General features: G+C 65.4%; 47 protein-coding genes and 1 pseudogene (1 of these 48 running past the window's edge). 14 read left to right on the top strand and 34 right to left on the bottom strand.

Features of this window, described 5'->3' with window-relative positions:
• The 7 genes from HL666_RS32015 to HL666_RS31985 all read right to left on the bottom strand — a co-directional run.
• On the bottom strand, nt 1-1,071 hold the 5' portion of the coding sequence (locus tag HL666_RS32015) for an FGGY-family carbohydrate kinase (protein ID WP_172185519.1). 510 nt of this gene lie to the left of the window's left edge; 1,071 of the gene's 1,581 nt are visible here — the first part of the coding sequence; it begins with the start codon at nt 1,069-1,071; the stop codon falls past the left edge of the window.
• A 2-nt stretch (nt 1,072-1,073) separates the two neighbouring features.
• The gene (locus HL666_RS32010; RefSeq protein WP_172134614.1) at nt 1,074-2,183 is read right to left on the bottom strand and encodes an ABC transporter ATP-binding protein; all 1,110 of its coding nucleotides are present in this window, start codon (nt 2,181-2,183) and stop codon (nt 1,074-1,076) included.
• A 15-nt stretch (nt 2,184-2,198) separates the two neighbouring features.
• A complete protein-coding gene (locus HL666_RS32005) occupies nt 2,199-3,302 on the bottom strand; it encodes an ABC transporter ATP-binding protein (protein ID WP_172185517.1) in 1,104 nt (367 codons plus the stop codon).
• 6 nt (nt 3,303-3,308) lie between these two features.
• Complete coding sequence (locus tag HL666_RS32000; protein WP_172113339.1) at nt 3,309-4,166, bottom strand: carbohydrate ABC transporter permease; 858 nt, start codon at nt 4,164-4,166, stop codon at nt 3,309-3,311.
• Nucleotides 4,167-4,178: 12 nt separating this feature from the next.
• Nucleotides 4,179-5,105 (bottom strand): carbohydrate ABC transporter permease, encoded by a 927-nt coding sequence (locus HL666_RS31995; RefSeq protein ID WP_172113493.1) that lies wholly within the window; start codon nt 5,103-5,105, stop codon nt 4,179-4,181.
• 102 nt (nt 5,106-5,207) lie between these two features.
• On the bottom strand, nt 5,208-6,647 hold the full coding sequence (locus tag HL666_RS31990; RefSeq protein ID WP_172113338.1) for an extracellular solute-binding protein: 1,440 nt from the start codon (nt 6,645-6,647) through the stop codon (nt 5,208-5,210).
• A 36-nt stretch (nt 6,648-6,683) separates the two neighbouring features.
• Nucleotides 6,684-7,673, bottom strand: a complete 990-nt coding sequence (locus HL666_RS31985) for a sugar-binding transcriptional regulator (RefSeq protein ID WP_172134615.1) — start codon at nt 7,671-7,673, stop codon at nt 6,684-6,686.
• 181 nt (nt 7,674-7,854) lie between these two features.
• Here HL666_RS31985 and HL666_RS31980 point away from each other — a divergent pair, with 181 nt between their 5' ends.
• The 3 genes from HL666_RS31980 to HL666_RS31970 are packed head-to-tail and all read left to right on the top strand — an operon-like array spanning nt 7,855 to nt 11,035.
• Entirely contained in the window at nt 7,855-9,129 is a 1,275-nt protein-coding gene (locus HL666_RS31980) for an FGGY-family carbohydrate kinase (RefSeq protein WP_172185515.1), read from the top strand.
• The gene (locus HL666_RS31975; protein ID WP_172185513.1) at nt 9,126-9,995 is read left to right on the top strand and encodes a TIGR01459 family HAD-type hydrolase; all 870 of its coding nucleotides are present in this window, start codon (nt 9,126-9,128) and stop codon (nt 9,993-9,995) included. The genes HL666_RS31980 and HL666_RS31975 overlap by 4 nt, the downstream gene beginning before the upstream one ends.
• A 14-nt stretch (nt 9,996-10,009) precedes the next feature.
• A complete protein-coding gene (locus tag HL666_RS31970; protein WP_172134591.1) occupies nt 10,010-11,035 on the top strand; it encodes a class II aldolase/adducin family protein in 1,026 nt (341 codons plus the stop codon).
• A 61-nt stretch (nt 11,036-11,096) separates the two neighbouring features.
• Here the strand turns inward: HL666_RS31970 and HL666_RS31965 are convergent, their stop codons facing one another.
• Together HL666_RS31965 and HL666_RS31960 are read right to left on the bottom strand one after the other, a co-directional pair.
• Nucleotides 11,097-12,005: an amino acid ABC transporter substrate-binding protein gene (locus tag HL666_RS31965; protein WP_172185511.1), complete on the bottom strand. Its 909-nt coding sequence runs from the start codon at nt 12,003-12,005 to the stop codon at nt 11,097-11,099.
• Nucleotides 12,006-12,233: 228 nt separating this feature from the next.
• On the bottom strand, nt 12,234-13,133 hold the full coding sequence (locus HL666_RS31960; RefSeq protein WP_172113333.1) for a LysR family transcriptional regulator: 900 nt from the start codon (nt 13,131-13,133) through the stop codon (nt 12,234-12,236).
• Between the two features lie 117 nt (nt 13,134-13,250).
• On the opposite strand from HL666_RS31960, the gene HL666_RS31955 reads away from it, so the two are divergent.
• Nucleotides 13,251-13,883, top strand: a complete 633-nt coding sequence (locus HL666_RS31955; protein WP_172185509.1) for an RraA family protein — start codon at nt 13,251-13,253, stop codon at nt 13,881-13,883.
• Nucleotides 13,884-14,712: 829 nt separating this feature from the next.
• Here HL666_RS31955 and HL666_RS31950 read toward each other — a convergent pair.
• From HL666_RS31950 to HL666_RS31930, 5 genes are all read right to left on the bottom strand, one after another.
• Nucleotides 14,713-16,164, bottom strand: a complete 1,452-nt coding sequence (locus HL666_RS31950; RefSeq protein ID WP_172113331.1) for an aldehyde dehydrogenase — start codon at nt 16,162-16,164, stop codon at nt 14,713-14,715.
• Between the two features lie 9 nt (nt 16,165-16,173).
• Nucleotides 16,174-16,911, bottom strand: a complete 738-nt coding sequence (locus tag HL666_RS31945; protein ID WP_172185507.1) for an ABC transporter ATP-binding protein — start codon at nt 16,909-16,911, stop codon at nt 16,174-16,176.
• Nucleotides 16,904-18,577 carry a branched-chain amino acid ABC transporter ATP-binding protein/permease gene (locus HL666_RS31940; protein ID WP_172185505.1) on the bottom strand — a complete coding sequence of 558 codons (1,674 nt, stop codon included), beginning with the start codon at nt 18,575-18,577 and terminating at the stop codon, nt 16,904-16,906. Before HL666_RS31940 ends, HL666_RS31945 begins: the two co-directional genes overlap by 8 nt.
• A complete protein-coding gene (locus HL666_RS31935; protein ID WP_172113329.1) occupies nt 18,574-19,449 on the bottom strand; it encodes a branched-chain amino acid ABC transporter permease in 876 nt (291 codons plus the stop codon). Before HL666_RS31935 ends, HL666_RS31940 begins: the two co-directional genes overlap by 4 nt.
• 78 nt (nt 19,450-19,527) lie before the next feature.
• A complete protein-coding gene (locus HL666_RS31930; RefSeq protein ID WP_172113328.1) occupies nt 19,528-20,745 on the bottom strand; it encodes an amino acid ABC transporter substrate-binding protein in 1,218 nt (405 codons plus the stop codon).
• A gap of 162 nt (nt 20,746-20,907) precedes the next feature.
• On the opposite strand from HL666_RS31930, the gene HL666_RS31925 reads away from it, so the two are divergent.
• Both HL666_RS31925 and HL666_RS31920 read left to right on the top strand, forming a co-directional pair.
• Entirely contained in the window at nt 20,908-21,855 is a 948-nt protein-coding gene (locus HL666_RS31925) for a helix-turn-helix domain-containing protein (protein WP_311976781.1), read from the top strand.
• 247 nt (nt 21,856-22,102) lie between these two features.
• Nucleotides 22,103-24,463, top strand: a complete 2,361-nt coding sequence (locus HL666_RS31920) for a polysaccharide biosynthesis tyrosine autokinase (protein ID WP_172185503.1) — start codon at nt 22,103-22,105, stop codon at nt 24,461-24,463.
• 10 nt (nt 24,464-24,473) lie between these two features.
• Here HL666_RS31920 and HL666_RS31915 read toward each other — a convergent pair whose 3' ends face one another.
• Nucleotides 24,474-24,734 carry a hypothetical protein gene (locus HL666_RS31915; RefSeq protein WP_172113325.1) on the bottom strand — a complete coding sequence of 87 codons (261 nt, stop codon included), beginning with the start codon at nt 24,732-24,734 and terminating at the stop codon, nt 24,474-24,476.
• Nucleotides 24,735-24,897: 163 nt separating this feature from the next.
• On the bottom strand, nt 24,898-26,103 hold the full coding sequence (locus HL666_RS31910; protein ID WP_172185502.1) for a WecB/TagA/CpsF family glycosyltransferase: 1,206 nt from the start codon (nt 26,101-26,103) through the stop codon (nt 24,898-24,900).
• A gap of 299 nt (nt 26,104-26,402) precedes the next feature.
• Here HL666_RS31910 and HL666_RS31905 point away from each other — a divergent pair, with 299 nt between their 5' ends.
• Nucleotides 26,403-27,797 (top strand): O-antigen ligase family protein, encoded by a 1,395-nt coding sequence (locus tag HL666_RS31905; RefSeq protein WP_172185500.1) that lies wholly within the window; start codon nt 26,403-26,405, stop codon nt 27,795-27,797.
• Between the two features lie 42 nt (nt 27,798-27,839).
• Here the strand turns inward: HL666_RS31905 and HL666_RS31900 are convergent, their stop codons facing one another.
• Nucleotides 27,840-29,723: a glycosyl hydrolase family 28-related protein gene (locus tag HL666_RS31900; RefSeq protein WP_246741679.1), complete on the bottom strand. Its 1,884-nt coding sequence runs from the start codon at nt 29,721-29,723 to the stop codon at nt 27,840-27,842.
• 321 nt (nt 29,724-30,044) lie between these two features.
• Between HL666_RS31900 and HL666_RS31895 the strand changes: the two genes are divergently transcribed.
• The 3 genes from HL666_RS31895 to HL666_RS31885 all read left to right on the top strand — a co-directional run bounded on the left by HL666_RS31895 (nt 30,045) and on the right by HL666_RS31885 (nt 33,382).
• Complete coding sequence (locus HL666_RS31895; protein WP_172113322.1) at nt 30,045-30,995, top strand: glycosyltransferase; 951 nt, start codon at nt 30,045-30,047, stop codon at nt 30,993-30,995.
• A 77-nt stretch (nt 30,996-31,072) separates the two neighbouring features.
• On the top strand, nt 31,073-32,350 hold the full coding sequence (locus HL666_RS31890) for an acyltransferase family protein (RefSeq protein WP_246741678.1): 1,278 nt from the start codon (nt 31,073-31,075) through the stop codon (nt 32,348-32,350).
• Between the two features lie 174 nt (nt 32,351-32,524).
• Nucleotides 32,525-33,382, top strand: coding sequence for an SDR family NAD(P)-dependent oxidoreductase (locus HL666_RS31885; protein WP_172134601.1), 858 nt, complete (start codon nt 32,525-32,527; stop codon nt 33,380-33,382).
• 39 nt (nt 33,383-33,421) lie between these two features.
• Here HL666_RS31885 and asnB read toward each other — a convergent pair whose 3' ends face one another.
• The 11 genes from asnB to HL666_RS31830 all read right to left on the bottom strand — a co-directional run bounded on the left by asnB (nt 33,422) and on the right by HL666_RS31830 (nt 47,158).
• Nucleotides 33,422-35,362: an asparagine synthase (glutamine-hydrolyzing) gene (gene asnB / locus HL666_RS31880; protein WP_172185496.1), complete on the bottom strand. Its 1,941-nt coding sequence runs from the start codon at nt 35,360-35,362 to the stop codon at nt 33,422-33,424.
• Nucleotides 35,363-35,465: 103 nt separating this feature from the next.
• Nucleotides 35,466-36,497, bottom strand: coding sequence for an NAD-dependent epimerase/dehydratase family protein (locus tag HL666_RS31875; RefSeq protein WP_172113318.1), 1,032 nt, complete (start codon nt 36,495-36,497; stop codon nt 35,466-35,468).
• A complete protein-coding gene (locus HL666_RS31870; protein WP_172185494.1) occupies nt 36,494-37,534 on the bottom strand; it encodes a Gfo/Idh/MocA family protein in 1,041 nt (346 codons plus the stop codon). The genes HL666_RS31875 and HL666_RS31870 overlap by 4 nt, the downstream gene beginning before the upstream one ends.
• Entirely contained in the window at nt 37,531-38,862 is a 1,332-nt protein-coding gene (locus HL666_RS31865) for a glycosyltransferase family 4 protein (protein ID WP_172185492.1), read from the bottom strand. Before HL666_RS31865 ends, HL666_RS31870 begins: the two co-directional genes overlap by 4 nt.
• 93 nt (nt 38,863-38,955) lie before the next feature.
• The gene (locus tag HL666_RS31860; protein WP_172185490.1) at nt 38,956-40,455 is read right to left on the bottom strand and encodes a lipopolysaccharide biosynthesis protein; all 1,500 of its coding nucleotides are present in this window, start codon (nt 40,453-40,455) and stop codon (nt 38,956-38,958) included.
• 183 nt (nt 40,456-40,638) lie between these two features.
• Nucleotides 40,639-41,796, bottom strand: a complete 1,158-nt coding sequence (locus HL666_RS31855) for a glycosyltransferase family protein (protein ID WP_172185489.1) — start codon at nt 41,794-41,796, stop codon at nt 40,639-40,641.
• Entirely contained in the window at nt 41,793-43,148 is a 1,356-nt protein-coding gene (locus tag HL666_RS31850) for a DUF4910 domain-containing protein (protein ID WP_172185487.1), read from the bottom strand. Before HL666_RS31850 ends, HL666_RS31855 begins: the two co-directional genes overlap by 4 nt.
• Nucleotides 43,149-43,170: 22 nt before the next feature.
• Nucleotides 43,171-44,139: a phytanoyl-CoA dioxygenase family protein gene (locus tag HL666_RS31845; protein ID WP_172185485.1), complete on the bottom strand. Its 969-nt coding sequence runs from the start codon at nt 44,137-44,139 to the stop codon at nt 43,171-43,173.
• A 105-nt stretch (nt 44,140-44,244) separates the two neighbouring features.
• Complete coding sequence (locus HL666_RS31840) at nt 44,245-44,787, bottom strand: dTDP-4-dehydrorhamnose 3,5-epimerase family protein (protein WP_172185483.1); 543 nt, start codon at nt 44,785-44,787, stop codon at nt 44,245-44,247.
• Nucleotides 44,788-44,797: 10 nt separating this feature from the next.
• The gene (locus HL666_RS31835; RefSeq protein WP_172185481.1) at nt 44,798-46,060 is read right to left on the bottom strand and encodes a class I SAM-dependent methyltransferase; all 1,263 of its coding nucleotides are present in this window, start codon (nt 46,058-46,060) and stop codon (nt 44,798-44,800) included.
• A gap of 60 nt (nt 46,061-46,120) precedes the next feature.
• Complete coding sequence (locus HL666_RS31830) at nt 46,121-47,158, bottom strand: NAD-dependent epimerase/dehydratase family protein (RefSeq protein ID WP_172134617.1); 1,038 nt, start codon at nt 47,156-47,158, stop codon at nt 46,121-46,123.
• A 330-nt stretch (nt 47,159-47,488) separates the two neighbouring features.
• On the opposite strand from HL666_RS31830, the gene HL666_RS31825 reads away from it, so the two are divergent.
• Nucleotides 47,489-48,589 carry a hypothetical protein gene (locus HL666_RS31825; protein ID WP_172185479.1) on the top strand — a complete coding sequence of 367 codons (1,101 nt, stop codon included), beginning with the start codon at nt 47,489-47,491 and terminating at the stop codon, nt 48,587-48,589.
• A 176-nt stretch (nt 48,590-48,765) separates the two neighbouring features.
• On the opposite strand, the gene HL666_RS31820 is transcribed toward HL666_RS31825, so the two are convergent.
• The gene (locus tag HL666_RS31820; RefSeq protein ID WP_172185477.1) at nt 48,766-49,419 is read right to left on the bottom strand and encodes a PIG-L deacetylase family protein; all 654 of its coding nucleotides are present in this window, start codon (nt 49,417-49,419) and stop codon (nt 48,766-48,768) included.
• A complete protein-coding gene (locus HL666_RS31815; RefSeq protein ID WP_172113307.1) occupies nt 49,416-50,213 on the bottom strand; it encodes a sugar phosphate nucleotidyltransferase in 798 nt (265 codons plus the stop codon). Before HL666_RS31815 ends, HL666_RS31820 begins: the two co-directional genes overlap by 4 nt.
• A 498-nt stretch (nt 50,214-50,711) precedes the next feature.
• On the opposite strand from HL666_RS31815, the gene HL666_RS31810 reads away from it, so the two are divergent.
• Nucleotides 50,712-52,187, top strand: a complete 1,476-nt coding sequence (locus HL666_RS31810) for an undecaprenyl-phosphate glucose phosphotransferase (RefSeq protein WP_210262392.1) — start codon at nt 50,712-50,714, stop codon at nt 52,185-52,187.
• Between the two features lie 222 nt (nt 52,188-52,409).
• On the opposite strand, the gene HL666_RS31805 is transcribed toward HL666_RS31810, so the two are convergent.
• Nucleotides 52,410-52,793 carry an H-NS histone family protein gene (locus tag HL666_RS31805; protein WP_172185475.1) on the bottom strand — a complete coding sequence of 128 codons (384 nt, stop codon included), beginning with the start codon at nt 52,791-52,793 and terminating at the stop codon, nt 52,410-52,412.
• Nucleotides 52,794-53,716: 923 nt separating this feature from the next.
• On the opposite strand from HL666_RS31805, the pseudogene HL666_RS34465 reads away from it, so the two are divergent.
• Nucleotides 53,717-53,803 (top strand): annotated as a pseudogene (locus tag HL666_RS34465) (hypothetical protein); the annotation flags it as partial.
• Between the two features lie 125 nt (nt 53,804-53,928).
• On the opposite strand, the gene HL666_RS31795 reads toward HL666_RS34465, so the two are convergent.
• Complete coding sequence (locus HL666_RS31795; protein WP_246740073.1) at nt 53,929-54,246, bottom strand: hypothetical protein; 318 nt, start codon at nt 54,244-54,246, stop codon at nt 53,929-53,931.
• 501 nt (nt 54,247-54,747) lie between these two features.
• Nucleotides 54,748-55,023, bottom strand: a complete 276-nt coding sequence (locus tag HL666_RS31790) for a hypothetical protein (RefSeq protein ID WP_376698641.1) — start codon at nt 55,021-55,023, stop codon at nt 54,748-54,750.
• Between the two features lie 530 nt (nt 55,024-55,553).
• Between HL666_RS31790 and HL666_RS31785 the strand changes: the two genes are divergently transcribed.
• Complete coding sequence (locus HL666_RS31785; protein ID WP_246739295.1) at nt 55,554-56,732, top strand: polysaccharide biosynthesis/export family protein; 1,179 nt, start codon at nt 55,554-55,556, stop codon at nt 56,730-56,732.
• Between the two features lie 314 nt (nt 56,733-57,046).
• Here HL666_RS31785 and HL666_RS31780 read toward each other — a convergent pair whose 3' ends face one another.
• Nucleotides 57,047-57,463: a DOPA 4,5-dioxygenase family protein gene (locus tag HL666_RS31780; RefSeq protein ID WP_172185473.1), complete on the bottom strand. Its 417-nt coding sequence runs from the start codon at nt 57,461-57,463 to the stop codon at nt 57,047-57,049.
• Nucleotides 57,464-57,671: the final 208 nt, after the last annotated feature.

Genomic DNA, 57,671 nt, shown 5'->3' with positions numbered 1-57,671 from the left:
GAGCAGCTCGCCGGCCGTGGCCGCGAGCACGCGCTCGTCCAGCCGCCGGATCAGATCGTTGCGCGACCGCGCGATGCCTTCCATCGCGAGCACTCCGCGCGCGACATCGAGCAGCCAGTCGATGTTCAGGGTCGCCGCCATCGTCGACTGCATCTGCGCGTAGTGACCCGGCGCGGGGAACGGCATGGTGTAGCCGGTCGCCTCGGCATTCAGCTTGACGTCATCGGCCGATGTCGCAAGCCGCATATGCATCCCGGTCGAGCCGATGATGGTGCAGCCGACATCCGGCGAGGGATCGTAGAGTCCGCCGCCCAACGCGTTGCAGATGACGTCGACATAGCCGAGCGACACCGGCACGCCGGCTCGCAAGCCCGTCTCCGCCGCCGCAGACGGAGTCAGCGCGTGCGTCGTCACCACGCCATCGACGACGTCGGGAAACAGGCGCATCGACTCCGAGATGCCGATCAGTCGCGCCGCTTCGTCGTCGAAGCAGCGCCCACGGAAGTCGCCGCAGGAGAACGCGGCCTCGGACGGATCTGTCGCCCGCTGTCCGGTCAGCTTGAAATAGAGCCAGTCCTTGCAATGGAACACGGTGCCGGCGCGTACCAGCGTCTCGGCATCATGCGCCTGAAGCCAGGCCAGCTGCGGCCCCTGCTGGCAGGCATTGAGCCCCGACCCGGTGCGCCGATAGTGCGCGGCATTGCGCTCGCCTGATCGAAACGACTCGACCAGCCCGGCCGCCCGCGAGTCGAGCCACAACAAGGCCGGCGCCACCGGCTGGCCATCGGCGTCGATCAACCATGTACCGTCTCCCTGCCCTGTCACCGCGATCGCGGCGACCCGGCGGGAGAGGTCCGGCCACGCGGCCGCAAGGCCGCGCAGGGCCGCGACCGTGTCGCTCCAGGTCCTGTTCATGTCCTGCTCGACGCGGCCACCGGGGGACGTCGTGTAGCTGTTGGGAATCGCGAAATCGCCCAGTTGACGGCCGTCCCGAGCGAAAGCGACTGCCTTGATCACCGACGTCCCTGCGTCGATGCCGATGATCACGTCGCGGGTCGCCGAGGACGCCATGTTCAGCGTGCCTCCGCGTGGCGAACGCAGACGCCGTCAGCGCCGAAGATGTGAAGATGGCGCGACTCCAGCGCGCACGGCACGAGGTCTCCGGGCCGCGCGGCGACTTTGCCCGACGTCACGGCGACCAGCAGATGCCCGGCGCATTCGCCCGCGATGTGCGACTGATCGCCGAGCCACTGGTTGGAGATCACGCGCAGCCGCGCCTCGCCGCTGCCGATCGCGATCCGCTGCGGCCGGATGCCGACCTTGATCCGGTCGCTCTGCACCAGTGCCTGCTGGGCGGCGACGTCCAGCGTCTGCCGGGGGACATGGAAGGCAAGATCGGCGCCCACCGCCAGCCGGAAGCCACCGTCCTCCTGCGTCACCGCCGTGTCGAGCAGGTTCATCGGCGGCTCGCCGATGAAGCTCGCAACGAACAGATTGGCCGGGCGGTCCTTCAACTCGCGCTCCCCGCCGAACTGCTGCAGCACGCCATCCTCCATCACGGCGATACGGTCGGCGAGCGCGCTCGCCTCGGTCTGGTCGTGGGTGACGAAGATCGCGGTCATGCCGCGCTCGGCCAGAAGGCCCTTGATGCGGCCGCGCAGCACGGCACGGAGCTGCGGCTCGAGCTGCCCCATCGGCTCGTCGAGCAGATAGAGGTCGGCATCGCGCACCAGCGCGCGCGCCAGCGAGACGCGCTGCTGCTGGCCTCCGGAGAGCGCGCGCGGGTGGTGGTCCAGGATGTCCTCGATCTCGACCAGACGGGCGATGCGATCGACGCGCTGCGTAATTTCGGCGCGCGACAGCTGCTGGGCTTTCAGGGCGAACGCGATGTTCTCGCGCACCGTGAGTGGCGGATACAGCGAATAGCCTTCGAACGCCATCGCCACCCCGCGCTTTGCCGGCGGTAGATCATGGATCGGTCGCCGCGCCAGCGCGATGGAGCCCGCGCTCACGCTCTCGAACCCGGCGATCATGCGCAGGGTGGAGGTCTTGCCGCAGCCGGACGAGCCGAGCAGCGCGACGATCTCGCCCGACCTGATGTCCATGTCGAGCGCGCGCACGGCGTGGACCGGCGGCTTGCCGCGGCTGTGATAGATCTTGTCGACGTTGCGGATCTCGAGCATGCCCATGTCAAACCCTCACGCGGCCTGCCGGCGCGGCGGTTGGCCGATGCGCTCGCCGCTGGCATGGTCGAACAGCAGCGCCGCCTCCGGCGCGAACCGTACGAATACGTCCTCGTCGGCACCGGCCTCCAATGCCTCGGGCGCCATCGCAGCCAGCCATTCCGAGCCATCCGCAAAGCGCAGCAGCACCACCGCGCGCTCGTGGATCGGCGTGACCGCCACGATGCGTGCGGGGATCGCGCCCTCGCCGCCTTGGCCCGTCACCATGACATCGTCAGGCCGCACCCCGAGCCAGCAGCGCGCTCGTGCGTCGGATGGCAGGCCGTTGGCATCGAGCCGGATCTGGGTTCCGGCCACGGTCGCCGTCAGCCTGCCCTGCTCGGCCACCGGCGCGACCTCCGAGAGATTGATGCTGGGATCGCCGAACAGCCGCGCCACCGCGACCGATGCCGGCCGGGCATAGATCTCCTCCGGGCGCGCAACCTGCACGAGACGCCCGTTGATCAGCACCGCGATCCGATCGGCGATCGCCATCGCCTCGCGATAGTCCTGCGTCACGTAGAGCACCGCAGCAGAGCCTCGGCGCAACAGGCTCGGCAGCTCCAGCCGCATCTCGTAGCGCAGCTTGGCGTCGACGTTGCGCAGGGGATCGTCGAGCAGCAGCACCTCGGGATTGCCGATCAGCGCGCGGGCCAGCGCCGTGCGCTGCTTCTGGCCGTTGGACAATTCGCGCGGGCTGTGGCCGAGCACGTGCTCGATCTTCAACAGACGGCTCATCGATGCGATCTTGGCCGCGATGTCGCTCGCCCCGGTCGCGCGCAGGCCGCTCGCGATATTGTCGCGCGCGCTCATGTGCGGAAACAGCGCAAAGTTCTGGAACGCCATGCCGATGCCGCGCTGCTCCGGCGGAGCATCGACGATCGAACGGCCGCCGACCAGGATGTCGCCGCCGTCGGGCTCGAACATGCCGGCGATCATGCGCAACAGCACGGTCTTGCCGCTGCCGGACGGGCCGAACACCGCAACGATCTCGCCAGGCTCGACCGTCAGCGACACGCCCTTCGCGCAACCGGCGGCACCGAAGCTCTTGTCGACGGATTTCAGTTCGAGACGCGCCATGGATGCTCACCCCTTCACCGCACCGAGCGACAGACCTTCGACCAGATAGCGCTGCGCGTAGAGCGCGAGCAGCAGGGTCGGCGTCACCGACAGCACGATCGCCGCGGCGATCTGGCCGTACTGGATGCCGGACGCCGTCACGAAGGCCAGCGCCCCCACCGTCACCGGCTGCTTGTCGGCCGAAGCCAGGATCAGCGCGAAGACGAAATTGTTCCAGCAGAAGATGAAGGACAACAGGCCGGCCGCCGCGATGCCGGGACCGGCGAGCGGCACGGCGATGCGCGTGAACGCCTCGCGCCAGGAATGCCCGGCCAGCCGGTAGGCGTGCTCGATATCAGGACTGATGTCCTCGAAATAGCCGCGTACGATCCACAGGATCAGCGGCAGCGCGATCAGCTGGTAGACCCAGACGATGCCGAAATAGGTGTCGTTGAGGCCGAGCTGCTGGTAGTAAAGCGACAGCGGCAGCAGCACCAGGAGCGGCGGCGCGAAGCGGAACGACAGCAGCGTGAACGCGATGGTCTCGCCGAGCCTGAACTTGAAGCGCGCGAACGCATAAGCCGCGGGCACGCCGAGCAGCAGCGCCAGGATGACGGACGCGCTCGACAGGATGAAGCTGTTCATGAGGTTGCGCATGAACGAGATCTGCAGATTGCCGGCGGCGGTCTTGAGCTGCCCCGAGATCAGCGCCTCGTAATTGGCGAGCGTCGGCTCGAACAGGATGCGCGGCGGAATGCGTAGGATCTGCTCGTTGCTCTGGAACGACATCAGGAGGATCCAGACGATCGGGAACATGAAGAACACAAGCACCATCGCCAGCGCGATGCCGCGGAAGATGCGTCCAGCGAGACTGGAGTGATCCATCGGCGACCTCCCTCAGGCGTGACCATGGGCGCGAGCGCGCAGCCGCAGCCAGTTCTTGATGAAGATGTTCGACAGGATGTTGGTGATCAGCCACAGGATCATCAGAAGCGCCGCCGAACGTCCGACGTTGGTGTACTGGAAGAACTCCAGATAGGCCTGGACCTGGAATACCATCAGCCGGTCACCGGGGCCGCCCTGGGTCATCGCATAGACGATGTCGAACTGCTGGATGGAATCGAGCAGACGGAACAGCGAGGCCGTGATGATGTAGGGCGCGAGCATCGGCAGGGTGATGCGGAAGAACACGAAGCTCGCGGGCACACCGTCGAGCGCCGCCGCCTCGAACGGCTGCCGCGGCAGCGAGCGCAGGCCGGCCAGCAGCAGGATCATGATGAAGGGCGTGTAGACCCAGACGTCGACCAGCACGACGGTGAACAGCGCCGTCGATGGATCGGACGCCCATTTGAAATCGGGCGCGCCCAGCAGGCCGACCAGATAGGACAGGATGCCGAAGCTCGGATTGGTCATCAGCTTCCACATCAGCGCGGCGATCGCCGGCGCCGTCATCAGGGGCAACAGCAGCATGATCGAGACGGCGTTGTGGAAGCGCGTCGGCCGCCGCAGCAGCAGCGCGATGCCGAGTCCGAGCAGCAGTTCGGCGATCACGGTCACCGCGGTGTAGACCAGCGAGATCCGCAGCGTGTTCCAGAATGCCGGATCGGACAGGAAGTCGATGTAATTGTCGACGCCGATGAAGCCGCGCAGATATGGCAGATTGAGCCGGTAGCGCTGCAATGAATAGACCGCGGCGGTGACGAACGGCACCAGGATGGCAATGCACACCAGCAGCGCCGGCAGGCTCAGCAGATACGGCAGCAGCCGCCCGCGCCAGCGTTTCGTGCGGCGCGGCTCCGCCTCGGACTCGACAAGTTGGGCCATGCTCATGACAGGCGTGATCACATCGTGGCGGGATAGGGCCGACCCGGACGCTTGTGGGGAGCGTCCGGGCCGACAGGCGGCCATGGGAGATGCGGCGCGGCCTCAGCCGAGGCCGGCCTGCTTCAGCTGACGGTTGATGCTCTCGGCCAACTTGTCGAGGCCCTCGTCAACGGTGATCTCCTTGGCCACCATCTTCTGCAGCGACGCCGCCCACTCCGTCGTGAGGTCGAAGAACAGCGGCTGCGCCGTGAAGTAGATCTTCGCTCCGGGCGCCGAGAGGTCATGCTGTTCGAGATAGCCCGGATACGACTTGGCGATGCGGTCGCGGAACTCGCTGTCCTTCCACACGGAGGTGCGAACCGGGTTCACGAAGTCCATCTTGCGCGCGCCGAACAGGTCGTGCTCGACCGAGGCCGCCCATTGCATGAAGGTCCAGGCCGCATCCTTCTGCTTGGAGAAGCTCGACATCGCCAGCGACCAGATCCACACGTTCGGTGTCGGCGCCTTGGCGGCCGGATTGGCCGCGAACGGCGCGTAGCCGAGATTGCCGCGCTCCTTGTTCTCGCCGCCGTTCATGAAGTAGCCGAGAATGTCGGCGTCGAAGATCATGCCGGAGGCACCGGCGCCCAAATCAGTGCCGACCTGGTACCAGGTGTAGGTCGACCAGTTCTTCGGACCCGAGCCCTGGATCATCCTGACCCACTTCTCGTGGAAATCCTTGGAGGCTTTGGTGTTCATCGCGGCCTTGAGCTTGCCGCCTTCCATCACGAAATCCTTCTGGCCGAAATTGGCGTAGGCCGAGAGGAAGCCTGGATGGATGGTCGCCCACGAGCGCGAACCGCGCACGCCGACGCCATAGGGACCGCCGGCATCCTTGGTGATCTTGGCGGCGACCTCCAGCATGTCGTCGAGATTGGTTGGCGGCTTGACGCCGACCTTGTTGAAGATGTTGCGGTTGTAGGTGACGTTGTTGAGCTCGTAGCCCCACGGGATGCACCACTGCTTGGCCTTGCCCGAGCCGAGCTCGGAGCCGGCGACGCCGTCCCAGGCGGTCGAGGAGCGCAGGCCCGGCAGCACGTCGTCCCAGGCAAACGCCGGATTGGTCTTGGCGGGATCCTTGATGTAGGTGTTGAGGTCCTCGATCCAGCCCGCCGGACCGTAGGTCCAGGTCATGTAGGCGCCGGTCATGAAGGCGTCGTACTGATCCGACTTCGACGACAGCGCCGCGGTCACCTTGTCGAAATAGACGTCCTCCGGGAAGATGTCGTAGGTGACGTTCATGCCGGTCAGGCTCTTGAACGCCTCGATGTCGCCGATCATCGCATCGACGTAGGGATGCTTGTTGAGCAGCAGCTTGACGGTCTTGCCGCTATGCGCCTTCCAGTTGAAGTCGGCGGCCATCGCCTTCGACATCGCCGAGGCGAAGGCTGCGTTGGCGGCCACGCCGGCGATACCGAGCTTGGCGGCACCGTCGAGCAGATCACGCCGGCTGATGCGCTTGCCGGCGTAGGACGCAAAGAGATTCTTCTCACGATCGTACATGTTACCCTCCCTTTGTTTTTGTAGAGATGGATCGCGTTACCTGCCCTTCCGACTTTTGTTTTTGGAGTGACCGGATGTTTTCTCCGGCTTGTCGGTAGATAGTGCCTGAGCGGTCACCTCGTCGATGATGAGGCCGTTCAGAAAGCCGCTGCGCAGCACCGCGCGCAGGGCCGTGATCTTCGCCTCGCCGCCGCCGATGGCGACGATGCGGTGTTTCTTGAGATCTTGCGCCGCCATCGAGGTGGCGCGCGCCGACAGATCGAGATCGAGCAGCTTGCCGTCCGCATTGAAGAAATGCCCGAGCAGATCGGCGCAGGCGCCGGCGCGCTTCAGCTCGACGACCTCGTCGGGCTTGATCATGCCGCTCGACACCAGGAAGCCGTCGGCGTGGATCTGGCCGATGCCGACGAACAGCAGCGAGGCCTGCTGCGCCAGCGCGAACACGTCCGATATGCCGAACTGCTGCATCAGCACGCGGCGGTCGGCCACCGAGTTGGCGAACACGGGAACGGGCAACAGATAGGCTTCGGCGCCGGTTCGCTCGGCGAGACGATGAATCACGTCGAACGGATTGGCCGCAAATTTGCGCGTGAGCCCGCCGAGCAGCGAAACGAACTGCACGCCGCGCGCGGGCGTCTGCGGCAATTGCGCGACGACGGCCGCGAGCGTGCGGCCGTGGCCGACGCCGATGATCTTGTCGTCGCCGCGCTCCAGCACCTGGCGCAGGAAGCTCGCGCCCTCCAGCGCCAGCGCCTTCAGCGGCAGATCGCCCTCCCCCAGGTCCGGAGCGACGCGGCAGAAGTCAAGGCCGTAGCGATCGGCCAGCGCATTCTCCAGCGCGACGCACTCGGCGACCGGCCCTTCGACGAAGACGCGGATCATGCCCTCGCGGCTGGCGCGCGCGATCAGCCGATGCGCCTTGGTGCTCTGGATGTTGAGGCGGTCGGCGACCTCCGACTGCGTCAGCCCGGCCGCGAAATACAGCCACGCGGCGCGTGTCGCGAGCGACGCCTCGCCGTCCACCATGGGCGCCCTGTCGGAAGCTGTCGTCACGCTGGAATGCCTACTTGCAAAATTCTTCACACCTTGCAAAAAATTGCAGACAGCGATCCGGCCGTCAATCCCCCAAACGTGCTGCAGCGCGTCAGGGCGTGACGGGTCGCACGGGCTTGGGAATGCTCGCCGGCGCACCAGAAGACGAGGTCGCATGACGCAGTTGTTTGTCGGCATCGACGTGGGAACCAGCGGCGTGCGCGCGTGCGCGATCGATCCGCGTGGAGCTGTGAAGGGCGCAGCCGCCGTTGCGCTGGCCGCCCCGCGTCAGGATGGCGCAGGCATCGACCAGGATCCGGAGCTGTGGTGGCAGGCGACGACCGCGGCGCTCAGCAAGCTCGGCGCGCGCGTCGATCTCGGCGCGGTCGCGCGCATCGCGGTCGACGGCACGTCGGGCACGCTGCTGCTGATCGATGACGACGGGCGCCCCTGCTCGCCTGGCCTGATGTACAACGACGCGCGCGCCGTCGATGAGGCCCGGCGCATCGCTGCGGTCGCGCCGCCCGAGAGCGGCGCGCATGGTGCGAGCAGCGCACTCGCCAAGCTGCTGCACCTCCGCGCCGCGGCCAGCGGCGCGCGCCGCGCGGTGCACCAGGCCGACTGGATCGCGGGACGCCTCGCCGGCCGTCACGGCACCAGCGACGAGAACAACGCGCTCAAGCTCGGCTATGATCCTGTCAAGCGCCGCTGGCCCCTCTGGCTCGACAAGCTCGGCATCGCGCCGGAGGTGCTGCCGGCCATTCTGGTGCCGGGCACGCCGTTCGCTGACGTCGATCCGTCGATTGCGCGCGCGCTCGGGCTCGCGTCGTCAGCCCGCATTGTGGCCGGCACCACCGACGGCGTCGCGGCCTTCATCGCCACCGGCGCCGATCAGCCCGGCGATGCCGTGACCTCGCTCGGCACCACGCTGGTAGTCAAGCTGATCGCGACGCAGCCGATCTTCGCCGCCGGCCAGGGCGTGTACTCGCACCGTCTCGGCGACAAATGGCTCGCCGGCGGCGCATCGAATTCCGGCGGCGCCGCGCTGCTGGCGCATTTCTCGACCGACGACATGGATCGCATGACACCGCTGCTGCGCCCCGACGAGCCGACCGGGCTCGATTATTACCCGCTGCCGAAAGCCGGCGAGCGCTTCCCCATCGCAGATCCCAATCTCACGCCAAAGATCACGCCGCGGCCGGCCGAGGATCACCGCTTCTTCCAGGCGCTGCTCGAAGGCATCGCTGGTGTCGAGGCGCTGGCCTATCGCCGTCTGCAGGACCTCGGCGCGCCGGCGCTGCGGCGCGTGATCAGCATCGGCGGCGGCGCGAAGAACGACGGCTGGACGGGCATTCGGGCGCGCAAGCTCGGCGTGCCCGTCAGCGTCGCCGCGCAGACCGAGGCCAGCTACGGCACGGCGCTGCTCGCTTTGCAGGGGCCACCGCAATGACCGCCGCGGCATGCGACATCAGCGGCCTCTCCGCCATCGCCGACAGGTTCGATCACGTGCTGCTCGACCAATGGGGCACGCTGCATGACGGCCGCACGGTGTTCCCGGCCGCACGCGATTGCGTCGTCAAGCTGCGCCAAGCCGGCAAGCATATCCTCGTGCTGTCGAACTCCGGCAAGCGCGCGAGCCCGAATGCCGCGCGTCTCGCGCAACTCGGCCTGCCGCGCGCGGCCTATGACGGCATCCTCACCTCGGGCGAGGTGACCTGGACGGGCCTGCGCGACCGCACCCGCGCGCCGTTCACCGATTGCGGCAATTCCTGCTTCCTGATCACGCGCGGCGACGATCGCTCCCTGGTCGAGGGCCTCGACCTCGCGCTCGTGCAGGACACGCGCGATGCCGACTTCATCCTGCTCGGCGGCCTCGACGAGGACCTTGCCGAGCCCGACCTCTGGCGCGAGCCGTTGACGCGGGCAGCGGCGCGGCAGGTCCCGATGATCTGTGCCAATCCCGACCTGATGATGTTCGGCACGACCGGCCTCGTCCCCGCCCCCGGCACGCTCGCACGCGCGTATGAGTGGCTGGGCGGCGCCGTGAGCTTCGTCGGCAAGCCGCACCGGCCGATCTTTGCGGCGGCGCTGGAGCAGCTCGGCCAGCCTGATCCCCACCGCGTGCTGATGATCGGCGACTCGCTCGACCACGACGTCGCCGGCGCGCGCGCCGTGGGCCTGCAGACGCTGCTGCTCGCCGATGGCGTCCATCGCACCACCCTCGCCGGCGCGCCCGATCTGGCCGCCGCGACGCGAAAGCTCGCGGCCTCGCCCGGCCGCATGCCGAACTGGACGATGCAGCAGCTTTGCTGGTGATGAGGAGAAGCGAGATGCGTGAGCCCGCCGAGCTCGATGATTTGCGCCGGATGTCGGCGCGGGTCGGCCGCAACATGCTGCTGGTGCAGGGCGCCGGCGGCAACTCGTCGGTCAAGGACGACGACGTCCTCTGGGTGAAGGCCTCCGGCACCTGGCTGTCCGATGCCAATGAGAAAGACATCTTCGTACCGGTGCTGCTGCCGGCCGCGCGCGAGGCGCTCGCCCGCGACGACGAGCGCATTCCGCTCGCCGCGCCCGGCCCGTTGCGCGCCTCGATCGAGACCTCGCTGCATGCGCTGCTGCCGCACCGCGTGGTGCTGCATGTCCATGCCGTCAACACCGTTGCCTGGGCCGCGCGGGGCGATGCCCGCGACGCATTCGCGACGCGGCTCGATGGCCTTGCCTGGCGGTATCTCGATTATGTCCATCCCGGCCTGCCGCTGGCGCGCGCGGTCAGTGACATCGTGGCGCGTGATCGCGCCGACGTGCTGATCCTGGGCAATCACGGCCTCGTCGTTGGCGCAGAGACCTGCGACGCGGCCGAGGCGCTGGTCCACGACGTGGAGAGCAGGCTCGCCTTGCCGGTACGCCCGGCACCGGCCGCGGACGAAGCGGCGTTGCGCCGTCTCTGCGCCGGCACCGCTTATCGCCTGCCGCGGGATGCCGAGTGCCACGGCATCGCCACCGATCCGTTCAGCCGCGCCGTCGCAACCGGCGGCTCGCTGTATCCGGACCACGTCGTCTTTCTCGGCCCGGGCCTGCCGACGATCGAAGACGCCCAGAGCCTCGTTACGATGCTCGCCCGCACAGAGGCAACCGGCCTCCCCGCGCCCGTTGCGGCGTTGGCGCCGGGTCTCGGCGCCATCATCCGCAACGATGCAAGCCCCGGCGCGGAGGCCATGCTGAGCTGCCTCGCGCTCGTGACGAGCCGCCTGCCGCTGTCAGCCGACGTCCGCTACCTGTCGTCGCAACACGAGCAGATGCTGCTCAACTGGGACGCCGAACGCTACCGGCAGCAGCTCACCGCCGCGCGCCAGTAGACTTGCGCGCCGCCGGCGAATTTCCGCCGGCGGCCTGGATCAGCCGACGCGATCCGTGGCTTCATTCGGCTGCATAGGCATCCGGATCGGGACTGCTGCTGGGCTTCTTGAACGCAGCGCGCAACGCAGCCGTCATCGGATAGTTGAAGTTGGTCCCGGTCGGCGGCACCGGCGATTCGAACCATGTCTTGTAGAGCTTTTCGATCTCCGGGCTCTGATACAGCTCGGCCGTGACGCGGTCGGCGATGGCCTTGAACGGGGCATCATCCTTGCGCAGCATGATGCCGAATGGCTCGGCCTTGGAGAACGCATCTTCGCTGATGACATAGGCGGCCGGCTCCTTGGAGCGCGCGATCGCGACCGCGAGCTGGACGTCGTCGAGCACATAGGCCTGGGCCCGGTCGGTCTCGAGCATCAGGAACGCCTCGGCCTGGTCCTTGGCCGGAACGATGGTGATCCCGAGCTTGCGCTCGACATTGACCTTGTTCAGTTGCGCGATGTTGGTCGACCCTGCGATCGCAACGGCCGTTTTGCCCTTCAGATCGTCGATCCGCCGCAGCGAGCTCGACGCCTTGGCGGCAAAGCGCGTTGCGCTGAGAAAATGCGTGTTGGTGAAGGTGACGAGCTTCTGGCGCTCCGCGTTGTTGGTGGTGGAGGCGCAGAGAAGGTCAATGGTGCCGTTGGTCATCAGCGGAATGCGGGTGGACGAGGTGACCGGAACGGTCTCGACCACGAGGTTGGGCAGCCCGAGCTCCCGCTTCACGGCGTCGGCGATCCGCGCACAGATGTCGAGCGCGTAGCCCACCGGCTTCTGGTTGCCGTCGAGATAGCTGAAGGGCACCGCCGCTTCCTGGAAGGCGACCGCGATCTTGCCGGTATCCTTGATCTTCTGCAGCGTGCCGCTCAACTCCTCGGCGCCGGCGGAATTGGCCGCCAGAACCAGTGTCAGTACGCATCCCCATCGGCGCATCAAAGCCTCTCCTCGTCGTCATTTTCTGCATGGTGCAGCGGGCCGCAGCCTCGCTTCGGCCGACTGCGATGAAAAGGGATAAAAATGCTTCTCGGCCCATTCCAAAAAGTGATGTCTCTTCCGAAGCTCTCGAGCGCGATGACATCAGGATGATTTGTCGTCGCGCTTGAGGTTGTTGTTTGCGCATGATCTTTCCGGAAAACCGCTGCGCACTTTCCGGATCATGCTCTAGCCCTGTAGCTGGCGGCTGAAGTCGCAGGTCCTGCGCGCCAGTTCGGCCACGACGGCCGTCAGCGCCGAGGGCCTGTCGTTGCGATACATCGCCGAATACGGCACGGCGGGAAGCGCCGGCCTGACCGGCACGACGGCCAACTTTCCCTCGGCAAAAAGTGGCCGGAAGCAACGTTGCGGAAGGTAGCTGATGCCGAGGCCGGCCACGGCGAGACCGACGAGAGCGGTGAGATTGTCGACCGTAATCGCACGCTTGAAGGCGACGCCGTTCGCCGTCAGCCATCGATTGATGTAGAGCCCCTGCCCGGAGCGGCGCCCCTGCATCAGAAGGGTATACTCGCCGAGCTCCTCGAATCCGAGCGGGCGACGCGACCGAACCAGACCGGGGCGCGCGGTCCAGACGTTCTGCACCTCCGCGAGCCTGACCGAGGTCACATCCGGGTCGGAAAACACCTCGGGAACCACGATCAGGTCGATGCTGCCTTCTAACAGGCGATCGTAGAGCGTGCGGGTGGTCTCCACTTCAGGCTCGATCACCACGGCAGGATGCTGCTCCCGAATGGCCGAGACGAGGCGCGGCAACCAGGTCAGCGCCGACAGTTCCGTGGCGCCGAGGCGCAGCCGGCGGGCTGGGGACTGTCGTCCGTCCCTCAGCGCCAGGATCTGCTCCTGCAGCGTCAGCATCTGACGGCCCAAAGCGAGGATCTCCTCACCCCGCTCGGTCAGGCGGGCACCGCGCTGGCGGCGGTCGAACAGCGGCACGCGCGCGGACGCTTCCAGCTCCTGGACCCTCTTGGAGATCGCCGACTGCGTCGTGTTGAGCTTCGCCGCGGCGCGCTCGAAAGTACCGAGCTCCGCGATCCAATGCAGCGCCTCGAGCTGCTTCAGCGTGATCATGAGACATTCTCAAAAGCGATGATATGACATCATCATTTATCTGTTTTCTGAATTTGGCGCGAGTCCTACACCGGTGCCCATGCAGCCATCCGACGGCACGCATCGAGGAGAGCGACAATGAGTGACACCGAACGGCCGCCGGTTGCGGCAGTCGATCCCGGCCTGATTGCCGCCTTCAGGCAGATCCCGACGGCCGTGATCAGCGACAATCTCGAGCGTTTGCCGGGCGCGATCGGCCTCAAGCCGTTCTACAAGGGAACGCCCATGGCCGGGATCGCGCTCACGGTCGACACCACGCCCGGAGACAATCTGTTCGTCCATCGCGCGCTCGATCTGATCAAGCCCGGCGATGTGCTCGTGATCAATGGCGGCGGCGACGAGACGCGCGCCCTCGTCGGCGAGATCATCGCCGCGATCGCCGAGCAACGCGGCGCGGCAGGAATCGTGCTCGACGGCGCCATCCGCGACTCCGCCGTGCTGATGTCGTCGCCGTTTCCGGTGTTCGCGCGCGCCGCCAACCATCGCGGCCCCTACAAGAACGGGCCGGGCACCATCAACGAGCCGGTCTCGATCGGCGGCATGGTCGTGGCGCCCGGCGACCTCGTGGTGGGCGATGCCGACGGCGTCGTTGCCTTCGCGCCGGAACGCGCTGCGCTGCTGTTGGAGATGACACGCGCGCAGGAGCAGCGGGAGGCGGAGATCCTGGCGAGCATCCGTGCGGGCCGTTACCAGGGAGCCTACGGAAAGTAGCCGCGGGCGGCGGCCTTCGGTGCCCTCACCCGAGCCATCGCATCCCCTGCGAGCCGAGCGGATCGCGCATGGCGATTTGCATGCGCGATGCGTCAGGCCGGTCCACCGCGGCAATCCGTTCGTCACAACTGACCGCACATCGACGCGCACCTGCCCGGACGGGCGACTCATGTCCTCACGCAGAGTCGCGCAGTACGCCGCAGGCTCTTCGCCTGCAAGGCAAGCCAGAGCCGTGCGCCAAAAAAGCAATTTAGTCCGTCGTGTCAGTCACATGACCTCTGTCCAGTCGTTCCGCTGGAAAAAATTGTGTTTCGCTTTTTGCGAAACAATGCTTGAATGCCCTCGTCCTGCCTCGCCAAGAGGGGCGCATCGCGATCGTCACGACGCGCGGGGTGGGATGCGGTGGGTGTATCGGCTCGCAGCGTGGCCATGGGTCATGTGGACGAACGGGCCCGATGCGCCGGCGAAATCGTAGGGTCCTGGCCTCCCGACGCTGAGGCCACGCTGGTGGTGATGATCCGCCGGTCACGGGGGCAAGACAGCCGGTCCCCGGGGAGAGGACGTATAAGCCGCCCAACCATCGCGCGGGGAATGCCGGGATGTCTCGGCTGAACCTGTGGTTCCTGCCGCCTGCATTTTTTTCGCAGGCGGGCCATGGGTGCGGCCAGCGCCCGGCATTCCCTGCGCCCTCTGTTTCGAAGAGGGCGAAACGGCCCTGACAACTCGGACGCCATGCGCCGCGAGGCCGCAGCGTCACGTCGCCCGTGCAACGTGTCCGCCGCGACACCGCCTTTACCCTCGCCGGCGCGCCAGCGAGGTGACGATGAGCTCAGAACGGATAGTGCCGCTCGCCGGTCTGCACCGTGATCCAGCGCAGCTCGGTGAACTCGTCGATCGCGGCCTTGCCGCCGAACCGGCCATAGCCCGAGGCCTTGACGCCGCCGAACGGCATCTGCGGCTCGTCATGCACGGTCGGCGCATTGACGTGGCAGATGCCGGACTCGATGCGCTTGGCGACGCCGATCGCGCGGGCGATGTCGCGGCCGAACACCGCCGACGACAGTCCGTACTCGGTGTCGTTGGCGACGCGCACCGCCTCGTCGATGCCGCCGACGCGCACGACGGTGACCACGGGGCCAAAACTCTCCTCGCCATAGATGCGCATCGCCGGCGTCACGTGGTCGACGATGGTCGCCGGCATGATCGTGCCGGTGCCGCGCCCGCCGGCGGCGAGCACTGCACCCTTGGCCACGGCATCCTCGATCAGCGTGCCGACACGGTCGCAGGCGGCGGCGCTGACCAGCGAGCCCAGCACGACATTGCCCTTGCGCGGATCGCCGTAAGGCAGACCCTTCGCCTTGGCGGCGAACTTCGCGACGAACTCGTCGGCGACCTTGTCGTCGACCACGATACGCTCGGTCGACATGCAGATCTGGCCCTGGTTCATGAAGGCGCCGAACGCGGCTGCATTCACCGCCGCGTCGAGATCGGCATCGTCGAGGATGACCAGCGGCGCCTTGCCGCCGAGCTCGAGCAGCGCGCGCTTGAGATGCTTGGCGCAGGCCATCGCGATGAGACGACCGACGCGGGTCGAGCCGGTGAAGTTGACGCGGCGGATCGCAGGATGCGCGATCAGCGCCTCGACCACGGCCTGCGCATCCTCGGGCGCATTGGTGACGACGTTGACGACACCGTCACCCAGTCCCGCCTCATGGAGACAGGCGCCGATCAGCCGGTGCACGCCCGGGCTCATCTCCGAAGCCTTGAGCACGACGGTGTTGCCGCAGGCGAGCGGCATTGCCACCGCGCGGACGCCGAGAATGACCGGCGCGTTCCACGGCGCGATGCCGAGCACGACGCCGGCCGGCTGGCGATAGGCGAGCGCGAGATTGTCGGGCACGTCGGTGGGAATGACCTCGCCGGAAATCTGCGTCGTCATCGCCGCAGCCTCGCGCAGCATGCCCTCGGCGAGATGCACGTTGAAGCCAGCCCAGCCGGCCGTGGCGCCGGTCTCGGCCATCATCAGCGCGGTGAACTCGGCGGCGTTGCGCGCCAGCGCGTCTGCCGCCGCACTGAGCCGCTTGCGGCGCTCGCCGGGGCTGAGCCGGGACCACGCGGGAAACGCCGCCGCGGCGGCATCGGCGGCGCGCAGCGCGTCGTCGATCGAGGCGGCCGCAACGATGCTCGCGATCTCGCCGCTGATCGGATTGAGGCGCTGGAAGGTGCGCTGGTTGGCGGCGGACTGGTCCTTGCCGCCAATCAGGAGATTGATTGCGTTCATGGGGCTCTCCTACTTGGACTTGGATGTAGCTGGTTCGCGCGACTGGCCGAGATAGGCGCGCTGGATGTCGGCGTTGCTCTTCATTTCGGACGCCGCGCCATCGCCGGCATTGCGTCCCTGCTCGATCAGATAGACACGGTCGGCGATATCCAGGCTGGCGCGGGCGTTCTGCTCGACCATCAGGATGCCGACGCCGTCGCCGCGGATGGTCTTGAGCGCGCGGAACACCTCGCGGCTGAGCAGCGGCGACAGGCCGAGCGAGGGCTCGTCGAGCATCAGCAGCTGCGGCCGCGACATCAGCGCGCGGCCGATCGCCACCATCTGCTGCTCGCCGCCGCTCATGGTGCGCACCGCCTGCCCCATGCGCTCGGTCAGCCGCGGAAACAGCGCCAGCACATGCGCGAGTCGCGCGTCCTCGCCGTCGCGGGCGCGCGCCGGATAGGCGCCGAGCTGCAGGTTCTCCGCCACGGTGAGGTCGCCGAACACCCCGCGCCCCTCCGGCACCAGCGCGATGCCGCGCTCGACGATCTGATGCGGCAGGAGCTGCGCGATGTCTGAGCCGTCGAAGCGGATCACGGCGCCCGCCCGCGGCCGGATCAGGCCGGCGATCGCCTTCAGCAAGGTCGACTTGCCGGCACCGTTGGCGCCGAGGATCGCGATGATCTCGCGCGGCGCGACGTTCAGGGTGACGTCGGCAAGCGCCTGGTGCTTGCCATATGCGTGCGACAGGCCGGAGATCTCAAGCATCGGGCTCTCCGAGATAGGCTGTTATCACGGTGGGATCGGCGAGCACCTCGTCCGGCGTGCCGCGCGCGATCACGACGCCCGCGCTCATCACGACGCAGCGGTCGCAGAGCGCACGGATCGCATCCATGACATGCTCGACCATCACGATGGTGATGCCGCGAGCGCGCAAGGAGGCGATCAGGGCGATGCCGGTCTCGAGCTCGGTCGGATTGAGCCCAGCCAGCCACTCGTCGAGCAGCACCAGCCGCGGATGCAGCGCCAGCGCGCGCGCCAGCTCCAGCCGTTTCTGGTCGATATAGGTGAGATCGCCCGCCGGGCTGTCGGCCATGTCGCCGAGCCCCACCATCACCAGCAGCTCGTGGATGGATTCTTGCGCCGCGCTGCTGCGGCTGCCGCGGAACAGCGCCGCGGTGGCGACGTTCTCGGCGACCGTGAGATCGGGCATCACGCGCACCAGCTGGAAGGTGCGGGCGAGCCCCAGCCGCGCGATCCTGTGGGCGGCCATGCCGTTGATGACGGCGCCGTCGAAGCGGATGGTGCCGTCCGACGGCACCAGCGCTCCGGAGAGCATGTTGAGCAGCGTGGTCTTGCCGGAGCCGTTGGGACCGATGACGCCGAGGATCTCGCCGGCGCGGACGTCCAGGCTGACCTTGTCGACGGCGCGCAGGCCACCGAAAGACTTGCCGACGGTCTCGGCCACGAGCAGCGTTCCGCCGCCCGACAGCGGCTTGACCGCGGTGACCTTGCTGCGCTCGCGGCGCCAGACCTGATCGACCAGCCCGACCACCCCCTTCGGCAGCGCCAGGACGATGCCGATGAAGATCAGACCGAGCACGATGCTGAAATGGTTGGGCAGCGCCGCGGTCAGCACCTCGAACAGCAGCACCAGCGGGATCACGCCGAGCACCGGCCCGATCAGCGCGCCGGCGCCGCCGAGCAGCGCCATGATCACGACCTGGAACGAGATCATCGGGTTGAAGGCGATGGCGGGATCGATATAGGTCCAGCGCGGCGCCATGATCGCGCCGGTCACCGACATGAAGACGGCGCTGACGATGAAGACGCCAAGCTTCACCGCCGTGGCGTCGATGCCGGAATGGCGCGCGGCGGTCTCGTCGGCGCCGATCGCGCGCAGTGCAAGGCCAAAGCGCGAGCGCGTCAGCACGAAGCCCGCCAGGAACACCAGCGCGGTCAGCGCGCAGAGCTGCCAGTACAGCATCTCCTGGGTGATGTCGCTGAACAGATAGCGGCCGACCGATTTGTGGATGTTGACCTCGTACCAGATCACGAGCTGGCGGATCAGCTCGGCGAGGCCGAACGAGAAGATGATGAAGTAGATGCCGGACAGCCGCAGCGTCGACAGGCCCGTGATCGCCGCGACGACCGCGCCGACGCCCGCGGCGGTCAGCAATTGCAGCGGCCAGCTCAGCGTTTCACCGGTGACGGCAGCCGTGTAGGCGCCGATGCCGAAGAACGCCGCCGTCGCCAGCGACACGTAGCGGGTCGGGCCGGAGAACATCGCCCAGGCGGTCGCCAGCACCGTGAAATAGAGAATGCTGATGCCGAGCGCGAGATAATAGCCGTTGGCATAAAGCGGCAGCGTGATCGCAGCCGCAGCAACTGCGAGCCCGATACACCAGGCGAGAGCTTTGCTGGGACCCGTCACGACGCCGCCTTTCCGAACAGTCCGGTCGGCCGGATCAGCAGCACGGCGAGGAACAGCGCGAAGGTCGCCGCCAGGGTCAGCCCGGGATCGACCAGGCGGGCCACCGCGGTCTCGACCACGCCGAGCAGCAGCCCCGCGACCAGCGCGCCCATGACGTTGCCGACGCCGCCCATGATGACCACGACCAGCGCCTTCATGGTGAAGACGACGCCCATCGAGGCGTTGAAGGTGAGAAACATGCTGACCAGCACGCCGCCGGCGGCGACGAGCCCGCCACCGAACGCGAAGGCAAGGCCGGCAAGCTGGCCGACATCGATGCCGACAAGCTGCGCGGCGTTGGGATCGACGGCGACCGCACGCACGGCGGTGCCGAGCCGCGTCCGCGTCAGTGCGAGATACACCGCGGTGCCGATCAGCGCGGCGAAAGCGAGCGCGACCAGGCGATTCACGGCCAGGGTCGAGCCGAGCACCGTCACCGGAATGGAGAGATAGCTATAGCTGTAGTATTGACCACCGAACGCGACCAGCATGACGCCCTGGATCACGAACAGCACGCCGAACGTCACGAGGATGCTGTCGACCTCCTGCGCGCCCCGATCCTTGCTGCGGCGGATCAGGCGCTGCAGCAGCAGGCGATAGAGCAGCCAGTTGAGCAGTGCGGCCGCGGGGATCGCGAGCACGAGCGCCAGCAGCGGGCTGAGCTTGAGGCCCGAATACAGCGACAGCGTGCCGAAGGCGGCCGCGACCAGCGACTCGCCGTAGGACAGGTTCATGATCCGCGCGACGCCATATTGCAGCGTCAGGCCGAGCGCGATCAGGGCATACATGCCGCCCAGCACGAGGCCGGGCAACAGGATGTCGAACAGCAGCATGGGATGGGTGCCTCTTGCGCGAGGTCCGCGGGCGCGCATGACATCGCGCGCGCCCGCAAGCTCACGGTCTCGTCTCGGCTATTTCCACTCGGGCTTCGGCACGACCGCCGCGCGGGCGCCCGGCAGCGACGCCGGCGCCAGCGCGTAGAACTCGCCGTTCTGCCACTGGCCGACGCTCCAGACCTCCTGCAGCAGGCCGTCCTTCAGCTTGACCTTGCCGATGATCGTATCGAAGGAGCCCTCGCGGATCTCCTTGGCGACCGCCGCACGATCGACCTTGCCGACCTTCTCGATCGCCTGCTGCAACACCTGAAGGCTCGCATAGGTGATCGAGCTCGCCCAGCGATCGGGCTCCTGCCCGGTCGCCGCCTTGTGGCGGGCAAGGTAGTCCTTCAGCGGCGGAGAATCGGCATTCCAGCCGCCGATGCCCATCACGCCGTCGCTGTTGGCGGCGAACTTGCCCTTGAACAGCGGGAACGCCGTGCCGACGCCGACATAGAACACCTTCGGATTGTACTTCAGGAGCTGCGCCTGCTCGGTCAGCCCGATCGTATCCGGCGGATAGCTGAAGGCGATGAAGGCGTCGGCATTGGCCGCGATCGCATCCTTGAGCAGCGGCTGCAGATCCTGCGAGCCCATCGGATAGGTCTTGTCATAGGCGACCGTCAGGCCGGCCTTCTTGAACGCCTCGCGCCCGGCAGCCGCGAGCTCGATGCCGAACTGGTCGGCGACGCTGACCATCGCCACCGTGCCGCCGATCTTGCCCTCGCTCTTGAGTTTGCCGAGCAGCTCGGCGAGGCCGTTGGAGATCTGCGCCGAGGTGCCGAGCCAGAAGGTGGCGTTGGCCCAGCGTTTGGCGAGCTCCGGCGCCTTGTCGGTCACCGAGGTGACCGCGAGATGCGGATAGCCAAGTTTGTTGAGGGTCGGACCGACCGCGAGGTTGAGGCCGGTGCCCCAGGGCGACAGGATGAAATCGACCTTGTCCTGGTTGGCGAGGCGCTCGATCGCCTTCACCGCCTCCTCCGACGAGCTGCGGTCGTCATATTCGACGATCTCGACCGGCAGCTTCTTGTCGCCGAGCTTGATGCCGCCCGCCGCGTTCACGTCCTTCACCCACAGCTGGTAGTTCGGCAGCGTGGTGATGCCGGCGCCGCCGGCATAGGGGCCGGTCTTCGAAATGGCGTAACCGATGCGGATCTTGTCGGTTTCGGCCTGCGCGGCCGTGGCGCCAAAGCCGGCCGCGATCGCCGCGGCCCCCGCGATGCGCAACAACTGACGACGGTTCGTCGAAGTCATCCGTTTGTCCTCCTCCGATGTTCACGCGCGCGCTGCGCGGGTGAAGCATTGACGTTCCTCTGCTCCCCGCCTCGGTCCGCGGTTTTTGTTTGCGGTCGTTGGGGGCTTGACGAGGGAAACACCGCGAGCTTGGGTGGCGCAATGGACGGTTCCGGCAAAAGAGTGTACTTTTCTGGCCCGACGGCCGCGCACAATGACGCGGCCCTGGCCCTGCGCCCGCCGCGCGGCAACCCCGCCACGGTCGGCGCCGAGGCCATTTCCCCGCATTTCGAGCCGAGACGCTGGTCGCTACGCTCCGATGCCGCGCGGCCCTTCATTCACCTGCTCTGCCTGTCGACGGGACAGGCCTCGGTGCGCTTCACAGCCGAGGAAATGCAGACCTGGAGCGGTCCCTCGCTGGTCTGGCTGCCGGCAGGATGCGCCGGGCAGCTCGACATCGCGGCCGGCGCGGCCGGTCACCTGCTTCGGCTGCGCACCGGCCTCTGGCACCGCCATCTGCCGTCCTCGGCCGAGCCGGCCTATCTCGACCTCGCAGGCACCGAAGCCGTTCTGGCGTTCGCCGTCTCAGCCGAGCTTGCAGCAGTGATGGCGCGCTCGATCGCAGCCCTCGCTGCGGAGCTCGAAAATCCCGCAAGGCGCGGCGCCGTCTCGATCCTGTCGGCAGAGCTGACCCTGTGCGTGCTGCGCTTCTGGCGGCTGTTCGCCGACGAGAGCGCCGGCGACGCGCAAGGCTCGAGCGCCGAGATCCTGAGCCGCTTCCGCCGGCTGGTCGAGGAACGCTTTCATCAGCAATTGCGCGTGGCCGACTACGCAGCCCTGCTCGGCGTCACGCCGGACCGCCTGCATGCGCTGTGCACCGGCGCGCTGAAGCGCTCGCCGAGCGCGCTGATCCAGCAGCGCATCGTCCAGGAGGCTGCGACCCGCCTGGAGACCACCACCGCGACGATCAAGCAGATCGCGTTCGCACTGGGCTTCAAGGACAGCGCCTATTTCAACCGCTTCTTCGTCAAGCACACCGGACAGGCACCGGGGGCCTGGCGCAAGGGGGTCTCCTCGCAACGAACCGCCGGACAGGCCCGCGCCGCTCTCGATTTCGCGGATTGGCCCTGACATGCCCGGCCCGAACAAGCCAAGTCCGTCCTCGACAGCCTCGTGCCGGCGTCCCGCGGCGCCACATGCTTTCGCCACAGACATTATTTAATTTTAAAAGGCCACTTGCTGGGCAAAATTAGATTTAATATAAATTAAATCAAGCGCCCCCTCTGATAATTTAATGACCCAACACATCAAATCCTTGTCTTGGCAGGCATCCGGACGGCTCCGACGTCCGCAGCGCAACTGATGAAGCTTCAAAAACATGCTGCACAATCCCAATGCGAGCGCAGTTGCCTACAATCCTCAACAAGACCATGGCTGGGAGCGGGCCGGTCCCGGACCATTTGATCTGGCGCTGGGATTCCTGCGCCGGCATTATCTCGTGATCGCGATCACCGCCGCAGTCTCACTCGCTGCGAGCTTCGCCGTTCTCAAGATCGTGCCGCCGACCTATTCGGCGGACGTGAAGATCATGCTGGGCGGCGCCAAGCCTCCCGTCCTGCAGCCGCAGCCGACGCAGGACGATCCGCCGCTCGACATGGAATCCCAGATCGAGATCCTGAAATCCAAGTCGATCGCGACGGCCGTCATCACCAAGCTGAACCTGGCCGATGATCCCGACTTCAGCGGCAAAGCGAGCCCCCTGCATGGCGCCGTGGATGCCATCCGCCGGCTGGTGAGCGCCACGCCGGAGCCGACGACGCCATCCATGGATGATCTGCTCGACGAGTTTCAGCGTCGCATGAACGCCTTCAGGATCGGCACCAGCACCGTCGTCGAAGTCGACTTCAGCGCCAGCGATCCGAAGCGGGCCGCAATGATCGCCAATGCGATCGTCAAGGAATATTTCGACCAGCAGCTGAAGGCGGAGGCCAACGAGCACCGCACCGTCACGGCGTGGCTGCACGATCGTCTGCAGGACCTCGGCAGCGACGCCACCGCGGCCGAGCGCGCCGTGAACGATCTGAAGAGCCGGCACAACATCGTCACGGCGGACGGCAAGTTCATCGATCAGCAGCAGGTCACCGAACTGACCAACCGCCTGGTCGCCGCCCGGACCCATACGGCCTCGTTGATGACCCGGCTCAACCGGTTCGACGAGATGCTGGCCGCGAGCAATGCCGACACGCCGATCGACAGCTTTGCTGCGGTCTCGGACTTCTCCCCGGCCGAGCTGAGCGGCAATCTCAATCCGCCCGACGGGCTGTCGCTCAGCAATTCAAACAGCACGCTGATCATCAACGGCCTGCGTCAGCAATATCTCGACAATGCGAAGCGGGAATACGAGTACGCCGCCAAATACGGCAAAGACCATCTGGCCGTCGTCAATATTCGCGCCGCGATGAAGAGCATCCGTCAGGCGATCTTCGACGAGGTGCGACGCCTTGCCGACGTCGCCAGGCACGACTATGCGGAAGCCAAGCAGCAGCAGCAGGAGGTCGAAAAGCAGCTGGCGCAGGCCGTGGCCCAGTCGCAGGACACCCGGGCCGCCGAGGCCAGCATCCGCGAGCTCGAGACCAGCGCGAAGGGGTATCGCGCGCTGTATGATACGTTCCTGCAGCGCTACATGGGCTCGGTCCAGCAGGGCTCGTTTCCGATCACGAAGGCGCGCGTCATCTCGGCCGCGACGCCCCCGAAGAAGAAGAGCAAGCCGAAGTCGATCCTGCTGCTGGCGATCGGGCTGTTCGGCGGCCTTGCGCTCGGCGGCGGCCTGGGGCTGCTGAGAGAGGTGCGGGATCGCAGCTTCCGGACCACCAATCAGGTCGAAGATCGTCTGCGTCTTCCCTGTCTCTCGGTCGTTCCCCTGCTGAAGCAGGACGAGGTCAACAGGATCACCAAGGAGGCCACGCCGGGCTCGGTCGACAAGGCGGACGCGGATTGCAGCCAGCGCCTGGTCGCAAGAGGCGCGGGAACGTGCTGGGCCGCATCAGCCATGCCCTCCTCTCGGTTCGCGGAATCGATCCGCTCGCTGAAGGTCGCGATCGATCAGGATCCGAGCCGGACGTCGCGGAAAGTGTTCGGGCTCACCTCCGCGCTGCCAAACGAGGGCAAATCGATCATCGCCGCCTCGCTCGCGCAGTCGATTGCCAGCTCGGGAAAGCGGGTGATCGTGGTCGACTGCGATCTCCGAAACCCGTCCCTCTCCGGCATGCTTGCTCCCGACGCCGGACTGGGCATCGCCGACATCGTCTCGGGTGCGCAGCGGCTCGAGGACACCGTCTGGACCGATGCCGTGACGCGGTTGCAGTTCCTGCCCGGCAAGGGCGCGGCACATCGCGACACCAGCGACATCCTGGCCCACGAGCAAATGCGCAAGCTGTTCGAACAACTGCGTGAGAGCTACGATTACGTCATCGTCGATCTTCCGCCGCTCGCGCCGGTTGCCGATGCGCGCGCCGTCTCGGGGCTGCTCGACAGCTTCGTCCTCGTCGTCGAATGGGGGCGGACACCGGCCGAGGTGGTCGAGCATGCACTGAACACGGCGCCGAATGTCTATGACGCACTGCTCGGGGTCGTGCTCAACAAGACCGACATGAAGGCGCTGAAGCTCTATGCGAACCACTTCGGCGACTACTACAACCATGAATATTACGCCCGCTATGGGCGCGTCATGGCCGAATGAACGGGCGCAATCAGCGCTGATGCTCGGGCCGGATGGAGGGATGGGCGAGGCCAGCGCGCTCGAGAACGCTGCGGAGATAGATGCCGACGAGATAGCCGACCTGAACGGCAACCAGGCCGCCGGCCGACAGAAGCGCAGCTGAGAGGCCGCTCGCGGCCGCAACCGCGATACACTCCGCGGCGACGAGGGCGACGAGCGCAATCAGCGTGCGAACGTTGAAGATCGCTCCCGCAACTGCCCCGGCCCCGAAATGAAGCGCGATCACCCACATCAATCTTCATGCCTCCTCGGCCGTGTCGAGAGGCTAGCGGCGAATGGTTAGCGATGAGCTAAGCCGCTCGGGCGGATTCGGGCAAGCGCATGGCGGCAACACTGCACCGCGGAAAAAGCTGTTCGCGGCCCGTCGGCGAGAGCTCAGAACGGCAGCAGTGGCCTCAGGAAAGATCCAGGCCGCCGAAGCGGAATATCCTCGCCATCAGTGGCGAGACTCCGACGAAGGAAGCAACGCAGCCCTGGGCCTCCAGCTGCTTCCTCAGCATCAGCAGCAGCCCAAGGAAGCGCGCATCGATGGCGCAGACATTGGAGAAATCGACCGTCACCCGCTTGCGGGCCGCAGCTGCGGCACGAAATACCGGAATGGCCCGGTCGACGTGACGTGCATCTGCCGGCCCGGAGAGGCTCAAGGTCACCACCCGCGCGCCATGGTCCTGCGTGATCGTCAGCGCCTCCCCGCGCTCATGCGTGCGCCGCATCCACCAGGTGCACAACACGAAGGGCATCACGTGAGTGACCAGCAGCCCAAGCATCGCCGTCCCGTCGTTCCAGTAGCGTCGCCAGAGATAAGGTTCCTCCTTGATGCGCCACATCCACTCCAGGCCCAAGCTGCGCAGGACCAACGGTGCCCGCCGGACCGTACCGGCCTGGAAGTTCAGCGCGGCACCCAGATGGGCGCGAATCGGAATCGCGAGCCGGTCGTGGTTGCGCAGCAGCCAGGATTGCCCCTTCTGACTGCTCAAGGACGCAACCAGGAAGTCCGCACCACTGGCGTTGATCTCCTCGATGATGTCATCCCGGCTCATCTCCTCGGCAGAACAGTAGCCCGGGTTCGACCAGCCGACACAGCGAAGCCCGCCCGGCTCGCTGTTCAGCGTCCGCGCAGCACGTTCTGCGGCACCCTGCGGTCCGCCAAACAGAAACAGCTTGAGAGCGTTTGCAGACCCGGCGTCCGACTTCAGCGCATCGAAAATGTCGGCGCCGGCGGTACGGCTCTTGATCGGAATGCCGATGAGCCGGGCGATCCACACCACCGGCATGCCATCGACCGTGCAGAGGTCGCTCAGGATCAGCGACTGCCTGAAGCTCCGGTCCCACTGGCTCGCGACCAGGAAATTGAGATTGGGAGTGGAGATCAACAAACGGGTCTTGCAGCGAGCCGCGTCGCGAATGCGACCGAGCACACCGCGCATGCCGATGGCGTCGATCGGCACTCCGAGGATGCAATAGACGTCGCGCGACAAGTCGTCGTGGACCGCCGGATCGAGCGTCACCGCGTCGACTTCGGGCCGTCCGCGGCCCGTGCTCTGACCGCCCACGCGATAGGAGGATCGCCCGACCTCCTGCAACTCCTGCGTGGTGAGCATCGACCGAACTCCCTCAATCTGTCCGCTGCACGAGGATGGCCGCCTTGTGGATCCCGACGGCGGCGCCGGCCTCGAAGAGCAGGCAGCTCCAAAATTGATCATTTAATTTTAAATCATTTGATTTATTTAATATGGTTTATCTGTGAAAGAAAGAGCATATTTCCGGCGCCCCCACCGCAATGCGCAGAGGCTTCGACGAAACGTCTTTATTTAAAACCGCATCGGGATAATGTTCACAGGATCTGCCGCGGGCCCGCCCGCCTGATGGTCCATTCGGATAGTTTGGAAGCAGAAATAGGATGCCCAGATTTCAGGTGACGACATCCTCAACGGCCGCGGCGCCGCCCTCATCTGCGGGCGCGTTCGACATCTGCGCGGTGATCCCGGTGCTGGCCTTCGCCTATTCGTCGCTCATTCAGCCGCTGATCTATTTCAGCTTCCCGCCGTCGCCCGGGCTTCAAGGCCTGCTGGAAAGCCGCACGGAGAACCGGATCTTCTGGCCCGTTCTGGCCGCCGTCGCCATCATCGTCGCCGCGCAACGCCTGGCGCGCGGGACCCGTCTCGCCGCGCCGCCCAACATCGTCAGCCTCTGCGTATACTTTGGTCTGGCCGGCGCCAGCGTCGCCTGGGCCTTCAAGCCGGAGTTCGCTTTCGTCCGTTTCGTTCAGGAAGCGATGGTGCTGACCGCCGTGGTGCTGCCGGCCCTGTTGTCGAGTCCGAGAGCGGACATCCTGCGCGGCATGTTCGCCTGCTTTGCGGTCGGGGCGATCCTGAACGTGCTGCTGATCCCCGGGGGGTACGCGACCTACGCGCAATACGGCACTGCTCTGGTCGACATCGGCTATCAGGGCTATTTCTCGGGGAAGAACCTGTTGGGCGAGTTTGCCGCGCTCGCCTTTCTGCTGTCGGTCCACGAGCTGCTCTATCCCGGCCATCGTCGTCTGCTCGGGCTCCTGGTTGCCGCCGGAGCGGTCGTCCTGATCTTCCTGTCCAGCTCCAAGACGGCGCTTGGTCTTGCGCTCCTCGCTCCCGTCCTGGCAATGCTGACGCTCGTGACGGCGCGCGCGCTGCGGCTTGCGCCCGTCCTCGTGCTCGCAGTCATCGTTCTGAGCTACTTCGTGGTCGGCCAGCTCGCCGGCTTCAACACTGGCCGGATCGCCTATCTGTTGACGGGCGATTCCAGTTTCACGGGCCGAACGACCATTTGGGCCTTCTCCGAAACGCAGATCGCGCAGAGGCCGTTGCTCGGATGGGGCTATCAGAGCTTCTGGCTGGTCGGAGCGGACGCGCCGAGCATCACCGAGGCCCCTGGCTGGGTGAAAGCCATGCCGAACTCGCACAATGGCTACTACGATGCGATGCTGGAGCTCGGCTACGTCGGCCTCACGTTCCTGCTCGTCTTTCTCGTGACCACTGTGCACGTCATCGGGCGCGTCATGAAACACGACGCCAAGCGAGCATGGATCCTGCTGTCCGTCGCCTTGTTCGTGATGTTCTATAACTTCCTCGAGACCTTGTGGCTCCGCGCCTTCGACGTCTCCTGGGTCGTGTTCGTGCTCGTCACGGTCGAAGCCGCGCGATACTGGCGCCGGTCGCCGCTGAGCATGCCCTCCCGTCAATCAGCGTCCAGACAATCGATCGGCTCCGTCCGCGCGCGAGTCGCGTGGCGGCCTCGGCTCGGCATCCGCACATGACGGACGCCGCCACCGCGCCCTCGTAGCGAGCATCGGGACGGTCTATTGCGTTGCTCCTGGCGCCGCGGCGAAGGGCGCCCCGGCATCGAGCCTGGCCTTTGCCGGAAGCACGTGAAGCTTGGTCTCGGCAACCGAATCGACCCAGGGCCAGCGATGGTCGCCGAAGAAGCCGGGCTTGGCCCGCAGATAGAGCGAGGCCGGTAGCGGCTGCGCGGGCAGGCCATCGGTCCAAACCACCTGATTGGTGAGATAATCGAAATTGCCGCCGCGGATCACCGTCGCCAACGTCTTCGGATCCGGAGCCATCGTCCATCGTTCCGGATCATAGCCGAGCATCCAGATGTTGCCTGCCCCGCCCTGCCCCCAACGGGCAACGTTTGCCCGCATCGACGGATCGTCATAGACCCAACCGCCCATGCGCCCCGGACGGCCCAGCACGTTGCCGACGAAGGAGTCCCACCACGATCCATAGGCGAGGCCAACAGTGCGAATTCCGGATCGGTCGACGAAACGCTGACGCTGCCCGGTCAGATGGTTGCGGAAGAAGGTCAGATAGATGGCGTTGCCATGCGTGTAGTCGCTGTCGGCGTTGTGAGACAGGTTGCCCTCGAACAGCACGTGATGCGAGCCGGCCATGTGTGACGCATTGATGCCGACCTCGACCCAACCGGGATTGTCGAAATCGAACGAATCGTCGGCATAGTTGTAGCCGACGACGGTGCCCGCACCTGCGGAGCGAAACACCATGGTCTTGCAGACATCGACGAGAATGTTGTTTTCAACCAGGACCTCCGACGAGCCCAGAGCGAGACTGATGGCGTATCCGGCACCACCCGGCTGAGGCCACGACCCGGCGTGAATATAGGAATCGCGCAGCTCGATCCGGAACGAGTTGTTGATCGCGACGCCTTCACCGAGCCACTGCGTCACTTCGATGGATTTGGCCCATGAATAGGCGGCGGCCTCGAACCGCAGGGCGCCATCCGCACCACCCAGGATGCTCAAATGCTCGACGCCCGCATTGGCGATGTGGATGTCGCGATTGTTGGCAGCGTGACCGCCACTGTTCGGGTCGGTGCTGTAGGGCGTGAGCTGCGCCTGATGGCTGACGCGGTAGCTGATCGTCAGGGGTGAGGTGAACGTGACCGTGGTGGGCGACACGGCTGCGATCTGCTTGATCTCGGCGGTCGCCCGGTCGGTCCGCGCGAACCACGACATCGACTTCGGGAGCACGCCGGGCGTCTGGTCATACGGTCCTGCCGCACTCGAGCCGCCATTGTCGTCGCCCGGTTGGACCGGGTGATGCATGTTCCAGGCGACGCGATCGCCCTGCCAGACTTTCGCTGCCTCCGGGAAGCCTGCCGGCGTCGCCTGCCATGATGCGCCCGACGTCTCATCGAGCAGCACGAAGTCGCCGACCTTGAAATTCGCTGTGCCGGCCACTGTGATCGTCGTCGCTCCCTGCGCGCCATCAGCCGTTAGGTTCTGCGAGGCCGTGCTGTCGGGGCCGTTGTTCCAACGCGAGGGTCCGACGATGATGACCGGCTTCGGATCATAGCTGTACGAGCCGGGGTCGACAGGTGTGCGGATTCCCACGGTGCCGGCAATGACCGCGGACGTTCTGGCGCGGGCCCCGTTCGGCTTTACCAGCCGAGTCGTGCCTGCACCGGAGCCGCGCAACGTCACCGGGCGGCTGATAAGCAAAGGTTCGCTGACGATGAACGTGCCGGGTCCTAGCATCACCACCTGCCCGGCCGGCGCAGCGCCGAGCGCCGCCTGGATCGCGCCGGTGTCATCTGCGCCGCTTGGAGACAGCGTCCGGTAGATGGTGGTGCGGTTCGGAATGCCCCCCGACGACATCAAGCCCGGATTCCAGGCGACCCAGCGATCCGCCGGCAACAGACTGCGGTCCGATGCTGGCGGCAACCCAGGCGGCTCGGCGGCTTCGGCAACGCCGCCAAGGCGGAGCACCGCGAGCGCCGCCGCGCAGAAAATCCAGCCGCGTGGAAGGCGGCTCGACGCGAACGGCAAGGCCCACCACGGGGCCTTCCCAGCGGCCTCGCCGCACGCCGCTTCGATCCGCTCCGTCCGGGTCCGCCGACGCCCGCCAAGATTTAAAATCACCATGATTTTGACACGTCGCATGTCATAATATTAAATCAGGATTTAAATTATTGAAAGTCGTGAGCGACGCAGCTCGACGGGCCTCACATTCGACCAGCGGCCTTCTGCAAGGGAATTTTGACCGTGACGCCATCGCGCCGCTATTTGCTGATCTCGCCGTGCCGGGACGAGGCTGAGTATCTGCGCCGCACGCTCGACAGCGTGGCGGCCCAGACGGTACCGCCCGCGCTGTGGATCGTGGTCGACGACGGCTCGACCGACGAGACCCCCGCCATTCTCGAGGAGTATGCGGGGCGACTGCCCTATCTGCGCGTGGTGCGCCGCGCCGACCGGGGCGGACGCAAGGTCGGCCCCGGCGTGATCGAGGCGTTCTACGCTGGCCTGGAGACTGTCCGGCTCGAAGACTACGACTATCTGTGCAAGCTCGACATGGACCTCGACCTGCCCCCGCGCTACTTCGAGCTGCTGATGGCGCGCATGGAGGCCGATCCGCGCGTCGGCACCACGTCGGGCAAGCCGTGGTTCGTCCACCCGCAGACCGGCGCCCTGGAGCCGGAGGTCTGCGGCGACGAGATGTCGGTCGGCATGACCAAGTTCTACCGCGTGGCCTGCTTCCGGGAGATCGGCGGCTTCGTGCGCCAGGTGATGTGGGACGGCATCGACTGCCACCGCTGCCGCATGCTCGGCTGGATTGCCGAAAGCGTCGACACCGAGCCCCTGCGCTTCATTCATCTGCGCCCGCAGGGCGCAAGCCACAAGGGCATCTGGACAGGACGTCTGCGCAAGGGGTTCGGCCAGTATTTCATGGGCACATCGCCGCTCTATCACCTCGCGGTCGCCGTCTATCACCTGCCCGCCTATCCTGCACTGATCGGCAGCACCGCCATGTTGTGGGGCTATTTCCGGAGCTGGCTGAAGGGCCTGCCGCGCTACGACGATCCGGAGTTCCGGCGCTTCCTCCGCACCTATCAGCGCGCCTGTCTGCGGCTGGGCAAGCGTGCCGCGACGGCACGGATCAATGCCGAGCGGGCCCAGCTCTGGCAAGCCAGTCACCCCCTCGCCGACACGAGGTGATCGGCCCCGCGGACCGTGGCGACGAAGCGACGTTTTGCGAAGCAGATCATTCTCGGACTCGACCGGATATCATGGCCATGAATTTCGCGTTCAGCCGTCTTCGCGACGCCTCCTTGTCAGCGCCGCTCGGAGATCCGGGTGACAGCGTCTCATCTGCAGAAGCGGCTGCCGCAACGAATGGGCTGGCCAGCCCTTCTCCGGTCATTCCCTCACTGGACGGCATCCGCGCGCTATCGGTCCTGATCGTCGTTCTCGGCCATTCCGGGCTGCAGACGGTGATTCCAGGCGGCTTTGGCGTCACGATCTTTTTCTTCCTGAGCGGGTTTCTGATCTCGACGCTCATGTTGTCGGAGCACGAGCGCACCTCGACCCTCAACATCCCAAGCTTCTACGCACGGCGCGTGTTCCGGCTGATGCCGCCCCTGCTGCTCACATTGGCGATCGCCTATGGGCTCACCTTTACCGGCCTGCTGGATGGCGGGATCACCGCCCAGGGGCTGGCAGCGCAGCTCCTCTATTTCGCCAACTACTATGGCCTGTTCTTCGATCCCGGCAATACGGTCCCGGACGGCACCGGCATCCTCTGGTCGCTCGCGGTCGAGGAGCATTTCTATATCGTCTATCCCTTGCTGATGACCGTGCTGCTCGGGTCTGCGCTGCGCCCCCGCACCATCGGCGTGCTGCTTGGGCTCGTCTGTCTCGCCGTGCTCGCCTGGCGCATCCATCTGGTGCACGCGCCCGGCTTTTTCTCCGACCGCACCTATTACGGATCGGATACGCGCATCGACTCGATCGCCTATGGCTGCATCCTGGCGCTCATGACGAATCCGATGCGGCAGCGGAGGGAACACGGCGCGATGTCGGCAGCGCACTGGGCGCTCCTGCTGGGCGCAGCGGCCGTGCTGCTGCTCTCCCTGCTCTACCGCGACCCGACCTTTCGGGAGACGGCCCGCTACAGCGTTCAGGGACTGGCCTTGATGCCGCTATTCTACCTCGCCGTCCGTTTCGCCGACGCGCCGCTGTTCCGTGAACTCAACCGCTCCTGGATGATGACGCTCGGCACCTACTCCTATGCGATCTATCTGATCCACAATGTCGTGATCCGAACCATCGACAAGAACTTCCCAGCAATAGCAGCCAAGCCCTATTTGCTCTTTCCGCTGACGCTCCTGATCGCGGTGGTCTATGCGGCTGCGATCGAACGCTTCATCGAGCCGTATTTCAGGCAACTCAGGCACAGGTTCAGGCCTGCGCCAGCCGGCGCCCCGGTCGCCGAGCAAACGCGGGACTCGAGCAGCAAAGGCTGGCAGCTTCGCGATCGTCTCGTCGAGAGCCCGACGACGCACGCGTCCTGATCACTCCGGCGGCATCAGAACACGACATCGCAACATGCGGCACGCGCAGCGCCGGGCATCCGCCAATCTGCCGAGCCATCGCCAGGTATAATGCGGCAAATTGTGTAATTTAATTCCTGCGCCGGCCATTTAATGTCGTCCCGTTGACATTGAATGGTGGTTGGAGGCCGGCGTATGCGGATCGCGAGCGCTGTTGCACGACGAATTCGACGAAATACGCTGGGCCCACTGCCGGACGACCCGGCGCTGAAGCCGCTGAGATCGCCGCTGCAGATCGATTTGTCGGGCAGGGTCGCGCTCGTCACCGGTGCGGCGGGAGAGATCGGCCGGCCGATCGCACGAACCTTGGCGGCCTGCGGCGCGAAGGTCGCCATCCACTACCTGACGGCACGCGATACCGCCGAGCGACTGCGCGACGAGTTGAACGAGCTCGACCCACAGCGCGCCTGCACCGTCTCGGGTGACGTTGCAAAGCTCGAGGATGTCGAGGCAATGCGCGGGATCGCGGAGAGCAGGCTCGGCCCGGTCGACATCGTCGTGAACAATGCGGTGACCTGGTTCGACGAGCGCCCCGTCGTCGATCAGACGGCCGACCAGTTCGATCGGGTGTTTCGCTCCTCCGTCCTGCAGGCCTGGGCGACCGCACGGGTGTTTTCCGGCCCGATGATCGAGCGCAGATGGGGGCGCCTGATTTCGCTCGGCACGGAGATGACGAGCCTGGCGCTGCCGAACCGAGCGCCCTACACCGCAGCCAAATGCGCGATGGACGGCATGCTGCGCTCGCTGGCGAAAGAGCTCGGAGAACACGGCATCACGGTCAATCAGGTTGCGCCGGGCTGGATCATCTCCGACAAGGATCGCCGCGACCGCGACGAGGTGCAGCCGCTCTATGAGCGCTCCGTACCGCTCGGACGCCGTGGCTACGACCAGGACGTCGCCAACATGATCGCCTTTCTGGCCTCCGACCTCGCAAGCTTCGTCACGGGGGTGCGCGTGCCGGTGTGCGGCGGAATCGTCATGCCGGAGGCCTGAGCGATCCGGCGTCGATGCCGGCGCCTCGCTCGTCGTCCGTCAGCGGAAGACGCGGTGGCGGTGGCACCAGCGGACGAACACGTAGATCGCCCAGACGCGAGACCAGTAGATTCCAGGGGCGCCGTCGAGAAAGGCGCGCCAGAGCCGTTCCACCGCCGCGGGCGCAAGGCCCACTGCCGCGATCGCCTGCGGGTCGCGCAAGGTCTTGTCCATCGCATCCTGCAAGCCGCGCCGGATCCAGCGATCCAGCGGCAGCACGAAGCCGCTCTTGGGGCGATCGAACAGCGAGAGGTCGAGGCCCCGCAGGCCGATGCGCCGGAGCATCGCCTTGCTGCGCAGCGGCTCGTAGCGCGTCGGCTCGGGCAGCCGGTCGACGCTGTCGAACAGCACCTGATCGACCAGCGGCACGCGCTGCTCCAACGAGGCTGCCATGCTCGCCACGTCATTGTCGCGCAGCAGGCGCTCGCCAAGAAACAGGCGCTGCTCCATGACGCTGATCGCCGATAGCGGCGTGCGCGCGCGGGTCTCCGCGGTGATCTTCGCCTTCATCGCCGCCGGCAGACCGTCGTTCAACGTCGCGACGAGGTCGGACGCGAGCAGCTCGCGCTGGAAGCCAGGAAGGAACAGCGCATAGGCCATCTGATAGAGCGCCAGGAGATCGTCGCTACGCCGAACCATGTCCGGCAGCTTGGCCCAGCGCGTCTGCGGCGCGACGGCGCCACCGGACGACGACAGCATGCGTGAGGCCAGCGCCGCTGCGGCGACCTTCAGGGGGGTGGGCAACCACGCCGTGCGCCGCGACCATTGCTGCAGGACCGGCAAGTCGCGGAAGGACGTGTAGCCGCCGAACAGCTCGTCGCCGCCCGTGCCCGACAAGGCCACGGTGAAGCCGGCGCCGCGGATCGCGTGCGACATGTAGTAGGCGTTCAGACCATCGAAGGTCGGCTGGTCGAGGCTGTCGAGCGCTGCGTCGAGATTGTCGACGAAGTGCTGCTCGGTCAGCACCACCTCATGGTGCTCGGTGCCGATGGCGCCTGCAATGCGGCGCGCGATCGGGCCCTCGTTCAGCTCCTGCTCTTCGAAGGCGAGCGTGAAGGTGTGGATCCGGCTCTTGGCCGCGCGCTGAGCCAGATTGGCCATGACGGAGGAATCGATGCCGCCGGAGAGGAACACCGCGAGCGGCACGTCGCTGGCCAAATGCAGGCCCAGCGTGTCCTGGAGAATGGCGGCGAGCTGCTCTTCGTCCATGTCTTGCTGTGGCGCATGGCCGGGGATGGTCCAGAAATCCTCGTCGCGAACCGTGTGGCCGACCCCGTCGAAAGCGGTGAGGTGACCGGGAGGCAACAACTCGACGCCCTTGACCGCCGTTCCCGGCCCGACCACGAAGCCGTTCCAAACGCCGCTGGCAACGGCCTGCGGATCGAGTTGCGGCTTGCCGAGAAGGCCCGACGCCAGCAGCGCGCGCAGCTCCGACGCGAACGCCAGCGACCAGCCGGCGTCGGGACTCGCCGCACGGGCCACGTAGAGCGGCTTGATGCCGAGCGGATCGCGCGCCAGCAGCAGCCGGCGCTGCTTTGGATCCCAGCAGGCGAACGCGAACATGCCGCGCAGCCAGGCCACGGCCTCAGGGCCGTGCAGGCCAAGCGCGCGCAGCATCACCGCGGTATCGCCCGTCGAGTTGAACGTCTGCCCCTCCGCGGCCAGGCGCTTCCGCAGATCGGCGAAGTTGTAGATCTCACCGTTGAAGACGATGACATGTCCGGTGACCGGATCTGTCATGGGCTGCACGCCAGCCGGCGAGAGATCGAGAATGGCAAGGCGACGGTGGCCGAGCAGCGCACCCCAGCCTCGCTCATCCGGCTCGGAGACCCACGTCCCTCCGGCGTCGGGACCCCGGTGGAGCATGGCGTCGTTCATGCGCTGCAGCGCTGCGCGATTGTCGTCGTCGACCCGGCCAATGATCCCAGCAATGCCACACATCAAGGAAGTCCGTCTGCAATGCGCGAGGTCAAGACGAGAGATCGGGAACGACGTCGAGCCTGTTTGGCTCGACGATGCCACTCTGGGGTGGCGCGCGCGGCGCTCAAATCGAAGCCGCCGTTCCGGACGACCACGACGCTGGCGCTTCAGTGGGCACCGGCACCGGGCCGTAGGTGCGTGTCAGGCATTGCTGATAGCTCAGCGGCGGCGTCCAGCCGAGCGTCTCTCTCAGCCTGCGATTGTCGAAACGCAGCGGCTTGAGCATTGCATCGAACTTCTTCGGCGTCAGGATTGCCGGCACTTTGGTCGCTCGCCTGAACAAGGTGACGAACGCCAGCCGTATCACGGCGCTGGCGAGCCAGTGCGGAACGGGCAGCCGCCAGCCGCGTTCGCCCGTGCCGCGCATGTAGTCGGACAGATAGGACCAGACCTGCCTACCTGGGCCATCGACGATGTTCAGCGTCTGCCCCCGGGCACGCTGATCCACGGCTGCGAGCGCGAAAACGTCGGCGCAATTCTCAACATGGGTCATCGGGATGCGCGTCAGCGGCCCGATCACCACGTGATGTCGTCCGATCTGCTGTCCCAGCGCCGCGAGATAGCCGTGGTCGCGGCCCCAGATGAAGCCGGGGCGAAGCACGGTGAGGTCCCAGCCGTGCTGCTCGACATAGCGGCGCGTCACCCGCTCCTGCCACCATTTCGCGACGGTGTAGCCGCCGCGCGTGTAGACGTCGGGCGTCTGCTGCAGCGGCGAGGTTTCGTCGAGGACACCGCGCGCGGCCGTGTAGTCGTAGACCGAGAAGCTGCTGCACAGGACGAGCCGGCGGCAGTTACTGCCGGCCATCGCGTCGAGCAGCCGCTCGGTGCCGCCGACGGTGCCGGCGAATTGCGCGTCCTCGCCGCCGGAGACCACGGCCGCCAGATGAATCAGCACATCGACGTTCTCGAAAGCATCCACGAGATCGCGCGAGGTGCGCAGGTCGGCCCTGACGACATCGACCGACGCCGGCCAGCCGAGAGCTTCGACCCGGGTCGCCGGACGCACCATGGCCCGGACCTCGACGCCGCGGGCGAGCAGCGCATCGACGACATGCCGTCCGAGAAAACCATTGGCGCCCGTGACGAGAGCCTTCATATTTTCTGCTCCGTCGGCTTCATGGCCTCGACCATCCGATTGACCGCGAGAACGTCCTCGACCGTGATCGGCAGAACGGCTCGGGCCGTGAGTGCCTGATAGGTACGCGCCAGGCACTCCCACAGCCCTTCATAGGCGCCGGGTCCCTTGAACTTGCGCAGCAATGTCGATAGCGCCGCACGCCGGATGTCGCTGCCCTCCTCCAGGCCGCTGAAGAACGGCCGCAGCGGCTTCGGCACGTTGCGCGGTCCATCGAAGGTGAGCCGCGTCTCGAACAGATTGGCCGTCGCCTGCATCCGTTCGCCATAGACGCGCAGCCAGAACGCGTCCGGCTGGGCGCTGGCGCTGAAGCTGAGCGTGGCCGTGCCACGCTCAGCCTCCACCACGCTGCGGAATTCGTCGAACGGTAGCGGCGACGGCTTGCGCTTGCTCCAGACCGTCTGCGCGCTGCGGTGCGGCCCGACGAACGCATGGGACAGCGAAGCGAGGTGCGGCAGGAAATCGGCGATCGCGCCGCCGGCGAGCTTGAGCGCCGGATGCGGCGAGTTGGGATCGGCAAAGCCGCCGGGGCCGAGGATGTCGAGACAGATCAGCACGTCGACATGGGTGACCGCGCCGAACTCGCCGCTCTCGATGCGGCGCAGGATCTCCTGCGGGGCCCGGTTGAAGACGTAGTTGTAGTCCTCGACGACATGGCGGCCGGTCTGCTTGGCGCGCAGGATCAACGTCTGCAGCTCCTCGAAGGTCGAGGTCGCCGGCTTCTCCACGATCACATGCGCACCCGCCTCGAGCGCATCCATCGCCAGGCGAAAATGCGAGGTCGGTGGCGTCGTCACGTGCACGACGTCGGGTCGAACGGTCTCGAGCATCGCGCGGTAATCGGTGAACCAGGATGGAATGGCGTAGCGCTCCGCCGCGGCTTCCGCGGTGGCCGGCGACAGGTCGCAGATGGCAGCCAGTTGAACGCCGGGCAGCGTATTGAGGCAGGCCAGATGCTGGCGGGCGATCTGCCCGGCTCCGATGAGCGCGGCCTTCATGACGGAGTGGTCTCCAGGATGTCGTAGTAGAAGCTCTCCAGCGCCCGAGCCGCCGCGCTCCAGGCGTATTTGTCGACAGCCAGCTCACGCGCGGCACCACCGATGCGCGCCGCCAGATCCGGCTCGGCGAGCAATCGGCTGACGGCGTCGGCGAAGCTGCTCGGATCGTCTTCGATGAGAATGTCGCGGCCGGGCTTCGCGTCGATTCCCTCTGCGCCGAGGCTGGTCGAGACGATCGCCTTGCCCATGGCCATCGCTTCCACGATCTTCAGCCGCGTGCCGCCGCCGAGCCGCAATGGCACGACCACGGCCGCCGCAGCCGCCAGATGCGGCCGCAGGTCCGGTACGAAACCGGTCAGCTCGACCCGCGGTCCGGCCAGCGCCAGCAGCGAGGGCGGCGGGCGGCCGCCGATGATCTTGCAGCGCGCGTCGGGATGCCGCGCGGCGATACCAGGCCAGATGTCCTGGACGAAGTGCATGACCGCGTCGATGTTCGGCACCGTCGACAAAAGCCCGAAATAGACCAGCGTGCGGCCGTCCGGCGCCGGATCGGTGCTGCGCGGCTGATAGAAGGCGATATCGGCGGCATTGGGGATCACCGCCGTGCGCGCGTGCGGAAGGTCCTCGTGGAGACGCCTCTCATCGTCGATGCTGCAGAGATAGACGCCGTCGGCGCCGTCATAGGCCGCGAGCTCCTCGCGCCGCAGCTTGCGCCAGTTCGCTCCGGCGTAAAGACGGCGACCGAGGCTCGCGCCGGTTTCCGCAAACTGCCGGGCGAGATCGTACGCAATCTCGTGGGAATCCACGATCAGCCGCGGAAGCGGCTCTCCGGCCGGAGCCTGCCGGAAGTCGCAATGACCCAGATAGGGAAATTCGAGGTTGACGATATCGAAACGGGTCGCGCGCAGCACCCGGTCTAGGACTCTCTGCAGGTCGGGCAATGCAACGCGCAACCGGTCGAAGCTCCGGGCCGACACCATCGAGCGCAGCTGCAGAAGCCGCTTGGCAAGACCATCGCGGCCGTAGGGATTGCGGACGAGAACCACGTCGCGGCAGTAGGTCTGCATCGCCTGGCGGCACTCGTCGATGTCGAAGGCATCGTCGACCAGCATCACCGCCGTGAGATCGTGGCGGCGCGCGAGCTGCGTCATCAGCCCATGCATGCGCGCCTGCGCGCCGAAGCGCGGCGGGCTCGCCGGCATGTGCGAGACGAAGAGAATGCTGAGACGGCGCCGATCCGGCCCGCGCCCGCGCAACCGCCATGCGTCGCCGGTCGGCGGCGCGGCCACGGGATCGATGACGTCGGGGCTCGAGGTGCGGTGGGCCATGGCCGTTTAATATTAAATTACAACGATATTATATAGATGATTTAATAGAGAGCGAGAAATAATCTCGCCGCTCCGGCTTCGGCCCGGCCCGGCTTACCGCTTCCTGATGAAATCCTGGATGATCGTACCTGCTATCCTCAGGGGCTCGCCCTGCCGGAACACTCCGACGACGATTGCGAGGTAGAGGCAGCCGCAGAAGCAGCCGGAGAGGATCATGCGCAGCAGAGCGGGAGTGGCGGTGAGAAACTCGGACTGCAGCCACCAGCCGGCCGCAGCCGTGGCAACGGCGCCGACCGTCTGCGGACCCGCAGCCCGGGCCACGAGCGCCGCACCGATGCCGATCGGCTGGCCCGCATAGATGACCGATGGCAAGGCGATCAGCGAATATCCGATGACCACTGCCCAGGCGACGCCGACCGGGCCGAAAGGCAGGCCCGCGAGCACGGCCGCGACCTGCACCACCAGCGAAATGATCCCCCATGTCTGCCAGCGATCCGCCCTTCCGAGCGACAGATGCAGCCAGCCCTGCGAGCCCTCGACGACGTGCGAAATGCCGCGCAAGGCGATGATGCTGAGCAGCCCGCCGGCCGCCTGCCACTTCTGGCCGAGCAGAACGACGGTCAGATCCTCGGCCGTGACGGAAAGGATCGCCGCCGCCGGCATCAGGAAGAAAGCCAGCATCGACAGCGCCGCCTCGTATTTCTGTCGAAGGGCAGCCGGATTCGACTGCAGCTTGCTGAGCGCCGAGCTGCCGACGGCATGCGTCTGATTGAGCGCCGCATAGATCGAGTTGTCGTACAGGTTCATGGCATTCTGGTAGTACCCGACCTGATCGGGGCGGTACATCAGGCCGAGCGCGATCCGGTCTGCCGCCCGCGACAGCGTGTAGGCGACGGTAAAGCCGACCACGTGGAGCCCGAACCGGACCATCGACTTGACCTCATCGTCGAACACCGGAGCCCCCGGGCGCCAAGCGCATGCCGACCAGGCCGCGATCACCACGCAAACCGAGCTCGTCACCGGCCGGAGCACCAAGGCCCAATAGCCGTAGCCCGCGATGGCGGCGGCGATGGCGACGATGGTCCCGGCCAGCGTGCCGAACAGTTGGATCCGACCGATGCGACCGAACTGCATCGTGCGCCGTAGCAGCGCCATGTGCTGATTGGTTAGTCCCGACAGCACGAAGGTGATTGCCACGCACAGCGAGATTGGCTGCAGCCGCGCATCACCGTAGATCCAGGCGATCAGCGGACTGGACGCGGCAACGATCACCGCGACCGCCACCCCGATGCCGGTGCTGACCCAGAACAGACCGCTGACCTGGGCTGGCGTCACCTTGCTTCTCTGCGCGGTCGCGTCGAGCAATCCGAAATCGATCAGGAGCGGAGCGAAGCTCGTCAGAACGGTGACGATGGCGACGAGCCCGAAATCCTCCGGCGCGAGCAGCCGGGCCAGCACGATGGCCGCCACGATCTGGAGCGCAGCATTGCCATATTGGATGACGATGGAAATGATCCCGCCGCGCAACGCGCGGCGTCCGAGATCCTTCGATTCCCTGTGCTCTTCGAAATAGGCGGAGAGGGCTTCCGACATGTCAATCGCCTGCCAGGGTCGATGCCGACCGTCGAACGTCTCGCTGCGAGCCAGTCAAGTTCGTCGGGGGCATGAAAACCCATCGTTCAAAATGGAAAGACGTCGCGAAAACCCCCTGCGTCCGATCATGTGCGGGGCAGACGAGCGATGAACTCACTTTGTGGCGGAGAAAAGGATTTAAAATCACGACCTCGCCAATATCGGCGCGCGATTTAATTTGGCCTGTCTTGCCGGGCGTTGGCCTGAAGCCATCTCGGCGAGCGCCTTGAGACGATCCTTGCGCGCCGCAAGTGCCGGCAGCGGTTGGAGGCCTACGGCATCGAGGATCGTTTCCCACCGATAGACCCAATCGTGCCGCAGCAGGGTCTGCGCCATGCCGGTCCGCCGCATCGTCTCCTGCCGGTCGAGATCCCGGTCCAACTCCCCGATGACCCGATCGATGTCACCGGAGGTGTGAGGCACGTGGACCATGGCATCCGGCCAATCGAACAATCTGGGAAACAAGTCATTGTCGGGACGCTCGCCGAGCATGATCGCACCCGCAGCCGCGCCTTCGAAATAGCGGTATCCGAACTCGACCTGGCGTCCCGTTTCGCCCGGTTCGTCGAACTTGCCGGGGTTGACGAGAAAATACCTGCTCCTCTTGGCGAGGTTCGCGACCTGCGTCCGGTGCTCGCCGAGATCGATGGCCTGGCTGCCGCCGATCGTATCGTGCAGATAGAAGAAGTCGCCGTCCTGCGCCATCGCGCGCAGCGTCTGATGAATGACCGGCGAGCGACGTCCCATGCTGTAGACGTCGATGACCCGCTCCGGCGGGTCGGGATAGGGACAGAACCGCATCGTGTCGATGGCGAGCGGCAGATGCACGCAGGCCCGCCCGATCTCCTCGCTGAGCGGCTTCACCGTGTTGATCTGGAACGGCATGACGATGTCGAACTTGGCGAGCACCTTGAGGAAGTGGCGATGCTTGGCAATCTCCTTGATCCAGAGCTCGTCCAGCAGACATACCGATGTCTTGCAGGCCGCTCTGAGATCCTCGATCGCATCGAACATGATGAGATCCTGCGGAAAGCCGCAGACGGCGAACAGAACGTCATATTGCCGTCTCGGCGCAACCCGCGGCAGACCGGGATTGAGCAGCACGGGCGCATGATAGGCCAGCCGCGTGGCGAAGCTGGCCCGCCGGCTCGACGGGTCGAGCATGGGCGCGAGCAGCTCGGCGGAATCGACCTCGCAGATGATATCCTCGAGCTCGACGTGAGGGCCGCGATTGAGGGCGCGTCCGAAAATGTTTCGGAGCGAGAAAACCAGAACGCGAGGATCGTCGGGCTGCGAATTCATGGTGCCTCACTGCGTCCCGTGTCGCCGCTGGCGCTCCCAGGGGAAGCCGCCGGCCTGATCAGACTGGCATCCAATGCGAGCCGCGCCGCCGCCTCAATCCGGGCGAACGGCACATCGGCGCGGATCGCCATGTCGAGCAGGCTGTGCTTTCCATCGGCCAGGTTGAGGACCCACAACAGATCCATTTGCGTTGCACCGCCAGCCTCACGCTGGCCGGCGATCGCGCGGTAGAGTCCGCGCCGCCCAAGCTGAGGCTCGCCTCGCCCGTCGACGCGTTCATAGACGTAATCGCGATCGAGCAGATCGAGCACCTGCTCGATCACCGCGTAGGACTGGTCGAGGCATTCAGGCCTCACGAAATCCAGATTGTCCGCCGAGGTGTGATACTCCGGAAATGTGCCGTGCACCCCGCGCATCAGGCAGCCCACCGGCAGATCGAAGCCCGGCGAGCAGAACTGCCGCTCGTCATAGCCATAGGGACTGAACGGCAATATTTCGTGGGAATGACCGGAGTGCTTCAAGACATGCGCGACGGCGCGGTCGATCGGCGCGCTCTTGCGGCTCTGCTTGTAATGGAATTCGCTCGGATCTCCGAGACATGTCAGGACGAGGCCGTGCTCCACCCGGTCCAGATGGCTTTGATTCCGATCGAGCCAGGCCAGCGCGCCCATCGTCGCCGGCAGGAACAGAAACCGATAGCCGAGCCGCCTCGTTTGACGCGCCTGCCGCATCGCCAGCGCGGTCATCACCGCGATGCCCGACAGATTGTCGTTCGCCAGACTCGGATGACAGACGTGGCAGGTGATCAGTACCTCCCGGCTCGTCAACCCCGGGACGAACAGCTCACCATAGGTCAGCGCCCCCTGGGTGAGATCGCTATCGATGTCGACGCGGTAGCTGTCGTCCGTCATCTCGCGCCAGAGACGATCCGGCAGGCAGAAGCCCCAATCATCGGCATAGTAGCCGGTCCGGTACGGAATGAGATCGGGCTGCTCCGGCAGCGTATGGACATGCTTCGCCAGCTCGGCCCGGCTGAGCACCGCCTGCACCGGCCTGCTGTAGCCCATCACATGGAGATTGTGATCGGCGAAGTCGACCACACGACGCCCCGCCATGTCGGAGATCGTCGCGCGGCGGATGTTCCACTCCGCCGGGACATGCCAGTCGAGAATCGGCGTGCCGCTCGGGACCTCGTGGATGACAAGATCGACATGCCGGGCGACGACCGCGAGCGTCTGCCTGACACCCGCGCCGGTGAGGCTGCGGTTGATCGGAAACAGCTCCGTCACCAGATCATGGAGATCGATCGCCGGCGTTCGCGCTCCAGTCGATGATTTGAGCCTGTCCAGCATTGCGCACGCGTCCCTTCAGCCGTCAGACCGATTCCTGCGCCACATCGGCGGCGAGATCGCCGGTTGCCCGCGGCACGATGGTCGGCTGGTAGATCAGATGGTCCTGCGGTACGGAGCCCTGATCATAGGGCGCGACCATCTCTTCCGGCAGCCGCGCGAGATCCGAGACGCGCAGGAAATCGCGCAGATTGGTGCCCGTCGACTCGGAGTCGAGATTGACGGCCCCGCGCCTGCCACCGACATCGGCGACGTGGACCGTGCGGAAATCGATGCTGAACCGAGTGAGCCCGGACGTGTTCGGCACAGAGGAATGGAGGTGCGCCGCCGAGAATATCGTGACGCCCCCGCTCGGCGCCACGAAGCGGAGCTGTGGATCGAGGGCAATCTCCTGCTCGGGCTTCGGCTGCACGCGCGTATCGGTCTTGATGTGTTGCGCAGCCGACGCACGCGACGTCCGGTTCCACTCGTAATAATCATAGTTTCTCGAGCCGTTCTTGATGGCCTCGTCGAAATAGCGCGGATGGAAGGCAAGGCCGTTGTCAGGCGTGATGTCGTAGACCGGCAGCCACCAATTCTGCTGGCACGGCGGCGCGGAGTACCAGGTGTCGCGGTGCGGATGGAATGCGAACGCGATGCCCGTCGTCAAATAGTCGTTGCTCGTGGCCGACCGCAGCCGCGGCACGTCGAAATAGGTCAACTCGGGGTCGCAACCGAGCTCGCGCAGAATTCCTCCCACCAGCTCTTTCGAGCGGGGGTGATGAATGAAGAACGGCTTGAGCTTGGCGAGAATGTCGACGTAGCGCTCGACGGGCAGCTCGAACTGGGCGGTGCGCGGATCGTAGGGATGAAATGCCTCCTCGATCAGCTGCCTTGCGAACGCCACCAGCGCCTGAACGGACGGCGTCGGCGAATACAGAAACAGCGCGCCGTCATACAAGCTCTGGCGTCGCTGGTCGTCCGGCATCGTGGCATCAACGAAAATATTCGTCATTCCGTGACCCTCCTGGCTCGTCGTCAAACCTTGGGCGACCTGGCGGCTTCTGCCGCTCGTTCATTCGTCCGTGCGCCGACCGACCGCAGCAATCGCGATGCCGCATCACCAAAGCCCCCGTTCGGCCAGCAATGGCCATCCAGCATCCTTCGCCGACAACACCGTGACCGGCTGCGGCCATCGGATGCCGATCATCGGATCGTCGTGTCGAAAGCCGTCCGACAGCCCCTCGACATAGTCGATGCCCATCAGGTACTCGACCGTCACGTCGTCCGTCAGCGCCTGGAAACCGTGGGCAAAGCCGGCCGGGATATAGAGTATCCGTGACGTCGACGGCCCGAGCTCGCAGGCATAGACCTCGCCTCGCGTTGGAGCCTCCGGCCTGATGTCGACGATGACGTCGTGGATCAGACCTGCCGAGCACCGGACGATCTTGGCGTCGGCCCTCGGCGCGCGCTGGAAATGCATGCCACGCACGGTGCCGCGCAGGCGCGTCACGGAGCTGTTGCCCTGCACCGGCTGGAAGGCGATGCCCTCTCGGGCGAACGTGTCTGCGCACCAGGTTCGGGTGAAGCTGCCACGCTCGTCGGCACGAACCGTGAGCTCGATCAGCCGCGCATCCGATCGCCCCAGCTGGACAAACCTCATCGCTGCCGCCCTAGTCCTCGATGCTGGCCTTGGGCACCGGCACGATGAAGCGGCCGCCCCAATTTCGGATCTCGGCCATCTGCGCCTTGATCTCGTTCTTGATGTTCCACGGCAGGATCAGGACGTAGTCAGGCTTGGCCTCGAAAATCGCCTCCGGCGGCAGGATCGGAATGCGGACACCGGGCATGTAGCGTCCCTGCTTCGAGGGCGCGCGATCGACGGTGAAGTCGAGGAAGTCGGTCCGGACTCCGCAGTAATTGAGCAGTGTGACGCCCTTGGCAGGCGCACCGTAGGCGACGATCTTCTTGCCGTCGCGCTTCAGCGCCGTCAGCAGTTCGAGCAACGCCCGCTTGGTCTCCTTGACCTGCTCGTTCCAGGCCATGTAGATCGCGTCCTCGTGCAGGCCATAGGCCCGCTCGCGCGCCAGCACGTCGGCCACGTCCGGGCTCTCTGCATGCGCTGCGCCCTCATGGCAGACGAAGAACCTGATCGAGCCGCCGTGAGTCTCCGGCAGCTCGACATCGAACACCCGCAGGCCGGCCCGGGCGAAGATGCGCAAGCCGGCGATCAGGGACAGATACGAAAAATGCTCGTGATAGATCGTGTCGAACTGATGCCGCTGCATCAGCGTCAGCAGGTGCTGGACCTCGAAGGTCGCGACGCCCTGCGGAGCCAACAGGATCTTGACCCCGCCGACGAAGTCGTTGATGTCCGGAACGTGCGCAAGAACGTTGTTCGCGGTGAGCAGGTCGGCTGACCAGCCCTCGTCCGCAAGAACCTTCGCGTAGGCGCGGCCGAAGAACTCGACACGGGTCTCGATACCCTTTGCGCGTGCAGCCAGCGCGACACTCTCGCAAGGCTCGACGCCGAGACAGCTGATCCCCTTCTGCAGCGAGTATTGCAGCAGATAGCCGTCGTTCGACGCAATCTCGACATGACGCGAGGACGGTCCGAGCCCGAAGCGCGCCGTCATAGCCTCGACGTAGCCACGCGCGTGCTCCAGCCACGACGTCGAATGCGAAGAGAAATAGGCATAGTCCGCGCGGAAGATCTCGGAAGCCGCCAAGAGATCGCGCGTCTGCGCCAGACGGCACTCGCGGCAGACGAACGTCTCCAGCGGATAGAACGGCTCGGCCCTCATGTAGTTGGCGGGGTCGACGTAGTCGTTCGCGACTGGCGAGGCGCCGAGGTCGATCAGCTTGAGCGTAAGGTCATCGCTGCAATGCCGGCATTTGGGCGCGACACCTACAGCCGTGGGAAGGCTCAGTTCCATGGTTTCTCCGTCACTGTGCTGTCTGGCGACGCGATGGCCTGCTGCATGGGCCGCGCGGCGTCAGGTCCATTGCAGCCTGTCGTTGATCCTGGCGGTCTCCATATGGTCCTGCAGGACCTTGAGACGGATCAGATCGGATGAGCGGAACTCGGCATCCTTGAAGTTCATTCGCTTCAGACCATTGACCAGATTGGTGATCGACTGATCCAGCGTGACGCGGGGCTGGTGATCGGGCGCAAGCGACCGGTACAGGCCGAAATCGACCTTGTAGGAGCGGCTGTCCACGGGCGCGGAGGTATTGATGGACACCGCGGTCCCTGGAACCCTCGCGGCCACCGCGTTGGCGAGATCCTTGACCTGATAGTTGCGATCGTCCGAGCCGGCGTTGACGGTGAGGAAGCGGCCGCCGATCGCCGCCGGCCGATCGATGGCCCAGTCGATCGCCCGAGCCATGTCGGCGACGTCGATCAGGGGACGCCACGGTGTGCCGTCGGAGAGCACGCTGATCTGCCGCCGCGTGAGCGCGCAGGCGACGAAATCATTGAGAACCAGATCGAGCCGCAGCCGATCCGACATGCCGCATGCCGTCGCGAAGCGCAGGCAGGTGATGGTCATGCCGGTATCGATCGCAGCCAGCTCCTGCTCCGAGCCGATCTTCGACTTGGCATAGGCGGTGATGGGGTTGAGCGGATCGCCCTCCTTGCGCGGCGGGCCGTCAGCGATGCCATAGACGCTGCAGCTCGACGCGAACACGAAGTTCTTCACCCCCGCCGCAGCGGCCGCCCTGGCCAGCGACACGGTGGTCGTCTGGTTGATGTCGAGCGTCACGTCCTGGAAGCGATTTCCCATCGGATCGTTCGAGATCGCCGCCAGCTGGATCACGGCATCGTAGCCGCGCAGGTCCAGCGACATCTCGCGGACGTCGCCATGGAACTGCTCGTCGAGATATCGCTCGGGCAGAACCGGAGCGCCGGTCAGGCAGTGCGCGAAATAGGCGTTGTCGAAGCCGTGCAGCACCGCATCCGGCCGCTGCGCGCGCAGATGCTTTGCCACCTCCGGCCCGACATAGCCCATGTTTCCAGTGATGAGCACCTTCAACATCGTCACCTCTTACGCCACCAACCAAAGCACGATTTAAAATGATCCAAAATGCATTATAATATATAATACACTTCCGTCCAGTAAATCCATCGCCGCCTCATCCAGGGGCGAGGGAGGAGCAAGCGAGACGATCAACACGGGCAGGACCGCACTTTTCCGCGACATCCGGCGGCCGGAAGCCCCCCCGCACCGGCATGCCGATCCGGCCACCACCCATTTAATTTTAATCCAGCCAAATTAAATAAATGCCTTGAATCGGACAAACCGGAACCGCAAATCTGGGCAGCTTTATTCGAGCGCTTTCATTGAAGATTTGAGAGACAGAGCATGACGCTATCCGCCGGCGACTGGGTTGTGGTGCGCAGCAAGGAAGAGATCCTGGCCACGCTCGACGCGAATGGGCGCCTCGAAGGGCTGCCGTTCATGCCGCAGATGTTCAAATGGTGCGGCCAGCGCCTCCAGGTTCACAAGCGCGCCCACAAGACCTGCGATACGGTGACCGGATACAACACCGGCGAATGGCTCGGACGGCGCCTGCCCCATGCGGTGCATCTCGACCTGCGCTGCGACGGCGAGGCCTATGGCGGCTGCCAGGCGGCGTGCCTGATCTTCTGGAAGGAGGCCTGGCTGTCTCCGGTCGACCCGGCGCAAGCCGCCGCGGCCGATCGCGATCACGCCGCCGCGCGCCAGCCTTCCGGCGGATGCACCGCGCGCGCAGTGTGGGACGCGACCAAGTCGCCCGACCAGATCGCGGGCAAAGGCCCCAGATATTCCTGTCAGGCCACCGAGCTGCCGAGCTACACCCAGCCGCTCAAATGGTGGGACGCGAGGCAATATGCCGAGGACATCGCGTCCGGCAACGTCTCGGTCGGCAAGATGCTCCGCGGCCTGCTCTACTTCGCCTATGTCGGCGCGACGATGGCACGACGCCCGCGGCTCGGCCGTCCGGCCCGCTGGGTCTATGACCGCGTCCAGTCGCTATGGGGCGGCGTGCCGTTTCCGCGGCGGCGTGGCGACCTCTTGACCGACAAGGACGCCCCGATTGCCGATCTAGGGCTGCAGCCGGGCGACCTCGTCCGCGTCCGGCCGCACAAGGAGATCCTCGCGACCATCGACAAGCAGACCAACAACCGCGGCATGGGCTTCGATGCCGAGATGGTGCCATATTGCGGCAAGGTCTTCCGGGTCCGGACCCGGGTCGAGAAGTTCATCGACGAGCGGACCGGCTTCATCCGGCGCATGAAGACGCCAGCGGTCATCCTGGACGGCGTCTACTGCCAGTCGCGCTATAGCGAGAACCGCCTGTTCTGCCCGCGCGGCATCTTTGCATGGTGGCGCGAGGTCTGGCTGGAGAAGGTGCCGGCCACCGCGATCGAGCGTCCGCCGGTGGCTGAGACCGTCGACGTTCCCAGACGGGCGACGGGCTGACGGCCAGACATATCGCCGGCCGCGATCGAAGGGATCGCGAGGTTTCCGCCGGCTCCGCGGGACCCTGCCGCCTCTGTGTACGCACCAGACAGCGCGGCAAGATCACCGCAGTGCCGTGCTCCGACGCTTGAGAGTCGCGCGGACTTTGCGTCCGCGCCAAGCGCAGCGGCCGCGGCTCACCCCAGCGACAGCTTGCGCGCGACGAAGGCCTCGGCGTAGCGCTCGGGCGCGCGGCATTCCATGCCGCGCAGCCGCGCCAGGCCCATGAACGTCTCCGGATCGAACCATTGCTTGGAGCGCTGGCTGCCGAAATGCGACATCAGCAGCGCGACCTTGCGCTTCATGACGATCTCCGGCACCGGCATGTAGACGTTCGGCCGACCGAGATCGCCGTCCCACTTCGGGATCTCGTATTCGAGGACGAGATGATCGCGAAACGTATTCCAGACGAGCCGGTTGACCTGGCGATGGTCCTGATGCGCATCGTCGCGGCGGTGGGCGAGAATGACGTCCGGTTCGATCCGGCCCTTCAGCGCCTCGAACCAGGCCTTGATCTCCTCGCCCTGCTCCGGAAAGAAGCCGTCGCGGAAGTTCATGATCTCGAGGCTGCGACCCGCCGCCTCCGCGAGAAAATCGTCGGCCGATGCCTTCGCCTCGGTGCCGCGCTCGCCATTGCCGCTCAGCACGCACCAGTGGACGTCGAGACGAACCCCCTGATCGAGCCAGGTCAGAAGCGTGCCCCCCGCGCCGATCTCGATGTCATCGGAATGCGCGCCGAGACAGAGGACCGAAAGCCGGTCGCCGCGACCGGCGAGCTTGAGGGCTTTCATCCGTTCACCACGGCCGGAAGGTTTCCGCCGAGATGCCAGGGCGTGTCGCCGCGCTCGATCATCTCCTCGAGCACCTGACGGTCCCTGAGCGTGTCCATAGCCCGCCAGAACCCTTCGTAGCGATAGGCCATCAGCAGGCCGCGATCGATCAGCCGCTTGAACGGCTGGACGACGAGCTCGTCGCCCTCCTCGATGTAGTCGAAGATCTCCTTGCGGAAGATGAAGTATCCTCCGTTGATCCAGATGTCGGAATCATTGCTCGCCGCCATGCGGCCGACCTTGCCGCCGGCATCGAACTCGGCGAGGTGAAAGCTGATCGGCGGATGAATCGCGATGAAGCAGCCGATCATCCCGCTTCGCTTGAAGCGATCGATCATGTCCGGCAGCGGTGCATCGGTCAGTCCGTCGCTGTAATTGGCGAGAAAGATCTCCTCATCCTGCACCATGTGCCGGACGGCCCGCAGGCGCTGGCCGATGTTGCGCCAGATGCCGGTGTCGACGAGCGAGACGCGCCAATCCGCCGGACGCTCGCCCAGCAGTTCGACCTTCTTGCCGAATTGCGAGATGGTGCAGTCGGTCGTGGCGGCCTGATTGTAGTTCAGGAAGTAATCCTTCACCACATTGGCCTTGTAGCCGAGGCAGAGAACGAAGTCGCGATGCCCGTACTGGCTGTAGTACTGCATCACGTGCCAGAGGATCGGCTGGTGGCCGATCGGAATCATCGGCTTCGGGATGCTCTCTGAATATTCCCTGATCCGGGTGCCAAGTCCTCCACAGAACAACACGACCTTCATGGCTCGACGTCCTTCGGATTCTTTATCTTGGAAATGAGCAACATTATCTTTCAACCTCGCCGGCCAGCCTCGACGACGGCTCGCCGCCTCTCTCGTTCACCCCCGATAGCGGGAGAGCGCCTCGCGACCTTTCCGCCCGGCTGCGGAATTCAAGGTGTCGGAAAGCGGCGGCCCGGCCCGCAATTAATAATCCGATTATATTTTAATTTAAACGATATTTTTGACCGGCCAGCATTGAAATATCCGCTCCACCGACATTAATCCGCCACACGCATCGTCCGACCACCCGTTTGCAGCGGCCAACAGCCTGGGGTGAGCCCGTCCGCGGCTTGTACCGTAGTGCACGGCATGCTCATCCGATACGGCACCCGGTATTTCGAGACCATTCGAGCACGACCGCAACAAACGATCGTCGATTTTATTTGTTTAAATTAAATGCTTGATTATATAATGCCGGCCGAGCCGCTATTTTAACCGAGTTTCGAACACCGATATCCCATGCATTACGTGGATCAGCCCGAGACTCTCGATCGGAACGGCATGCCGGCCGCCGTCATGGCGGAGCGGCAAGTCCATGGGCGCAAATGGCCCGTCCATTACGCCGCGGTGGAGCCCTTCGCCATCGTGGCCGACATCGCGACGATCACGACGTCCAGCGTGCTGTCCGGCTTTCTCTATCATCTGCAGGATGCAGCCGGCGCCAACGACGTCAGCAAATCGGTGGGCCTGGCGATCCTGGTGTCGGCCCTGTTCGTGTCGCTGATGAAGATCCGCGGCATGTACCGCCCGGCCGAGCTGCTGATCCTGCGACACCAGATCCGCGCAGCCTGTCTGACCTGGATCACCGCATTTCTCGTGCTGTCCGGCGCCCTGTTTGCGCTGAAGATCGGCAGCGAGTTCTCGCGCGGCACCAGCATCGTGTTCGCAACGCTGGGGCTCATGGCGCTGATCCTCAATCGCCGGATCACCGAATACCTGCTGGCGAAGGGCCTGGCCGAGAGACGGTTTTCAGGCCGCAACATCGTTCTCATCACCGATGAGGCGGGCAAGGAGAACGCCGGTCTGACCCAGGCGCTCACGGACACCGGCTTTCGCGTCAAGCGGCACTTCCTGCTTCCCTCTCCCGGATCCGATTCCGATGAGCGACGGCGAATTGTTGCGAGCGTGATCGACTTCGTGCGCGGCTCCGACATCGAGGAGATCGTGGTCGGCGCCGGTCCCGCTCCATGGTCCGAACTGCGTACACTGGGCGCCGAATTGCGCGTCCTGCCATTTCCGGTGAGCTTCGTGCCGGTGGGCACCGCTTCCGAGATCTTCAAGCGTCCCCGTCACGAGCTTGGCAGCGCCGTCTGCATCGAGCTGCAGCGCGGCCTGATGAGCCCGCTCGAGCACGCGACGAAGCGGCTCATGGACCTGGCGCTCTCGGCGGCTGCGCTGACCCTGCTTTCGCCGCTGCTGCTGCTGGTCGCGCTCGCCATCAAGCTCGACTCGCAGGGGCCGGTGCTGTTCCGGCAGCAGCGCTGCGGATTCAACGGCCGATCTTTCCAGATCTACAAGTTTCGTACGATGTCCGTGCTCGAGGACGGCCCTTCCATCGTGCAGGCGCAAATCGGCGACAGCAGGTTCACGCGCCTCGGGACGTGGCTCCGACGAACCAGCATCGATGAGCTGCCGCAGCTTCTGAACGTCTTGAACGGCAGCATGTCCCTGGTCGGACCGCGTCCGCACGCCCTGGCCCATGACAACGAGTTCGACAAGCTTGTCCGCAACTACGCGTTTCGCCGCCGGGTCAAGCCAGGATTGACCGGGTGGGCACAGGTGCACGGTTGCCGAGGGCCGACGCCGACGCGTGCCTCCATCGAGGAGCGCGTCGAGTTCGACCTCTGGTACATCGACAATTGGAGCCTGTCGCTGGACATCGCCATCCTGCTCCGGACGCCGATCGAACTGATTCGCGGCAACAACGCCTATTAGGCGACTGTGCGGGATGAGGCTGCACGCCCATCCGGTGAATTCAGCGGTCGACACCGGAAGGTCCAGCGCCCCGCTCGGCCGCCCGTCTCCGCAGGCCGCCGGCACATCGGCTGACGGGCTCGCTGAATCCTCGTGAGGTCAGACCAAGCCACACGTCAACGAGGATTTTCGAGACGGAGCGCAGTCCCCTTGCGGTCCGGACGTGCTGACGACCTATGTCGCTCAAGCCCGCTGACGGCGGCCTTTCGGGACACCGGTGCCATTGATCGCGAACTCCTCGATCCGATGCCCGGTCTTGATCGCGGCGACCAGCCAGCGCGGCTGCTTGCCGCGGCCGGACCAGGTCTCCGCCGTCTGCGGATTGCGATACTTCGGCAGTACCCTCGGATATTTGCGTCGCGCCTTGCCGTTGCCGTTGTAGGGCTGCGCCCCGTCGCTGCCAGCCCCCTCGATGGCGCCGCGACTGCGGTTGAGAACCGCCAGACGACGTTCGAGCTCGCGCTTCTCTGACGTGATCCTCACAGCGAGGATCTGACTGATCTGCTCGTGAAGAGACCAGAGGTCATCGAAAGACATCGCCTCGAAATCGATCTTCTTGGTGGACATGCAGCGACCTTTATCTGTGATCTCTATCCTGCCGGATTAATGTCATATAATTCGGTATTTCGATCCGCAAGAGGCCCGCTGTCGGAAAAACTGAATATTTGAGATATATCCACTTGCCGACGCGCATGGTTGTAACTCAACAAATTATCAACCCGCAACCCCATTTCGGGGAAATGTGTCTTTCAATCGCCCTACTCCGGCGAACGACCTGCTCGACCGAGTCAAAAAACGCCGAATAGCCGCGATCTGCAAGGGATTTTGGTGTTGTATGGCAAAAGCGCGCCAGAATGACGCAATTTTGAATGGCGAAAACGGACGCGTTTCGGCAGCCGAGCGGGTCGGGCGAAGAAGCTCGCGCGAAGTGCGCGACGACCTACACAACCTATTCTGGCGGAGAAGCCAATAACCCGGATCGAGATATTTATGCATCTGCACAAAATGCCAGAAACGGGTTTAATTACGCACAGCATCGGGAATATGCCGCAGAGCTGCCGGAATGCGTTCATCAACGCGGACGGTCGCGCGCCGGCGGGGCCCCGAGATGTTCCGGGCACCAGCCCGCGAATCACAGCGCGCAGAGCCCATCGCCCGATGCGACTCCGAGCAAGCGACTTCCTTCAGGGGCCGACTGGGTGTTGTCAGTGGCATCTTCGGTTTGGAGGACTGCTCGGTGTCCGCGCGGCGACGTGCTTCTCTCGCCGGCAGCGTCTCCCGCCCTTGCCGCGGGCGTCCGCCTCGCGCTCCGGCTGCTCGCGCTTGGAGCCGAGCGAGCAGGCCGCCACGCACGCGGCTTCGCCACTGCGCCGTCGGCGCCGAACGCACGCGGTCGCCGCCCGCATCCTAAGGGACTGCTCGGGAAGGCCAGTATCTGACGCCCGCTCGGAAAGTTCTTCAAGGACGTAACAGATCGAGGGCGTCACCGGCAGCGCTACAAGGGTTTCGGCGAGATGAACCCGGAGCAGTTCTGGGAGACTACGCTCGACACCGAGGCGCGCACGCTGCTGCAGGTGAAGGTCGTCCTCAGCTTGGCGACCCCTGGTCGAGGACCGGACGCACGGCGGCCTCTCGACCGATGGAGACGCGGCGGCAGCGTCTGCTGCCGACAGACGCCGTGCAAGCAGCAAGGTCCGCCGTCCTATTTCCGTTGTTTGGTCCGGCCGGGCACAGTGCGCTGCGGCGCAACTAAGTGAGCGGTGCCACGCCGATACCGGTTCGCCACGGCGCGACGACTGGGCGTACTGGGTGGCTCGGCGCGCTTCTCGACGCTGCAGCTGATGGACCGGAGTTCGTCGAGGAGAAGGTCGCAGAGCTCGATCTGCGAGATCAGGACTGCTGGCGTCGACGGTTCTGACGACAGCACATGCAGGCGTGATCTGGCGGCCTGCATCGTCTTCAATGATTTCTGCACGGCACTCGAAGCGCCGCCGCCAACATCCAACTCGTCTTCAATCAACGCTGTACTAAGCTCGTCACACAAGGACGGACCCCACTCGTTGGCGAGATTTGAGGGATTTTTTCTCGAACGCCCGCGAACTGCCGTCGCGGCGACGTACGGCTCCGATGACCGGAATTAAATTAACCACTCGCGACAAGTTAATTTACCATCTGAACGGCAAGACATTAAATACTTCCGGCGCAAGCCGCGGTTGGGAGTAATTTTTTACCGCGTCCCCGAAAGGACTTATTAACCACCCTTGGTCGGCGCCAATTGAAGCTTTAGTTTGTTCGCAGCGCACTTTTTTGTGTCGTAATGAACGGCGGTACGCCAGTTAAAATATTTAATTTTAGATTGCATAAAATCATGAGTGCAACCACATATTCAATATCCGGGCAATCGCGCAGGCGGATCGGCCGTGCCCCTGCCCTCGCCAAAGCCAGTCCTGACGACCGCGACGCGGGGGGTGGGTGATCGCATCTCGATGCGGCTCGGCCAGCCTGGTGCTGGCGGCCGGCTTCACCAGATCATCGGCCGCTCCGGCGCGCCGCAGACGACGGCATTTCGATACCGGACCCCCCTTGGCGTCTCGATGGCTACGCGCCGGATGCAGCCCGGATAGATCGCGAGATTGTAGTGAAAGGGCGTGGCCTCGAACGCGCCGTGCAGGCGGCACAGCCGGCCGAGATCCGGGCCGCACTCCGTCAGCGGATAAAGCCGGCCCGCCAATGCCGGGGCGGACACGCCGGTCATGAAGACGAATGCGGCGGCTGCGATCCTGATGGCGTTCGACAAGGCATGCTCCTTGGGACCAATGACCTGCCGAGCAACATAGACTTGGATGACGGCCAACGCCATCTGCTGGTCGACATGGGCGCGCGACCGGCGGCTTCGGGGACGACCGCGGCGACTCGGATAACTGTTGCTCAACTGCTTTCTGCCTAGATTTTCGAGCGCTTCGTCAGATCCTGTGGAGCGCGACCGCATCATGCGCAGCCGCGGCGATCGCCGCCCGGCAAGAGGTAATTTGGTGAGGTCTAACTGTGACCTAATTAGCACGTCAGGGCAAAAGCGGGCTGGGACGAACAGTGGTCCGCTTTCGCCAGGGGGGACCGCCGGGTAGGTTGGAAACCAAGTGGGATGGCGTTGTCCCTCCGTGGGGGAGGGAATGGCGTGGGGACGTATTTTTGTCGTATCCGGGGATGCGTTTGAAGACCTTGATCAATCCGCCTGGATCGACCGGCGGTGCAGGATCTATCATCCGCAATCGTTCAGCGAGCCCGATTGGTCTACGCCGCCTTGGTCGCGCCTCGCGTGCTCTCGCGATGGCCGCGATGCTGGCGCTGCTGCCGGCCTGCTCCTGGCTGCCCGGGACCGGCCCGACCAGCGACGCGGTGAACGACAACGCCACGTCCAGCGTCCGGTCCAACACCGCCCTTCCCTATGCCCTTGTCGACGTCAGCCCGGAGACGATCGGCTTCCTGTCCCAGCCCAATCTGGTGACCTTCCAGGGGGTATTTCCCGACAAGCGGCCGAAGCCGGTACAGGTCGCCGGTGTCGGGGACGTCCTGAACGTGTCCATCTTCGAAGCGGCCCCAGGCGGATTGTTCACGCCGCCGACCGCGGCCGGAGCCCGTCCGGGCAACTTCGTGGATCTGCCGGCACAGGCGGTGGATCAGCAGGGCAACATCCGCGTTCCCTATGCCGGCGAGATCGCGGCCGCCGGCCGGACGCTTCCCCAGATCGAGCAGGAGATCGTGTTCCGCCTGCAGAAGCGCGCGCTCGAGCCGCAGGTCGTCGTCAGCCTGAACCAGCAGCATTCGAGCGTGGTCAGCGTTCTCGGCGACGTCAACACGCCCGGCGTGCTGCCGCTGAACAGCGTGGGTGAACGGCTGCTGGCGGTGATTGCGCGCGCCGGCGGACCGAAGCACGAGGCGATCGAAAGCTATGTGACCCTGCAGCGCGACGGCAAGCGTGTGCGCGTGCTGCTCAGCCGCGTGGTCCAGGATCCGCGCGAGAACATCTTCATCCGCCCGAACGACGTGGTCTACATCACGCGGGAATCCCCGACCTTCACGGCGCTCGGCGCGCTCAATCAGAACGTCTTCGGTTTCAATTCCGAGATCACGTTCGACACCGAGACGCTGACGCTGGCCCAGGCGATCGGCAAGGCCGGCGGGTTGAACGATCAGCAATCCGACCCGGCCGAGGTCTTCCTGTATCGCTACGAGGAGCGACCGCTCCTGCAGAAGCTCGGCATCGATACCAGCCGGTTCGTCTACGACCGCATTCCGACCATCTATCACCTCAACCTGCGCGATCCCTCCGGCATGCTGCTGGCGTCGGGCTTCCAGATGCGCAGCAAGGACGTGATGTATGTCGCCAATGCCAAGGTCGTCGACTACTACAAGCTGCTGGCGCTGATCAACAATACGGCAGCCGCCACGTCCGGGACCGCCACGGCTGTGACCAACGTCAACACCGCCGTCAAAACCAGGTGGTGAGACGGCCGCAGGCTGGCTTTCCGGCGGAGCTCGTTTGCGCGCCGGAGCCTGCCGCGCCAGAGTTTCTGCTCGGCCCCGATCTGCGCGGGCTATCGACGTGAAATTCCGAAACGGCGACGCTCCGCGGTGAAGGCGGTCGCGTTCCTCGGCAGCCAAGTCCGGCAAAGCTCCTGCTCGGCGGCAATACCGAGGTCGAGAATGCCGAGCTGATTCTCGGCGTCGTCGATCTCATCCCAGCGGCCAAGCCGTCCGGATCGATTCGTACACGTCACGGCGCGAGCGACACAGCGTCGAAGATCGAGGCAGCAGTCGGCTCAGGCCGGCAGGCTCGGCGTCGTGTTGGGGGTCAACGGCAGCTCGGCCTCGCCGATCTCCGGCAGCTTCGCGCTGCGGATTCCCAACGGCTGGCCGATCCACAAGGCGTGTGCCGTGTGATCGGCGAGAGGCTGCGTGGTGTTCGGATGAACCAGCACGCTGAGTCGGCCGTGATTGAGCATGAGCCACGGCACCAGCGTCGGAAACACCTCAACGGCAAAGGCGACCTGATACATCGCGCGCTCATGCGGACCGACCAGCGCATCGTGCCAGCGGCCCAGCGCCACCACAAATCGCTCGCCGATCCAGCGCCGCAACTGCTCCGCCTCTGCGCGGCTGTCCGGATCGTAGTAGATGTGGGCATGAAAGCTCGCGATCGCGCCGAGGCGATGCGGCTCCGATCCGATCTCGACCATCCCTGCGCCTCCCCTGGCAAACAGCGGCGCCACCCGTTGATGCCGACCATCTTAGCGTCGGCCCCGGCGGATGTCCCTGATCTCGCGCCGATCGCCTCACGGGAATGCAATGCATCATCGGATTTTGTCGCAAGAGCGCAGACAAACGCCAACGCCGCGCTGAGGGTATCAGCGCGGCGTTGTCGTTTTGGTTTGTGAAGAGGTGATG

Origin of the sequence: Bradyrhizobium aeschynomenes (assembly GCF_013178945.1) — a bacterium.
Classification (GTDB): Bacteria; Pseudomonadota; Alphaproteobacteria; order Rhizobiales; family Xanthobacteraceae; genus Bradyrhizobium; species Bradyrhizobium aeschynomenes.
The sequence above is the reverse complement of the archived record's forward strand: the minus strand, read 5'-3'. Positions and strand labels throughout refer to the sequence as shown.

Coding starts and splice junctions, on each gene's coding strand:
- HL666_RS32010 (WP_172134614.1), bottom strand. CDS start 2,183: ATGCTCGAGATCCGCAACGTCGACAAGATCTATCACAGCCGCGGCAAG.
- HL666_RS32005 (WP_172185517.1), bottom strand. CDS start 3,302: ATGGCGCGTCTCGAACTGAAATCCGTCGACAAGAGCTTCGGTGCCGCC.
- HL666_RS32000 (WP_172113339.1), bottom strand. CDS start 4,166: ATGGATCACTCCAGTCTCGCTGGACGCATCTTCCGCGGCATCGCGCTG.
- HL666_RS31995 (WP_172113493.1), bottom strand. CDS start 5,105: ATGGCCCAACTTGTCGAGTCCGAGGCGGAGCCGCGCCGCACGAAACGC.
- HL666_RS31990 (WP_172113338.1), bottom strand. CDS start 6,647: ATGTACGATCGTGAGAAGAATCTCTTTGCGTCCTACGCCGGCAAGCGC.
- HL666_RS31985 (WP_172134615.1), bottom strand. CDS start 7,673: ATGGTGGACGGCGAGGCGTCGCTCGCGACACGCGCCGCGTGGCTGTAT.
- HL666_RS31980 (WP_172185515.1), top strand. CDS start 7,855: ATGACGCAGTTGTTTGTCGGCATCGACGTGGGAACCAGCGGCGTGCGC.
- HL666_RS31975 (WP_172185513.1), top strand. CDS start 9,126: ATGACCGCCGCGGCATGCGACATCAGCGGCCTCTCCGCCATCGCCGAC.
- HL666_RS31970 (WP_172134591.1), top strand. CDS start 10,010: ATGCGTGAGCCCGCCGAGCTCGATGATTTGCGCCGGATGTCGGCGCGG.
- HL666_RS31965 (WP_172185511.1), bottom strand. CDS start 12,005: ATGCGCCGATGGGGATGCGTACTGACACTGGTTCTGGCGGCCAATTCC.
- HL666_RS31960 (WP_172113333.1), bottom strand. CDS start 13,133: ATGATCACGCTGAAGCAGCTCGAGGCGCTGCATTGGATCGCGGAGCTC.
- HL666_RS31955 (WP_172185509.1), top strand. CDS start 13,251: ATGAGTGACACCGAACGGCCGCCGGTTGCGGCAGTCGATCCCGGCCTG.
- HL666_RS31950 (WP_172113331.1), bottom strand. CDS start 16,164: ATGAACGCAATCAATCTCCTGATTGGCGGCAAGGACCAGTCCGCCGCC.
- HL666_RS31945 (WP_172185507.1), bottom strand. CDS start 16,911: ATGCTTGAGATCTCCGGCCTGTCGCACGCATATGGCAAGCACCAGGCG.
- HL666_RS31935 (WP_172113329.1), bottom strand. CDS start 19,449: ATGCTGCTGTTCGACATCCTGTTGCCCGGCCTCGTGCTGGGCGGCATG.
- HL666_RS31930 (WP_172113328.1), bottom strand. CDS start 20,745: ATGACTTCGACGAACCGTCGTCAGTTGTTGCGCATCGCGGGGGCCGCG.
- HL666_RS31920 (WP_172185503.1), top strand. CDS start 22,103: ATGCTGCACAATCCCAATGCGAGCGCAGTTGCCTACAATCCTCAACAA.
- HL666_RS31915 (WP_172113325.1), bottom strand. CDS start 24,734: ATGTGGGTGATCGCGCTTCATTTCGGGGCCGGGGCAGTTGCGGGAGCG.
- HL666_RS31910 (WP_172185502.1), bottom strand. CDS start 26,103: ATGCTCACCACGCAGGAGTTGCAGGAGGTCGGGCGATCCTCCTATCGC.
- HL666_RS31905 (WP_172185500.1), top strand. CDS start 26,403: ATGCCCAGATTTCAGGTGACGACATCCTCAACGGCCGCGGCGCCGCCC.
- HL666_RS31890 (WP_246741678.1), top strand. CDS start 31,073: ATGAATTTCGCGTTCAGCCGTCTTCGCGACGCCTCCTTGTCAGCGCCG.
- HL666_RS31885 (WP_172134601.1), top strand. CDS start 32,525: ATGCGGATCGCGAGCGCTGTTGCACGACGAATTCGACGAAATACGCTG.
- asnB (WP_172185496.1), bottom strand. CDS start 35,362: ATGTGTGGCATTGCTGGGATCATTGGCCGGGTCGACGACGACAATCGC.
- HL666_RS31875 (WP_172113318.1), bottom strand. CDS start 36,497: ATGAAGGCTCTCGTCACGGGCGCCAATGGTTTTCTCGGACGGCATGTC.
- HL666_RS31870 (WP_172185494.1), bottom strand. CDS start 37,534: ATGAAGGCCGCGCTCATCGGAGCCGGGCAGATCGCCCGCCAGCATCTG.
- HL666_RS31865 (WP_172185492.1), bottom strand. CDS start 38,862: ATGGCCCACCGCACCTCGAGCCCCGACGTCATCGATCCCGTGGCCGCG.
- HL666_RS31860 (WP_172185490.1), bottom strand. CDS start 40,455: ATGTCGGAAGCCCTCTCCGCCTATTTCGAAGAGCACAGGGAATCGAAG.
- HL666_RS31855 (WP_172185489.1), bottom strand. CDS start 41,796: ATGAATTCGCAGCCCGACGATCCTCGCGTTCTGGTTTTCTCGCTCCGA.
- HL666_RS31850 (WP_172185487.1), bottom strand. CDS start 43,148: ATGCTGGACAGGCTCAAATCATCGACTGGAGCGCGAACGCCGGCGATC.
- HL666_RS31845 (WP_172185485.1), bottom strand. CDS start 44,139: ATGACGAATATTTTCGTTGATGCCACGATGCCGGACGACCAGCGACGC.
- HL666_RS31840 (WP_172185483.1), bottom strand. CDS start 44,787: ATGAGGTTTGTCCAGCTGGGGCGATCGGATGCGCGGCTGATCGAGCTC.
- HL666_RS31835 (WP_172185481.1), bottom strand. CDS start 46,060: ATGGAACTGAGCCTTCCCACGGCTGTAGGTGTCGCGCCCAAATGCCGG.
- HL666_RS31825 (WP_172185479.1), top strand. CDS start 47,489: ATGACGCTATCCGCCGGCGACTGGGTTGTGGTGCGCAGCAAGGAAGAG.
- HL666_RS31820 (WP_172185477.1), bottom strand. CDS start 49,419: ATGAAAGCCCTCAAGCTCGCCGGTCGCGGCGACCGGCTTTCGGTCCTC.
- HL666_RS31815 (WP_172113307.1), bottom strand. CDS start 50,213: ATGAAGGTCGTGTTGTTCTGTGGAGGACTTGGCACCCGGATCAGGGAA.
- HL666_RS31810 (WP_210262392.1), top strand. CDS start 50,712: ATGCATTACGTGGATCAGCCCGAGACTCTCGATCGGAACGGCATGCCG.
- HL666_RS31805 (WP_172185475.1), bottom strand. CDS start 52,793: ATGTCCACCAAGAAGATCGATTTCGAGGCGATGTCTTTCGATGACCTC.
- HL666_RS31785 (WP_246739295.1), top strand. CDS start 55,554: ATGGCCGCGATGCTGGCGCTGCTGCCGGCCTGCTCCTGGCTGCCCGGG.
- HL666_RS31780 (WP_172185473.1), bottom strand. CDS start 57,463: ATGGTCGAGATCGGATCGGAGCCGCATCGCCTCGGCGCGATCGCGAGC.